Source organism: Cellulosimicrobium sp. KWT-B (genome assembly GCF_002127155.1).
GTDB lineage: Bacteria > Actinomycetota > Actinomycetes > Actinomycetales > Cellulomonadaceae > Cellulosimicrobium > Cellulosimicrobium funkei.
Genome location: NZ_NEDO01000006.1, coordinates 171,802 through 228,807 on the forward strand (window position 1 = coordinate 171,802; position 57,006 = coordinate 228,807).

Below are 57,006 nucleotides of genomic sequence, written 5' to 3' on the forward strand. Positions count from 1 at the left end.
CATGTCCTTGATGAGCGCGTACTCGATGCTCACGCGGCGGCCCGTGACCTCGAAGTAGTGCCGGGCCGCGTCGAGCGTCTCGTCGACGCTCCACCGGGTGTTGATCGGCACGAGCTCGCTGCGCAGGTCGTCGTCCGGGGCGTGCAGCGACAGCGCGAGGGTCACCGGGATCCCCTCGTCGGCGAGCTTGCGCATCGCGGGCACGAGCCCGACCGTCGACACCGTGATGTTGCGGGCGGACATCCCGAGCCCGTCGGGCGCGGGGGCGACCAGACGGCGCACCGTGCCCATGACGGCCTTGTAGTTCGCGAGCGGCTCGCCCATGCCCATGAACACGAGGTTGTTGAGGCGCGTCGGGCCGCCGGGGATCTCGCCGTCCGCGAGCGACCGGGCCGCGGAGCGCACCTGCTCGACGATCTCCGCGACCGAGAGGTTGCGCGTCAGGCCGAGCTGCCCCGTCGCGCAGAACGGGCACGCCATGCCGCAGCCCGCCTGGCTCGACACGCACAGGGTCGAGCGCTGCGGGTAGCGCATGAGGACCGACTCGACCTTGGCGCCGTCGAAGAGGTGCCACAGCGTCTTCACGGTCGTGCCGCCGTCGGCCTCCATGCGCCGCGCCGCCGTGAGCAGCGGCGGGAAGAGCGCCTCGGCGAGCGCGTCGCGGGTCGCCTTCGGCAGGTCCGTCATCGCCTCGGGGTCGCGCGTGAGGTGCGCGTAGTAGTGCGTCGCGAGCTGCTTGGCGCGGAACGGCTTCTCGCCGAGCTCGACGACGACGTCCCGCACCTCCTCGGGCGCGAGGTCGGCGAAGTGGCGCGGCGGCTTGCCGCGGCGCGGGGCCGACATGACGAGCGGCAGCGGCTTCGACTCCGCGGACGGGCGGACGGAACGGACGGTCATGAGGAGGTCCAAGCGTGGGGGGCGGTGCGGACGGGTGCGCCGCGCCGTGAGCCGGGCCGTCAGACGGCCAGAGCGAGCAGCACGTACACGAACGGGGCGGTGAGGAGCATGGAGTCGAGCCGGTCGAGGATGCCTCCGTGGCCGGGCAGGAGCGACCCCATGTCCTTCAATTCTAGGTCCCGCTTGATCATGGACTCGGCGAGGTCGCCGATCGTCGCCGTGAGCGGGGCCAGGACACCCAGCGCGACGCCGAGCAGCGGGCTCGCGCCGAGCCCCACCACCGCGCCGACGACCCCGACGGCGGTCGCCAGGACGAACGACCCGGCGAGCCCCTCCCACGACTTCTTGGGGCTGACGGACGGCGCGAGCGGGTGCCGTCCGAAAAGGACGCCCGCGACGTACCCGCCGACGTCGTTCGCCACCGCGAGCAGGATGAAGAGCAGGACGCGCACGCGCCCGTCCGGCGCGGCGAGCATGAGCATGACGAAGCCCGCCATGAACGGCAGGTACGCCGCCGCGAAGGTCGCGGCGGCGGCGTCGCGCACGGCGGCCGTGCCCGACCCGTCGATCACGCGCCACACCACCGCCCCCGCCACGGTGAGCATGAAGGAGACGAGCAGCGCCTCGGGCCCCGAGTAGTACGAGGAGACGAGGATGCCGACCGTGCCCACGAGGAGCGGGAGCAGCGGGAGGTGCAGGTCGCGGCGCCGGAACGCCTGGGCGAGCTCCCACAGCGCCGCGCCCACCGCGACGGTCGCGAGCAGCACGAAGAGCTCGGGCCGGAAGGCGAGGCTGACCGCGACGAGCGCGAGCAGGCCGAGGCCCACCGCGATCGCCACGGGGAGGTTGCGGCCCGCCTGGGGTGCGCGCGCCGCGGTCGTGCCTTCGCCTGCGGACGTCGAGGAGGTGTCGGTCATCGGTGCGTGGAGGAGCTCGCCGGACGAGGTGCTCAGACCTCGAGCAGCTCGCTCTCCTTGCCCGCGAGCAGCGCGTCGACCTGGTCGACGTGCGCCTTCGTGAGGACCTCGAGCTCCTTCTCGGCGCGCGCGACCTCGTCCTCGCCGGCCTCGCCGTCGCGCGCGATGCGGTCCAGCTCCTCCTTCGCCCGGCGGCGGACGTTGCGGATCGCGACGCGCGAGTCCTCCGCCTTCGACTTCGCGAGCTTCACGAAGTCACGACGGCGCTCCTCCGTGAGGGCGGGCAGCACGACCCGGACGACGTTGCCGTCGTTCGAGGGGTTCACCCCGAGGTCGGAGTCGCGCAGCGCCTTCTCGACCGCGGTCATCGAGCTCTTGTCGAACGGCGAGACGAGGATCGTGCGCGCCTCGGTCACCGTGAACGACGCGAGCTGCTGCAGCGGGGTCGGGGCGCCGTAGTAGTCGACCGTGATCTTGTTGAACATCGCGGCGTTCGCACGGCCCGTGCGGATCGCGGCGAAGTCCTCCTTGGCCACCTCGACGGCCTTGTCCATCTTCTCCTCGGCCTCGAGGAGGGTCTCGTCGATCACCAGTGCTCCTTCGTCGTTCGTCGTGGGTCGGTCCGTGCGGTCGTGGCCGGGGTCACCGGCCTGGTCGCACCGGTGTCAGTCGGTCGTGACCAGTGTGCCAATATTCTCGCCGACCAGGGCGCGCGTGACGTTCCCCGGCTCGCTCATGCCGAACACGCGCATGCGCACGTCGTTGTCCCGGCACAGGCTCAGCGCCGTCGCGTCCATGACGCCGAGGTCGTTGACGAGCGCGTCGGTGTACGTGAGGTGGTCGAGCTTCGTGGCCGAGGGGTCCGTGCGCGGGTCCGCCGTGTAGACGCCGTCCACGCCGTTCTTGCCCATGAGGACCTCCTGGCAGTGCGTCTCGAGGGCGCGCTGCACGGAGACCGTGTCGGTCGAGAAGTACGGCATCCCGGCGCCGGCGCCGAAGATGACGACGCGGCCCTTCTCGAGGTGCCGGATCGCGCGCAGCGGGATGTACGGCTCGGCGACCTGGCCCATCGCGATGGCGGTCTGCACGCGCGTCTTCACCCCCGCCTGCTCGAGGAAGTCCTGGAGCGCGAGGCAGTTCATGACCGTGCCCAGCATGCCCATGTAGTCGGCACGCGCGCGGTCGAGCCCGCGCTGGGAGAGCTCCGCCCCGCGGAAGAAGTTGCCGCCACCGACCACGATGGCGACCTGGACGCCCTGCGCGACCGCGGCCGCGATCTCCTGGGCGACGCGCTGGACGACGTCGGGCGCGAGGCCGATCTGCCCGCCGCCGAACGTCTCGCCCGACAGCTTGAGGAGCACCCGCCGGTGCTCGGTCCCCGTCCGGGGCTCGGTCTGCTCGCCTGCCGTCACTGTCGACACCTGTCCTTCGTCCTGGCCCGGTGGGGCGGGGTGGTCCTGCTCCGCCGTCGTCCACCTGATGGTGCGGCACGTCGGCGGTCGTCGCGCGCCCGGGCCGGGCCCGGGTGCGCGGTCGGCCCGGACCCGCCGTCCACGAGACGACGGGGCCGGGCCGACGGGGGCGTCAGGCGCCGACGCGGTAGCGCACGAACTCCGTGATGGTGCCGCCGGCCTCGGAGACGACCTGGCCGACCGTCTTCTTCGGGTCCTTCGCGAGCGGCTGGTCGACGAGGACGACGTCCTTGAAGAAGCCGTTGAGGCGACCCTCGACGATCTTCGGCAGCGCGGCCTCGGGCTTGCCCTCGTTGCGCGAGGTCTCCTCGGCGATGCGGCGCTCGTTCTCGACCGTCTCGGCCGGGACCTCGTCGCGCGAGAGGTACGTCGGGGACATCGCGGCGACGTGCTGCGCGACGTCCTTCGCGACGGCCTCGCCCGCGGCGTCCGTGGCGACGACGACGCCGATCGACGGCGGCAGGTCGCGCGCGGTGCGGTGGAGGTACGCGGTGACGCGCTCGCCCGCGACGCGGGTCACGCGGCGCAGGACGATCTTCTCGCCGAGCGTCGCGGCCTGGTTGTCGATGACCTGCTGGACGGTCTCGCCGTCCGCGTCGGCGGCGAGCGCCGCGTCCGCGTCGCGCGCGCCGGCCTCGGCCGCGGCCTTGAGCACGCGGTCCGCGAGGGAGATGAACGTGTCGTTCTTCGCGACGAAGTCCGTCTCGGAGTTGAGCTCGATGAGCGTCGCGACCTGGCCACCCTCGGTGTCGCGGATGTCGACGGCGACGAGGCCCTCGGAGGTCGAGCGGCCCTCGCGCTTGGCGACGCCCTTCAGACCCTTCACACGGATGATCTCGAGCGCCTTGTCCGCGTCGCCGCCCGCCTCGTCGAGAGCCTTCTTGACGTCGAGCATGCCGGCGCCGGTGCGCTCGCGCAGGGCCTTGATGTCAGCGGCGGTGTAGTTCGCCATGGTGGTTCCTCACTCGTGGTTCGTCACGGGTACTTCGTCACAAGCGACGTGCTGGCGGCACCGCGTGGGTGCCCGGTACGCCGGTGGTACGGCACGGGGTGCGCGACGGTCGCCGGTCGCGCACCCCGGGACGTCACTTGGTCTCGTCGGCCTCGGCGTCGGCGACCACGGCCTCGGCGTCCGCGACGACGGCAGCCTCGGCGGCGGCCTCCTCGACGACCTCGGCGGTGGCGTCACCCGGCTCCTCGGCGGCGACCTCGGCGGCAGCCTCGGCCACGCCCTGGGCCGCGGCGGCCTCGACGTTCGCCTCGGCGGCCTTCTCGTCCGCCTCGAGCTGCTGCTCGGCGCCGGCGAGGAGCTCGCGCTCCCACTCGGCCAGCGGCTCGGCGGAGGCGCCCGCCTCGGCCTCGGCGCCCGAGCGGCCCGAGTGACGCTGGAGGAGGCCCTCGGCGACGGCGTCCGCGATGACGCGCGTGAGCAGCGTCACGGAGCGGATCGCGTCGTCGTTGCCCGGGATCTTGTAGTCCACGACGTCCGGGTCGCAGTTGGTGTCGAGGATCGCGACGATCGGGATGTGGAGCTTGCGCGCCTCGTCGACCGCGAGGTGCTCCTTGTTCGTGTCGACGATCCACACGGCGGAGGGGACCTTCGCCATGTCGCGGATGCCGCCGAGCGTGCGGGCGAGCTTGTCCTTCTCGCGACGCAGGACGAGGAGCTCCTTCTTCGTGAGCGCCGAGCCGGCGACGTCGTCGAAGTCGATCTCCTCGAGCTCCTTGAGGCGCTGGAGACGCTTGTGCACCGTGGTGAAGTTGGTGAGCATGCCGCCGAGCCAGCGGTGGTTCACGTAGGGCATCCCGACGCGCGCGGCCTGCTCGGCCACGGGCTCCTGGGCCTGCTTCTTGGTGCCGACGAAGAGGATGGAGCCGCCGTGCGCGACGGTCTCCTTGACGAACTCGTACGCGCGGTCGATGTACGACAGCGACTGCTGGAGGTCGACGATGTAGATGCCGTTGCGCTCGGTGAAGATGAAGCGCTTCATCTTCGGGTTCCAACGGCGGGTCTGGTGCCCGAAGTGGACACCGCTCTCGAGGAGCTGGCGCATGGTCACGACGGCCATGACACGTCCTTTCGCCGTGCGGCCCGGGATCCACCCGGTGCGCGCACGCTTCTGGCGGCCCCTCCCGTAGGACGGACCGCGGTGCGGTTGTCGGTGACGACCCTGGTGGTCGCACCCCTGGCGCCACCCGTGCCGACGCCTGCGACGCACCGTGAACGGTGCGAGCAGGACCGACGCCGGACGCGGCCCCACCCCGACCCGGACGGACCGGGAGACGAGGGCGAGGACGTGACGCGCGAAGTCGACCGGCTCCGTCCTCGGCCGAGGTGGTCCCTCGGGCCGGGCACGGCGAACGCGCCGGTCGCAGCGGCAAGTCTACCCGACGGCAGGGTCGACCACAGCCGCCGTCGTGCGCCGTCGCGCGCACCGCTCGTCCACAGCCGGGCCTGCCGCGGACGCGCCTGCTCGCGGCCCTCCGGCACGCTGGCGCCGTGACCTTCGACCGAGCCCGCCTCCCGTCCGCCTGCCCGTCCGCCCGCCGGGCGATCCGCCCCGCCGCCCGACCGCGCGGCCGCGCGGTCTCGCGACGTGCCCGGCTCCGTGGCGCCGCCCTGGTGCTCGGCGCGGTCGTCGTGCTCGGCGCGCCCGTCGCCGGGGCGGCGACGACCCCCGACGCCGGGCAGGGAGCCGCGACGGGCGGGTGGGTCCCCCCGCTCGACCGGAGCCTCGACCGGCTGGGCGTGCTGGCGCCGTTCGACCCGCCGGAGCACGACTGGCTGCCCGGGCACCGGGGCGTCGACCTCGCGGCAGCCCCTGCGGAGACCGTCCGCTCCCCCGCCCCCGGCGTGGTGTCGTTCGCGGGGCCCGTCGCGGGGCGCGACGTGGTCGTCGTCCTGCACGACGACGGCCTGCGCACCTCGCTCGAGCCGGTGACGGCGTCGGTCGGGCGCGGCGAGCGCGTGACGTCCGGGTCCGTGCTCGGCACGGTGCAGGCCGCGGAGAGCGCCGCGGGGAGCCACTGCGCCGCCACGTGCGTGCACTGGGGCGTGCGGCGCGGCGAGCGCTACCTCGACCCGCTGGCTCTCGTCGGCGACCGGCCGCCGATCGTGCTGCTGCCGCTCGGGGAGGGCTGAGCGCGCGGGCCGCGGCGGTCTCACGGCGGATCACGGCGGATCGCGCGTCCCGTCAGGCGCGCGGGAACGCCTGCTCGAACGAGGTGCGCAGCCGCTCCGCGGTCACGTGCGTGTAGCGCTGCGTCGTCGCGAGCGAGGAGTGCCCGAGGATCTCCTGCACGCTGCGCAGGTCCGAGCCCCCGGCGAGGAGGTGCGTCGCGGCGCTGTGCCGCAGGTCGTGAGGGGCGACGTCGTCGACGCCCGCCGCCGCGGCGAGGCGGTGCACCGCCTCGCGGACCTGCCGCTGCCCCCAGCGTCCGCCACGGTCGCCCAGCAGGAGCGCGGGGCCCGAACGCGCGGTGACGAGGGCGGGCCGGCCCACGTCGAGCCAGCGGGTCACCGCGCGCGCCGCCGGCACGCCGAACGGCACGACGCGCTCCTTGTCGCCCTTCCCGAGCACCCGGACCACGCGCTGCGCGAGGTCCACGTCGTCGATGTCGACCCCCGCGAGCTCGCCGACGCGGATCCCGGCCCCGTAGAGGAGCTCGACGGCCGCCCACTCGCGCAACCGGGCCGGCTCGCCCTCGACGGCGGCCTCACGCGCGTCGTCGAGCAGGCGCGCCGCCGCGTCGACCGCGAGGACGGTCGGCAGGGTGCGGGGCACGCGCGGGCTCGCGAGCCGCGACGCCGGGTCGGAGTCCACGCGCCCCGTGCGCCGCGCCCAGTCGAAGAACGCGCGCGCCGCCGCGCCGCGTCGGGCGAGGGTCGCCCGGGCCAGCCCGCGCTCCGACTGCGTCGTGAGCCACGCACGCAGCGCGGCGAGGTCGACGTCGCGCGGGGCCGACGCGCCGTGGCGGACGGCGTGCCGCAGCAACGACTCGACGTCGCCGGTGTAGGCGCGGACCGTGTGCGCCGACGTCCCCTGCGCCACCTCGAGGTGAGCCGCGAAGTCCGCGAGCGCCGCACGCATCGCCTCGGGCAGCGCGACGACGGGCCCCGCGACGCGCTCGTCCGCGGGGTGCTCCTCGGAGGTGTCTGCTCGTGTCACGCCCCCAGTCTCGCGCGCAGCGAGCCCTGGCCCGGGGAGGCGCTCCGCTCTGCTCGCCGCTCAGGGCTCAAGCACGCTCGGCACACCTCGCACGTCTCATGACTCATGGCTCACGCACGCTCAGCACATCCCGCACCGCTCCTGACTCAGGGCTCACGCACGCGCCGCCAGCCGACGGGCGACCGCTCGGCGAGCCCCCGGGCCTCGAGCCTCCCCAGCGCACCGACCACGTCCGCCACGGCAAGACCGGCGGCGCGGGCCATCGCCTCGGTCGAGGCTCCCGCACGCAGCGGGAGCGCGTCCCACGTGCACGTCTCGACGGGGTCCAGGTCGTCGTACGGGGCGTCGTGGGGTGCTCGCCACGAGGTCGCGGCGGGCGTGGCGGGCGCCGCGTCCCGCGCGAGGTCGCCCGCGAGCTCGACGACCTCGTCCGCGTCGGTGACGCACACCGCCACGCCGTCGCGCAGCAGCCGGTGGCACCCGGTCGACGCCATCGACGTCACGGGGCCCGGCACAGCACCGACCGGCCGGGAGAGCTCCGCGGCGCGCGACGCCGTGCTCAGCGAGCCCGAGCGCCAGGCCGCCTCGACGACGACCGTCGCCCGCGCGAACGCCGCGATGAGCCGGTTGCGCAGCAGGAACCGCACCCGGCTCGGGACGGACCCGGGCGGGACCTCCGAGACGACCGCGCCGCCCGACTCGACGACCGAGCGGAGAAGCTCGACGTTCCCGGCCGGGTAGAACCGGTCCACGCCCCCCGCGAGGAACGCGACCGTCGGTCCGCCCGAGAGGATCGCCGCCCGGTGCGCCGCCGCGTCGATCCCGTACGCGCCCCCGGACACGACGGTGAACCCTCGTGCCACGAGGCCTGCTGCGATCTCGCCCGTCACGTGGCGGCCGTAGTCGGTGCAGGCGCGGGCGCCGACCACCGCGACCGAGCGCGCCGCGAGGTCCTGCACCGCTGCGCTCCCCCGCACCCACAGCGCGAGCGGGCGGACGGGCCCGAGGTCGTCGAGGCCGGACGGCCACCGGTCGTCGCCCGGCACGACGAGCGTGCCGCCGAGGCGCTCGAGCACGCGCAGCTCACGGCGCGGGTCCAGCCCGTCGAGGCGGGGAGCCCAGCGTCCGACAGCCCGCAGGAGCCGCGCCACCGACCGGGCGCGTGGGTCGTGGTCCGTCACGCGTGCGTCGGTCGACCGTCCCACCGCGTCGCGCTCCGCCACGCGCCGGCCGGCCGACCGTGCCGCCGGGTCGGGCGCGTCCTCGCGGGCGCCGGGAGCAGGACCGACCACGGGGACGCCCGTCGGTCCTTCCCGTGCCGGAGAGGCACCGCCCGGCGCGCCGTCGTCGGCGAGCCGGACCAGCGCGCGGCGCGCGCCGGCCGGATCACGGGCCGCCTCGTAGAGCCACTCGAGCGCCGGACCGGCGCCGAGCTGGTCGACGAGCGCGACCGCGACCTGGTCCCCCGGTTCCGCGACGCGCGACCACGCCGCGCGCGCGAGGCGTTCGTCGTGGACGTCGAACACAGGGCGCCCGTCCCCGGACCCGCGCTCAGGCACGGTAGCCCCGCGTGCGCAGCGCGAGCCCGGTCCCGACGTCCGCCCTCGTGGGCGCGGCGCGGCCGGCGAGGTCCGCGACGGTCCAGGCGAGGCGCAGGACGCGGTCCGCGCCGCGCAGGCTGAGCGTGCCGCGGTCGAGCGCGCGGTCCACGTCGGCCAGGAGGCCCGCGTCGGGGCCGAGCTGCTCGCGCAGCCACGTGCCCGGCACCTCGCCGTTCGTGCGCCACGGCGTGCCGGCGAGCCGGGACGCGGCCGCCTCCCGGGCCGCAGCGACCCTGGCCGCGACGACCGCGCTCGGCTCCGGGGCGGCGGCTCGCGCGCGCTCGACCCGCGTCACCGGCCGGACCTCGACCTGCACGTCCACGCGGTCGAGGAGCGGGCCGGAGAGCCGACCGAAGTACCGTCGCTGCGCCACCGACGAGCACGTGCACTCGAGCCCCTTGCCGACGCCCTGGCCGCACGGGCACGGGTTGGCAGCGAGCACGAGCTGGAAGCGGGCGGGGTAGCGCGCCGTCCCGCCCGCCCGGTGGATGACGAGCTCGCCGTGCTCGAGCGGCTGGCGCAGGGTCTGGAGCACGCGTGCGCCGAACTCGGGCGCCTCGTCGAGGAAGAGCACGCCCCGGTGCGCCCGCGACGCGGCCCCGGGTCGGGGCAGGCCGCTGCCCCCGCCGACGATGGCGGCGGGCGTCGCGGTGTGGTGCGGGTCCTCGTAGGGCGGGCGGTGGACCAGTCCCGCGCCCGGGTCGAACACCCCGGCCACGGAGTGGACGGCGGTGACCTCGACCGCCTCGCTCTCCGTGAGGTCCGGCAGGATCCCGGGGAGCCGTGACGCGAGCATCGTCTTGCCCGCGCCCGGCGCCCCGACGAGGAGCAGGTGGTGGCCGCCCGCGGCCGCCACCTCGAGCGCGTGCCGCGCCTCGTCCTGGCCGACGACCTCCGAGAGGTCTCCCGGACGGGCCGCCGGCACGACGGGGCGCGGGACCACGACCGGCGCGGCCGCCTCGTCCGCGCCCTCGAGCGACGCGCCGTGGAGCCGCGCGACGTCCGCGAGGCTCGCCGCCCCGACCACCCGCGCCCCGGGCACGAGGCGCGCCTCCGCCACGTCGGCCGCCGGCACCACGACGTCCGGGAACCCGGCCGCGACCGCGGCCGCCACGGCGGGCAGGACGCCGCGCACGGGCTGGAGCCGACCGTCGAGGCCCAGCTCGCCGAGGTGCACGACGCCGTCCGCCGCGCCCGCGGGGAGCACCTGGGCACCGGCGAGCAGCGCGACGGCGATCGCGACGTCGAAGCCCGTCCCGGACTTGGGCAGTGCCGCCGGCGAGAGGTTGATCGTGACCTTGCGCTGGGGCCACGCGATGCCCGACGACGTCACGGCCGCGCGCACGCGGTCGCGCGACTCGCTGAGCGCGGTGTCCGGCAGGCCCACGAGGACGAAGCCGGGGACGGACGCCGCGAGGTGGGCCTGCACCTCGACGACGTGGCCGGAGAGCCCGACGAGCGCGACCGCGCGCGTGGTCCCGAGCCCCATCAGGCGCTCACCCCGACGAGGTGCTCGACCCGTGCCGCGCCGGCGCGCGCCACGAGGACCGCGACGACGTCGATCCGGACCGACCGGGCGCGGACGTCGTGCGTCGCGAGCCACTCCCCCGTGAGCCGGCGCAGACGGCCGAGCTTCGCGGGCGTGACGGCCTGCGCCGGGTGCCCGAACCCCGTGCCGCGCCGGGTCTTGACCTCGACGGCCACGAGCACGTCGCCGTCGAGCGCGACGACGTCGAGCTCGCCGCGCGTCCCGCGCCAGTTGCGGTCGAGGAGCGTCCAGCCCGCCTCGACCAGGTGGGCCGCGGCCACCTTCTCCCCGTACCGCCCGACGGCGTCGTTCGCTCCCATGGGCTCACCTCCGCGGCCCACCGTGGGGCACGGCGCGGGAGCGGCGCCAGGGGCGCCGGGTGGCCTGTGGGACCGCCGTCAGACAGTGGTCCTGTGCACGGCCACGAAGGGCGTCAGAGCTGGAGCTCGGCCTTCGCCAGCTCCTCAACGTTGACGTCCTTGAACGTCACGACGCGCACCGACTTCACGAACCGCGCGGAGCGGTACACGTCCCAGACCCACGCGTCGGCGAGCCGCAGCTCGAAGTAGACCTCACCGGCGGCGGAACGCACCTGCAGGTCGACCTGGTTCGCCAGGTAGAAGCGGCGTTCGGTCTCCACGACGTACGAGAACAGGCCCACCACGTCGCGGTACTCGCGGTACAGCGCGAGCTCCATCTCGGTCTCGTAGTTCTCCAGGTCTTCGGCGCTCACGGCTCCATCATGGACCATCGGCGGCCGCCGGACCGGACGGAGGACCCCGGTCAGCTCGTCGGCAGCCCGGCCTCGGGGTCGAGCTCGAGCGCGTCGACCGGGTCGCCGTACGCCGGGGCGCCGATGCCCTCGTCACCGCGCTCGGGCAGGCGCCAGGACCGCCGGTGCTGCGGCGTCGGGCCGTGCTCGCGCAGGGCCTCGACGTGAGCCGCCGCCCCGTAGCCCTTGTTCTGGTCCCACCCGAAGGCCGGGTACTGGCGCGCCAGGCTCGTCATGAGGCCGTCGCGCTCCGTCTTCGCGAGCACGCTCGCGGCGGCGACCGACGCGCACTGCAGGTCCGCCTTGACGAGCGTGCGCACGCGCGGGTCGACGAGCCGGACGTCGTCGTGCGGGTCGAGGTCGAACGCCTCGAAGAGGTCCACCGCAGAGGGGCGGCTCAGCCAGTCGTGCTTGCCGTCGAGCAGGACCGCGTCGACGTCGCCGACCGTCCGGCGCACCTGGGCGAGCGCACGGCGGCCCGCGAGCCGCAGCGCGCCCACGATCCCGTGCGCGTCGATCTCGGCCGGACCCGCGTGGCCCACCGCCCACGCGACGCACCACGAGCGCGCGAGGGGCACGAGCGCCTCGCGCGCGGCCGCGGTGAGGAGCTTCGAGTCCGTGAGCCCTGGCGGGCACGGCTTCGTCGCGAGGTCGACGACCACGACCCCGACCGACACCGGCCCGGCGAGCGCGCCGCGACCGACCTCGTCCATCCCGGCGACGAGCCGCGCGCCGTCGCGCAGCATGGCGCGCTCCTGGCGCAGGTCCGGCCGACGACGCGCGGGTGCCCGGCGCGCCGGTGCCCGCGCGGGCTCCGGACGCGCGACGGCGTCGAGCGTCACGGCTCCACCTCGGGGACGTCGGCGAACACGTCGCCGGGGTTGCGCAGCAGACCGACGTGCGACAGCGGCCACACCTTGACGAACGCCGTGCCCACGACGTTGCTCATTGGCACGAACCCGCCTCCGGGCTTGCCCTGGTTGTAACGAGAGTCCGCGGAGTTCTGCCGGTTGTCGCCCATGACGAACAGCATGTCGGCGGGGACCGTGCGGTCGAACGCGTCCTGGCTGGGGATCGACCCCGGCTTGATGTACGTCTCGTCGATCGGCACGTCGTTGACGCTCACGCGGCCCTCCGCGTCGCAGCACACGACGTGGTCGCCCGGCACGCCGATGACGCGCTTGATGAGGTGCTCCCCCGTGTCCTGCGGCAGGAGGCCGACGAACGTCAGCGCCGCACGGACGGCCTCGGACACCGGGCTCTCGTCCTGGGGCTCCTGCGGCGGCAGCCAGCCGCCCGGGTCCTTGAACACGACGATGTCGCCCCGGTGCACGTCGAACGCGCCGGGCACGAGACGGGACACCATCACGCGGTCGCCCTCGACGAGCGTGTCCTCCATCGAGGCGCTCGGGATGAAGAACGCCTGGACGAGGAACGTCTTGATGAGCAGGGACAGCACGAGCGCGCTGACCACGATGATCGCGGTCTCACGCAGCAGCGACGACCTGCGCGGGCGCTCGCGCGGGGCGACCTCGTCCCCTTCGGCCGCGAGGTGCTGGCCGTGCGGGGAGCGCCCGTCGTCCTCGGGGCCGAGCGCCGCGCGCTCGGTGCCGGCGTCGGGCTGCGGGCCGCGGGGCGGGGCGCTGTCGGTCACGCGTTCACAATGCCACCTCGGGGGGCGATCCGGGAAACGGAACCGGCCCGCGGACGACGGCCCTGGGTACGCCGACGGCGGCCGCCCCGGGAGGGACGGCCGCCGTCGGAACGAGCGGAGCGGCGGTGTCGCCGACAGCCGATCAGCGGTTGGGCGCGGTCTCGCGCTTCTCCTTGATCTTCGCCTTCTTGCCGCGCAGCGCGCGCAGGTAGTACAGCTTGGCGCGACGCACGTCACCGCGCGTCACGACCTCGACGGACTCGATGGACGGCGAGTGCACGGGGAACGTGCGCTCGACACCCACGCCGAAGCTGATCTTGCGGACCGTGAACGTCTCGCGGACGCCGCTGCCCTGACGGGCGATGACGACACCCTGGAACGCCTGGACGCGGGAGCGGGTGCCCTCGACGACCTTGACGTTGACCTTGAGCGTGTCACCGGGGCGGAACTCCGGGACGTCGCTGCGCAGCGATGCTGCGTCGACGCTGTCCAGCGTGTGCATGGTGCTTCTCCTCGCCCGCCACAGGTCGGACGCGTGCTCGTGGCCCGGGCAGACCGGGCCGTCGTCGTATCGGTGGGGTGTGCCGTGCTGCGCGTGGACGGTCGTCGACCTCGCGGTCGTCGGGTCCGTCGTGCCAGTCCGCCCGAGGATCGGGCGCGGGCTCCCCTGTGGCAGAGGTCCGGGGCGGCACACACCGATCGACCATTCTGCCACACGCGTCGGCCCGGGCGGCAGTCCTCGCGGGCCACGGGCGCACGCCGGGACGGTCCCCGCTCAGCCGTCGGCAGGAGCGGTGCGCTCCAGGTGACCGTCGACGACGCCCCAGCCGACCCCCGCGAGGACCTCCAGGTCGTGCCGGTCGAGCGCTGCGACGTCGAGCGCACGCACCATGTCCGGGCGGCGGCGGGCGGTTCGACGCAGGGCCTGGTCCCGGCGCCAGCGCCGGATCCGGGCGTGGTGCCCGGACAGCAGGACGTCGGGCACCTCGAGGTCGTCCCACACGGGCGGCTTCGTGTAGACCGGGTACTCCAGGAGTCCCGCGGCCCCGTGCGACTCCTCGACGAGCGACTCCGGGTTGCCCACGACGCCCGGCAGCAGCCGCCCGACGGCCTCGATCATCACGAGCGCCGCGACCTCGCCGCCGTTGAGCACGTAGTCGCCGATCGAGAGCTCGCTGACGCGCATCCCGGCGGCACGGTAGTGCTCCGCCACGCGCGCGTCGATGCCCTCGTAGCGTCCGCAGGCGACGACGAGGTGCTCCTCCGTCGCGAGCTCCTCGGCGGTGCGCTGGGTGAAGGTCGCGCCCGACGGCGTCGGCACGACCAGGTGCACCGCGCTCGCCTCTCCCGCGACCGTGTCGGTCGACAGGCCGGACACGTCGTCGATCGCCCGCCCCCAGACGTCGGGGCGCATGACCATGCCCGCGCCGCCGCCGAACGGCGTGTCGTCGACCGTGCGGTGCCGGTCCGTCGTCCAGTCGCGCAGGTCGTGGACGCGCAGGTCGAGGATCCCGGCCGTGCGGGCCTTGCCGACGAGCGACAGGTCCAGCGCGGCGAGGTAGTCGGGGAAGATCGTGACGACGTCGATCCGCACGTCAGGCCTCGCCGTCGGCGGAGGCGTCCTGCGGCCCGGGCTCGCCCGCCGCGTCGCCGGCGCTCGGCGCCGCGACCTCCAGGTGCTCCGCGTCCGACGCGAGCAGGCCGCCCGGCGGGTCGAGCACGACCCGGCCGCCGGCCACGTCGACGACGGGCACGATCTGCCGGACGAAGGGCACGAGCGTGCGGGCGCCGTCCGGCTCGCGCAGCACGAGCACGTCGTGCGCGGGCAGGTGCTCGAGGCCCTCGACGCGGCCCAGCACGCGGCCGTCCGTCCCCTCGGCGCGCAGCCCGGCGAGCTCGTGCGGGTACCACGCGTCCTCCTCGTCGGACGCCTCGGCCTCGACGACGAGCTCGACGCCGCGCAGCGCCTCGGCGCCCGTGCGGTCGCGCACGCCCTCGAACCCGACGAGCCAGCGGCCCTGGTGGACGCGCACGGTGGCGACGGTCAGGGGGCCGGCGTCGGCGGGCCGCGTCTCCAGACGCTCGCCCACCGCGAGGCGCTCCTCGGGGTCGTCGGTGCGCAGGTCGAGGGCTACCTCGCCCCGCAGCCCGTGCGCCTTGCCGACGCGCGCGACGGTCAGCTCCATCGTCGTGACTCCTCGTGTGGTGCTGGATGGGACGGTGCGCGCCGGTCCTCCGGCGGCGGACGCAGGAAGGCCCGGCCCGCCGGTGGCGGGCCGGGCCTTGCCCGTCGCCCCTCGCGGGGCGTCGTCGGTGCGGGCCTCAGCGGCGGTCGACGTCCACGACGTCGACACGGACCGGCCCGTCGGTCGCGAGCGCGCCGACGACCGTGCGCAGGGCACGGGCGGTGCGCCCGCCGCGACCGATGACGCGGCCGAGGTCCTCCGGGTGCACCCGGACCTCGAGCAGGTCACCGCGACGCAGCGTCTTCGTGGCCACGCGGACATCGTCCGGGTTGTCCACGATGCCGCGCACGAGGTGCTCGAGGGCCTCGGCGATCATCAGGCCTGCTCGTCGGCAGCGGCCTCGTCGGCCGCGTCGGCGGTCTCCTCGGCCGGAGCCTCGGTCTTCTTCTCGGCAGCCTTGGCCTTGACCTTCTCGGCGTCCGCGGCGGCGGCCTCGATGGCGGCGGTCGGGTCGACCTTCTCGCCCTTGACCTTGAGCGTGCCCTCGGCGCCGGGCAGGCCCTTGAACTTCTGCCAGTCGCCGGTGACCTTGAGGAGCGCGAGCACCTGCTCCGTCGGCTGCGCGCCGACGCCGAGCCAGTACTGGGCGCGGTCCGAGGTGATCTCGATGAACGAGGGCTCCTCGGTGGGGTGGTACTTGCCGATCTCCTCGATCACACGACCGTCGCGCTTGGTGCGCGAGTCGGCGACGACGACACGGTAGTACGGCGCACGGATCTTGCCGAGACGCTTCAGACGAATCTTGACGGCCACAGTGGTGGTCTCTCCTGGTTCTGTTTCGGGCGAACCCGCGATCGTCCCGTGGGGACAGGACGAGGAAGGGGTTCAGGACACGGCACGCGCCGGAGAGAGGGGCCGGGGCACGCCGAGTACCGGGACATTGTGCCAGACCCTCCGGGCGCTGACCAACCTCGCCCGCTCCCGCACGTCCGACCACGGTGTAGAGTCCCGCCTCACGTGGCCACCGCCGCGGGGCGCCGGGGCCGGTCCCGGACCGTCAGAAGGAACCGCATGGCCGAGCCCCACGGCGCATCGCAGCGCGCCCACCACCGTACCGTCGTCGACGGTGTCCCCGTCCTCTGGGCAGACCTCGCCACGGACCCGACCGTGACGCTCTTCTTCGGGGTCGGTCTCCAGGACATGGACCCCCGGACGGTGGGCATCACCCACCTCGTGGAGCACCTCGTCATGCGCCGCGTGGGTCGCGTCGACATCCCCCACAACGCGGAGTCGACCCTGCGTTCCACCTCGTTCTACGCGACCGGCCGGCCGGTCCAGCTCGTCGACTTCGTCGACCGCGTGTGCCGCGCGGTCCGAGAGCTCAGCACGGTGACGCCGGAGGAGGTCGACCTCGAACGGCGGACCGTGCTCGCCGAGGTCGGGCGCGAGAGCCTGTACGCGGCGCACGACGCGTTCACGGTCCGCTACGGACCCTCCGGCACCGGGGTCGCCGCGCTCTCGCACACGCGGCTCATGGACTGGACGATCGACGAGGTGCGGGAGGCCGCCGCCCGGTGGTTCCACCGGGACAACGCCGTGCTCGTGAGCACCGCCCCCCTGCCGGCGGGCCTGCGCCTGGACCTTCCCTCGGGGCCGCCGGTCACCCGGCTCCCGCACCCTCCGTCGGTGCTCCCGGGCCCCTCGTGGGCCGAGCACAGCAGCGACGAGCTCGTGCTGTCCGGCGAGTGCTCGACGGAGCACGACGACGCCACCCGCATCCTCGCGACCGCCGTGCTCACCGAGGCCCTCAACGCGACGCTGCGGACGGCTCAGGGAGACGTCTACACGGTCCAGTCGATGGCGGTCCAGGTCGACGACGCGCGCGAGGTCCTGACGGTCGCGGCCGACCCCGGGCCCGAGCGGGTGTGCGACGTCCTCGTGACCGCCCTGGACGTCCTCGAACGTCTCGCCGTCTCCGGGCCGGGTCCCGACGAGCTGGAGCGTGCCCGGGCGGTGCTCGCGAACGAGCTCGACCTCGTGGCCTCCCACGCCTGGTGGCTCGACCTCGCGGCGTCCTACGAGCTGCGCGGATTCACGACCTCCTCGCCCGGCGAGGTGAGCGCACGGCTGCTCGAGGTGTCCGGCCAGGCCGTCGCCGCCGTGCTCACGGAGCTCCGCAGCACGCTCCTCGTCTGCTTCCCCGCGGGGCACGTCCCGCACGACGAGGCGCTGGCACGGCTGGTGAAGGACCGCCTCGCCCCGGTGTCGCTCCTCGACGACACGTCCCCCGTCCCGCGCCGCGGGGGCTCCCGCCACAAGGCACGGTTCTTCTCGCCCGCCCGGGGATCCAGCGTCCGGCTCCTCGAGGACCGGTTCGTCCTGACCGACCCCGGTGCGACGTACACGATCCGCCACCAGGACGTCCTCCTCGCCGGGGTCGACGAGGACGGCGACGTCGAGCTGGTCACGGCACGCGGCGCCAGCGTCGTCCTCGTGCCGGCCCTCTTCCGGAACCTCGCCGCCCCGCTCGCCCGCACGGTCGACCGGCTCGCGCCCACGGTGCGCTACGTCAAGTCCACCGCCGCGGGGACGACGGCCGACCCGGCACCGGTCCCCACCCGCTGACCTCTCGCCGGGCGGTCAGCCCGCAGGGGCCACGATCTCGCCGCGCAGCACGACGGCGGTCGGGGCGCGCAGGACGCCGACGTCCTGGCGCGGGTCCTGCGGGTAGACGACGAAGTCGGCCGACGCGCCCTCGACGAGCGACGTGTAGCCGAGGTACTCGCGGCCCTGCCAGCTCGCGGCCGCGACGACGGCGGCGTCGGGGATGCCCGCGGCGACGAGCTCGGCGCACTCGTCGGCGAGGCGGCCGTGCCCGATCGTCCCGCCCGCGTCGGTGCCGACGAGGATCTGGATGCCGGACTCGTACAGCGCCCGGGCCTGCTCGTACCGGCGCTCGTGCAGGCGCCGCATGCGCGCCGCGAACACCGGGTACCGGGCGTCCGCCTGGCGCGCGATGTTCTCGAACTGCCCGATCTGCAGCAGCGTCGGGGTGACCGCGACGCCCCGCTCGGAGATCTCGTACATGAGGTCGGGGTGGATCCCCGTCCCGTGCTCGATGCCGTCGACGCCCGCGGCGAGCAGCGACGGGATCACCTCGTCGGAGAACGCGTGAACGGTCACACGGGCGGCCTCGGCGTGCGCGGCCGCGACCGCCTCGGCGAGGACGTCGTCGGGCCACAGCGGCCGCAGGTCGCCCTGGGCACCGAGGTCGCGGTCGATCCAGTCCCCCACGATCTTGACCCACCCGTCGCCCTGGCGCGCCTCGCGGCGCACGGCCTCGGGGAGCTGGGCGACGTCGTCGAGCTCGAGCCCGTAGTGGCGCAGGTAGCGCTTGGGCCGGGCGAGGTGGCGCCCCGCCCGCACGAGGCGCGGCAGGTCGCGACGCCCGTGCACCCACCGGGTGTCGAGCGGCGAGCCGGCGTCGCGCACCAGGAGCACCCCGCTGTCCCGGTCGGTCAGCGCCTGCTCCTGTGCGGTCGTCGCGTCGACGGCGCCCTGGGCGCCCAGACCGACGTGGCAGTGCACGTCGACGAGGCCGGGCAGGGCCCAGCCCTCGAGCTCGACCATGTTGGTGCCCTGCGCCGACGGCCGGGTGAGGCTGATCCGCCCGTCCTTGACCCACAGGTCGCCCACCTCGCGGTCGTCGCCGACGATGACGTGGCCGCGGACGTGCAGCGTGGGGCCTTCCAGCGCGGACATACGGCTCCTGGGTGAGGACGGACGGGACGGGGAGACTGCCCGGTCGGGGGCGCGGTGCGGCACCGGGCGGTGCCACGGACATAACCTAGCGCCCGGGCGGCTGAGGGTCGCACCCGGGCTCGAGGACGGCCGTCCGGGACGGCCCCGGCTCAGCGGCCGCCGAGCAGCTTCTCGAAGCCGGGCGGGAGCTGGAGGTCGTCCGGCGTCGGGGTGGACGGCGCGTCCGTGCCCCCCACGCCGAACGCGGAGCCCGACGGCGCCGCGGGACCGGTGAGCTCCCCCGCCGCGCGCGCGGCGGCCGCGCGCTCCTGCGCGGCTCGCTTCGCCGGGTTGCCCGACTTGCCCTTGACCTTGCGCTGCGGCGCCTGGCGGCCCCGCGCCTTCTTGCCGCCCATGCCCGGGAGGCTGCCCATGCCCGGCATCCCCGGCATCCCGCCGCCGCGGCTCATCTGCCGCATCATCTTCTGGGCGCCCGCGAAGCGCTCGAGGAGCTGGTTCACGTCGCTCGTCGTCACGCCGGAGCCGCGGGCGATGCGCGCGCGTCGCGAGCCGTTGATGATCTTCGGGTTGTCCCGCTCCGCGGGGGTCATCGACCGGATGATGGCCTCGATGCGGTCGACCTCGCGCTCGTCGAAGTTCTCGATCGCCTCGCGCATCTGGCCCATGCCCGGCAGCATGCCGAGCATCTTCTTCATCGAGCCCATGTTCTTCATCTGCTGCATCTGCACCAGGAAGTCCGCGAGCGTGAAGTCCTGCCCCGTGGCGACCTTCTCGGCCATCTTCGCGGCCTGCTCGGCGTCGAACGCCTTCTCGGCCTGCTCGATGAGCGTGAGGACGTCACCCATGTCGAGGATGCGCGACGCCATGCGGTCCGGGTGGAACGCCTCGAAGTCGGTGAGCTTCTCGCCCGTGGACGCGAAGAGGATCGGGCGACCGGTGACCCCGCGGACGGACAGCGCGGCACCGCCGCGCGCGTCGCCGTCGAGCTTGGTGAGCACGACGCCCGTGAAGTCGACGCCCTCCTCGAAGGCCTTCGCGGTCGCGACGGCGTCCTGACCGATCATCGCGTCGATGACGAACAGGACCTCGTCGGGCTGCACGGCGTCGCGGATGTCCGAAGCCTGCTGCATGAGGACCGCGTCCAGGCCGAGGCGGCCCGCGGTGTCGACGATGACGACGTCGTGCTGGCGCTGCCGCGCCGTCTCGACGCCCTCGCGCGCGACGGCGACCGGGTCGCCGATCACGTCGTCGACCTCGACGCCGCTCTGGTTGCCGGGGTGCGGCGCGAACACGGGGACGCCGGCGCGCTCGGCGACGACCGAGAGCTGGGTGACGGCGTTCGGGCGCTGGAGGTCGGCGGCGACGAGGAGCGGGGTGTGCCCCTGCTCGCGCAGGTGCAGGGCGAGCTTGCCCGCGAGCGTCGTCTTGCCCGCGCCCTGGAGGCCCGCGAGCATGATGACGGTCGGGGGCGTCTTGGAGAAGCGCAGCCCGCGGCTCTCGCCGCCGAGGATGCCGACCAGCTCCTCGTTGACGATCTTGACGACCTGCTGCGCCGGGTTGAGCGCGCCCGAGACCTCGGCCGAGAGCGCGCGCTCGCGCACGGTCGCGCTGAACTCGCGCACGACGGGCACCGCGACGTCGGCGTCGAGCAGCGCGCGCCGGATCTCCCGGATCGTCGCGTCGATGTCCGCCTCGGACAGCCGGCCCTTCGCACGCAGGTTCTTGAAGGTCGAAGTCAGTCGGTCCGACAGCGTGTTGAACACCGCGTCATCCTCACCAGTCGTCGGAAGTCTCGTGCGCGTCGGCCCTCCGTCGTCCCCGCTCCCCGGCAGACGTGGAGCGGGCACGGGACGGGCCGTCCGCGAGGGTCCAGCCTACCCGGCGGCGCCCGGTCCCCCCGGCACGGCGCCCAGCGCACGGAGCGTCTCGCCCACGAGGTCGTCCACGAGGCGCGCGCGCCACGCCGTCCACGCGCTCGGGCCGAGCGACGACGCGTCCGCCTCCGTGAGCGCGCGCAGCACCACGAGCAGGTCGGCGCGGTGGTCGACGGCGTCCGCGAGCTCCGCGACCGTCGCCGGGTCGTCGGGGTCCTCGCTCACGGCGAGGCGCGAGAGGGTGAGGTGGTGGCGCACGAGGCGCTCGACGTCCGCCACGACGTCCGGCTCGAAGCCCATGCGGCCGAGGATCGCGGGCACGAGCCGCGCGCCCTCGACGGAGTGGTCGGCGGCGCCGGCCCGCTTGCCGATGTCGTGCAGGACCGCGGAGAGCAGCAGCAGGTCGCTGCGCTCGACCTCCTTGCGGGCGCGCGCGGCGCGCGCCACGACCTCGACGAGGTGCCGGTCGACGGTGTGCCGGTGCACGGCGGCGCGCTGCGGCCGGTTGCGCACGCCCGCCCACTCGGGGATCCACGTCGTGACGACGCCCGCGAGGTCGAGCGCCTCCCACACCGCGACCTGCGCCTGGCCGGACCCGAGCAGGGCGAGGAACGCGGACCGCGCGGCGCGCGGCCACGGCTCCGGCAGGGCGGGGCAGCGCGCGAGGCTGGCGACGGACACGGGCGAGAGCGTCAGGCCCGTGCGCGCCGCGGTCGCCGCGGCGCGCAGCGACAGGAGCGGGTCCGACTCCGGGTGGGCGTCCACGGCGAGCACGAGCTCGCCGTCGTGCTCGACGAGGCCGTCGCCGACCGGCCGCAGCCGCGGCGCGGCACGGCGTCCCCGCACGAGCACCGGGCGGCGGGCGACCGACGGCCGCTGGAGCGCCTGGCGGGCCCGGCGGACCGTGGTGTCGAGCGCGTAGGAGATCTCGCGGCCCGCCGCGGCGAGGCTCGCGAGCAGCTCGTCGGGGTCGTCGTACCCGGACAGCGCCGCGACCTCGTCGAGGTCGGCGAGCAGGAGGCGGCTCGTGTGCCGGCCCGTGACGACCTGGAGCGTGTCGCGGACGTCGAGCAGGTGGGCGTGCGCGCGGTCGACCGACCCGTGCGGGCGGTCGGTGAGCCACGTCGCCGCGAACGCCGAGAGCACGACCGCGTCCCGGATGCCGCCGCGCGACTCCTTGAGGTCGGGCTCGATGAGGTACGCGAGCTCGCCGGACCGCTCCGCGCGCTCGCGCGTCGAGGAGAGCAGGTCGGGCAGGCGGCGGCGCGACGCGGAGCGCCAGTCGGTGAGCACCGCGGAGGAGGCGCGGTGCACGACGAGCGCGTCCCCCGCGACCGCGCGCACGTCGAGCCACCCGACGGCGGCGGGGACGTCCTTCGACGCCACCTGGCGGCACTGCGAGAGGGACCGCACCGCGTGGTCGAGGTCGACGCCGGCGTCCCACAGCGGGTACCAGAGCCGCTCGGCGACGCGCGCGACGTCGTCGGTGGAGTGGGTGCGGCCGTCGTGGACGAGGACGAGGTCGAGGTCGCTCGCGGGGCCCATGTCGCCCCGCCCGAGGCTGCCGACCGCGGCGAGCGCGAGCCCCTCCGGCGCGACGCCGTCGGTCGCGTCGAGCCAGAGGCCCGCGAGCGAGGACGTGACGAGGTCGACGACGGCGGCGCGGCGCGCGACCCCGCTGCGACCCGGTCCGCTCATGGACCGTGCGACGTCGAGCATCCGCGCACGCAGGTCCCGCACCCCCTCGGGGTGCGGGACCTGCGTGCCGTGCTCTCCCGGCCCTGCCGGGCGCCCCGCCGATCCCCCTGCGACCCCGCCCGTGGTCGGGGTGTCGGCGTGGTGGGTCATCCGATGGTCCGTCTCCTCACAGGGCGCCCGGGCCGTGCTCGCCCGTGCGCACCCGGGCGACGTCGTCCACGGTCACCGTCCAGACCTTGCCGTCGCCGATCTTGCCGGTCTGCGCCGCCTTGACGATCACCTCGGTGACCGCGGTGGCGTCCGCGTCGTCGACGAGGACCTCGATGCGGACCTTGGGGACCAGGTCCACCGTGTACTCGGCGCCCCGGTAGACCTCGGTGTGGCCCTTCTGGCGGCCGTACCCGCTGGCCTCGCTGACCGTCATGCCCCGCACGCCCGCGGCCTCGAGCGCCGACTTCACGTCGTCGAGCCGGTGCGGCTGGATGATTCCCGTGACGAGCTTCATGCCCGCACCTCCCTGATGACGCTGCCCTGCTGGATGGACTCGTACGCCGTCTCGCCGTGGACCGCGAGGTCGATGCCGCCGACCTCCGCGTCCTCGCTCACGCGCCAGCCCATCGTGACCTTGAGGATCAGGCCGATGACCGTCGTCGTGATCGCGGTGAAGACGATCGCGACGAGCGCGATGAGCACCTGGACGACGAGCTGCTGCGCGCCGCCCCCGAAGAAGAGTCCCGTGTCGGTCGCGAGGAAGCCGATCGCGACGGTACCCCAGAGGCCGGAGACGAGGTGGACGCCGACGACGTCGAGCGAGTCGTCGTAGCCGAAGCGGTACTTCAGGCCGACCGCGAGCGCGGAGAGCGCGCCGGCGACGAGGCCCAGGACGATCGACGTGACCGGGTTGAGCGCGCCGGCCGCGGGCGTGATCGCCACGAGGCCCGCGACGACGCCGGACGCGGCACCGAGCGACGTGGCGTGACCGTCGCGGATCTTCTCCGTGACGAGCCAGCCGATGATGCCGGCCGCCGTGGCGCTCGTGGTGTTGATCCAGGCGAGGCCGGCCGTCTCGTTCGCGCCGAACGCGGAGCCCGCGTTGAAGCCGAACCAGCCGAACCACAGCAGGGCCGCGCCCAGCATGACGAACGGCAGGTTGTGCGGGCGCATCGGCTCGGTGCCGAAGCCCTTGCGCTTGCCGATGAGGAGCGCGAGCACGAGCGCCGCGACACCGGCGTTGATGTGGACGACGGTGCCGCCCGCGAAGTCGATCGGCGCGACCGTGGCGGCGCCGTCGGTCACCCCGAACACCTTCGCGGCGAGACCGTTCTCGTTGGCCGAGAGGAAGCCGCCGCCCCACACCATGTGGGCGAGCGGGAAGTACGTGACCGTGACCCAGATCGCCGTGAACGCCAGCCACGTGCCGAACTTGACGCGGTCGGCGAGCGCACCCGAGATGAGCGCGACCGTGATGATCGCGAACGTCACCTGGAACGCGATGTCGACCACGTTCGGGTAGTTGCCGAGCGTGCTCGCGACGGCGCTGCCGTCGGCGTCCGTGATCGCCCCCGAGAGACCGAACTGCGCGAACGGGTTGGCGAACAGGCCACCCGTCCCGGCCTCGCCGTAGGACATCGACCAGCCCCACAGCACGTAGACGACGCCCACGACGGCCATCGCGCCGAAGGACATCATCATCATGTTCAGCACGGACTTGGCGCGGACCATGCCGCCGTAGAAGAACGCCAGTCCGGGCGTCATCAGGAGCACGAGGGATGCTGAGGTCAGCATCCACGCGGTCGCCCCGGTGTCCCACTCCATCGGATCATCTCCCCTCGCCGGCCGGGCGGCCGGTCGGGGACTACGGTGGTGCGGGCGAGTTTCCCCGGCGGTGTCGCCGCGTTACGCCGGCGTGACAAGGGCGGCCCGGACGTAAACGTTCGGTTTCGCCGCACCGCGCGGACCCCCGGAGCCCGGCGTCGCGACCGGGGCGTGATCGCGCCGTGACACGATCGTGACCAGCCGGGCGACCCGGACCGGGCACCCGGCCGGGCACCCTGCCGGGCACTGCGGCCGGGCGTCGCGCCCGGCCGCGGCCGGCGCCTCAGGCCCCGAGGAGACCGTCGACGAACTGCTCCGGGTCGAACGGGGCGAGGTCGTCGGGCCCCTCCCCCAGGCCGACGAGCTTGACGGGCACGCCCAGCTCGCGCTGGACCGCGACCACGATGCCGCCGCGCGCGGTGCCGTCGAGCTTCGTCAGGACGATGCCCGTGACGCCCGCGACCTCGCCGAAGACGCGTGCCTGGTTGAGGCCGTTCTGCCCCGTCGTCGCGTCGAGCACGAGGAGCACCTCCGACAGCGGGGCCTCCTTGGTGATGACGCGCCGGATCTTGCCCAGCTCGTCCATGAGGCCCTGCTTGTTCTGCAGACGCCCGGCCGTGTCGACGAGCACGACGTCCGCGCCCTCGGTGCGGCCGCGGCGCACCGCGTCGAACGCGACCGCCGCCGGGTCGGCGCCGTCACGGTCGGACCGCACGGTCGGGACCCCGACGCGCGAGCCCCACGTCTCGAGCTGGTCGGCGGCCGCGGCGCGGAACGTGTCGGCCGCGCCCAGCACGACGCTGCGGTCCTCGGCGACGAGCACGCGCGCGAGCTTGCCGACGGTCGTCGTCTTGCCGGTGCCGTTCACGCCGACGACCAGCACGACGGCGGGCACCGTGGACCCGTCCTCGGCGGTGCGCGGGGACGTCGCGAGCGAGCGGTCGAGCGTCGGGTCGACGAGCGCGACGAGCTCCGTGCGCAGGAGGTCGCGCACGCTCGCGGCGTCGCGCACCCCGAGGACGCGGACCTTGGTGCGCAGCGCGTCGATGAGCTCGCCGGCCGGCCCGGCGCCGACGTCCGCGAGGAGGAGGGTCTCCTCGAGCTCGTCCCAGTCGTCCTCGGTGAGGTGGTCCCGCGAGAGGACGGACAGCAGGCGGGCGCCGAGCGGCGACCCGGAGCGCGCGAGGCGCTCGCGGAGCCGGACGAGCCGACCACCGACCGGCTCCGGGCGCTCGAGCGCGGGCGGGGCGGCGACGTCGGGCTCCGGCGGCGCCTCCACGGTCGCCGTGCCGGGCGGTGCCTCCACGGCGTCCGGCGCCGTCACGGGGGGCGCGGCAGGGGCCGTGGGCGGGGGTTCGACGAGGTCGCGGCGACCGCGGCGACGGACCGACACGGTCCCGGCGGTGACGAGGCCGACGACCAGGAGGACGCCGAGGACGATCCAGAGCGGGAGGAGGTCGTTCACCCCGGAAGTCTCTCAGACCGACGCGGTGCTCACGCCTCGGGAGGGCGCTCCCCCGGGTGCAGCGGGCGCACGCGCTCGCGCGCGCGGTGCAGGACGTCGGTGAGCTCCTCGGCGTCGACGTACGCGTTGGACGACACCTGCGTGGCCGTGAAGAAGTCGTCGATGCTCGTGTCCACCGGTCGCGGCATGCGCACGGTCGCGACGTGCTGGCCCGGGTTGTCGCCGCGGCGGCGACGCCGCCGCAGCCCCGAGCGGAAGTCGCGCCAGAAGGCGCGCATCCCCTGCTCGCCGTCCCGTCGGTCACCCGCCGCACCGGTCGACTGCGCCTCGGCGCGCGCGACGACGCTCGCGAACAGGAACACGACGGCGGCGACGCCGAGCGTGAGCCCCAGCCACACGAACATCCAGACCATGCCCCCAGTATCCGGGCGCCCGAACGCGTCGCGACCGTAGCCACGCCGGGGCTCGGCGATCAGCACCACATCTTCACAAGGCCCGGAATTGCAACGATCCTGGAGGTTCCGCCCAGGTCCGGACGAGGCGGACGGACCGCCCCGCGCGTGCTACGCGGGGACCTCCTCGCGCGCCTCGGACATGCGCTGGCTGATGACCGTCGTGACGCCGTCGCCGCGCATCGTCACGCCGTAGAGCGCGTCGGCGATCTCCATGGTGCGCTTCTGGTGCGTGATGACGATGAGCTGCGAGTCCTCCTGGAGCTCGCGGAAGATCTCGAGCAGGCGGCCGAGGTTCACGTCGTCCAGGGCGGCCTCGACCTCGTCCATGACGTAGAACGGCGAGGGCCGCGCCTTGAAGATCGCGACGAGGAGCGCGACCGCCGTGAGCGAGCGCTCGCCGCCGGACAGCAGGGACAGGCGCTTGACCTTCTTGCCCGCGGGACGGGCCTCGACCTCGATGCCCGTGGTCAGCATGTCGTCCGGGTCGGTGAGGACCAGGCGCCCCTCGCCGCCCGGGAACATACGGGCGAACACGCGCTCGAACTGCTCGGCGGTGTCGCGGTACGCGTCCGAGAACACCCGCTCGACGCGCTCGTCGATCTCCTTGACGATCTCCAGCAGGTCGGCACGCGACTTCTTGAGGTCGGCCAGCTGGTCGGCGAGGAACTTGTGCCGCTCCTCGAGCGCGGCGAACTCCTCGAGCGCGAGCGGGTTCACCTTGCCGAGGCGGCCGAGGTCACGCTCCGCGGCACGCAGGCGCTTCTCCTGCTGGGCGCGGTCGTACGGGACCGTGCGGGGCTCGCCGTCGTCGGAGGGGACGGGGACCTCGCGGTGCGGGCCGAGCTCCTCGACCAGGACGGCCGGGTCGAGCCCGAGCTCGTCGACGCTGCGCGCCTGGAGCTGCTCGATGCGCAGCTGCTGCTGGGCGCGCGCCACCTCGTCGCGGTGCGCGACGTCGGTCAGCTCGCGCAGGCGCGCCGCCAGGTCGTCGACCTCGCGGCGCGCGGCGGTCACCGCGGTGTCGCGCTCGGCCCGTGCCGCCTCCGCGGCGTCCCGCTCCGCGCCCGCCCGGGCCAGCGACCGGTCGATCGCGGCGAGGGCGAGCGTCGCGCCGTCGCGCACCGCGGACGCGCGGCCTGCCTGCCGCACCCGCGCCGCCTCGCGCCGCGCGGCCCGCTCGCGCGCGTCGCGCTCCGCGGCGGCCGCCCGGGCCAGCGACTGGGCCCGGCCCGCGACCGCCCGCGAGCGCTCCTCGCTCGTGCGCAGGGCGAGCCGTGCCTCGGTCTCGGCCGTGCGCGCCGCCGAAGCGCGTGCGAGGAGGCGGTCGCGCTCGGCGCTCGCCTCCGCCACCGCGTCCTCGGACTGCTCCGGCGCCGCCTCCGCGACCTCGAGCCGCTCGACGAGCCCCGCGAGCGTCTCGCGCGCGTCGTCGAGACCCTGGGACGCCCGCTCCAGCGACGCGCGCACGCGCTCGGCCTCCGCGGCGGCCGAGCGCGCGGTCGCCCCCAGGTGCCCGAGCTGCTCCGCGACCGCGGCGAGCTGCGCGTCGGACTCGTTGAGCCGGTCGAGCGTGTCCTCGTACCGGGCGCGCGCGTCCTGCGCCGCCTCGCGCGCGCCCACGAGCGCGAACCGGGCCCGCTCGGCGCGGGCCGTCGCGTCGGCGTGCGCGGTGCGCGCCTCGTCGAGCGCCGACTGCAGGTGCAGCACGCTCGGCGCCGACGCCGACCCGCCCCACGCGCGCGTCGTCGCGAGGAGGTCCCCGCCCCGCGTCACGACGGCGATGCCCGGGTGCCGCGCCACGAGCGCGCGCGCCTGGCCCAGGTCGTCGACGACGGCCACCCCCGCCAGCAGGGACCGCACCGCCTGGCCGACGCCGCCGGCGGCGGTGACGACGTCGACGGCCCAGCGTGCGCCGTCGGGTAGGTCGACGGCGGCGGGGCCCGGGCCGGGCTCCGCGGTCGCCACGACGAGGCCCGCGCGCCCGGCGTCCTCCGTGCGCAGGTAGCGCAGCGCGTCGACCGCGGCGTCGACCGACTCGACCGCGACCGCGTCGGCGGCCGGGCCCAGCGCCGCCGCCACCGCGTCCTCGTATCCCGCCTCGACGCCGAGCAGGGCCGCGAGCGACCCCACGACGCCGACGCCGTCCGCCGCGAGCAGCGCGCCCGCGCCGTCCTTGCGGTCGAGGCTCAGCTCGAGGGCCTCGATGCGCGCGCTCCACGTCGCGCGCTCCTGGTCCGCGGCGGACGCGTCCGCCTCCAGGCCCGTCACGGCGGCAGTCGTGCGCTCGACCGCGTCCGCCGCGGCCTCGTGCTCGGCGTCGAGGCCCTCCTCGCCCTCCTCGGCGCCGACCACCTGGGTCTCGAGCACCGCGAACTCGGTGCGCGCCTGCGTGCCCCGGTGCTCTGCCTCCGCGAGCGACTCGCGCAGCCGCCCGATCTCGGCCTCCGCCGCCTCGACGCGCGTGCGCTGCGCCGCGACCTGCCCGGCGAGCCGCGCGAGACCCTCGCGGCGGTCCGCGGCACCGCGGAGCAGCGTCGCGACGGCCCGCTCCGCCTCCCCCGCGGCCTGCTCGGCGTCCTCCCGGTCGGTGACCGCGGCGGCGAGCGCGTCGCGCGCGCGGGCGACTTCCGCCTCGAGCTCCGCCTCGGTCGCGCGCACCCGCTCGGCCTGCGCCTCGAGCTCGTCCGGGTCCTGCCCGCGGGGCGCCGCCTCGGGGCGCCCGAGGAGACGCACGCGCTCCTCGGCGAGCGTGCGCGTGCCGCGTAGCCGCTCGCGCAGCGACGAGAGCCGGAACCAGACGTCGGTCGCGGCCCCGAGGGCGGGCGCGGCCTCCGCGGCCTCGCGCTCGAGCCGGCCGAGAGTGTCGCGCGCCGTCGCGAGTGCGCGCTCGACCTCCGCCTGCTGCGTGCGCAGGGCCGCCTCGTCGGCCATCTCCTGCTCGAGCGTCGCGGTGAGCTGGGCCAGGTCGTCGGCGAGGAGCCGGGCCCGCGCGTCGCGCAGGTCGGCCTGGATCGTCGCGGCCTTGCGCGCGATCTCCGCCTGCCGCCCCAGCGGGCCGAGCTGGCGCCGGATCTCCGTCGTGAGGTCCGCGAGCCGCGTGAGGTTGGCCTGCATCGCGTCGAGCTTGCGGAGCGCCTTCTCCTTGCGCTTGCGGTGCTTGAGGACGCCCGCGGCCTCCTCGACGAAGCCGCGGCGGTCCTCGGGCGTCGCGCGCAGGACGGCGTCGAGCTGCCCCTGGCCGACGATCACGTGCATCTCCCGGCCGAGGCCTGAGTCGGAGAGGAGGTCCTGGATGTCGAGCAGGCGGCACGCGCTGCCGTTGATCGCGTACTCGGACCCGCCGCTGCGGAACAGCGTGCGGGAGATCGTCACCTCGGTGTAGTCGATCGGCAGGGCGCCGTCGGTGTTGTCGATCGTCAGGGACACCTCGGCGCGCCCGAGCGGGGGCCGGCCCGACGTGCCGGCGAAGATGACGTCCTCCATCTTGCCGCCGCGCAGGGTCTTGGCGCCCTGCTCCCCCATCACCCACGCGAGCGCGTCGACGACGTTCGACTTGCCCGAGCCGTTCGGCCCGACGACGCACGTCACGCCGGGCTCGAAGCTCAGCGTCGTCGCGGACGCGAACGACTTGAAGCCGCGCAGCGTCAGGGTCTTGAGGTGCACGGACCCGAGCCTAGTGCGGCGCTCCCACGATCCTGCGGACGTCCGCGACCGGCCGTGGCGGACCGCGCGCACCGCGGCGGGCACGCGAACGCCCCGCCCCGGAGGCCCGGGACGGGGCGGACGTGCGCGTGCGGGTCAGCCGAGCTCGGGGAACCAGAGCGCGATCTCGCGCGCGGCGGACTCGGGCGAGTCCGACCCGTGCACGAGGTTCTGCTGGACCTTGAGGCCCCAGTCGCGGCCGAGGTCGCCGCGGATCGTGCCGGGCAGCGCCTCGGTCGGGTTGGTCGCGCCGGCGAGCGAGCGGAAGCCGGGGACGACGCCCTGGCCCTCGGCCACGACGGCGAGGATCTTGCCCGAGAGCATGAAGTCGACGAGCGGCTGGAAGAACGGCTTGCCCTCGTGCTCGGCGTAGTGGGCGGCGAGCAGCTCGGGCGTCGCGTCGAGCAGGCGCACGGCGGCGAGCGTGTAGCCCTTGGCCTCGACGCGCCGGAGGATCTCGCCGGACAGGCCGCGGCGGACGCCGTCGGGCTTGACGAGGATGAGGGTGCGCTCGATGGTCTCGGTCAGTGCGGGTGCGACGTCGGTCATGGTCGCCGAGCCTACCGGCCGCGGGCCCGTGCGCCGCGCCCGGCGGGCGGCCGCCCGGCCGCGTGCGCGCCGCGCCGTCAGCCGGCGTTGGGCGCGGTCTCGGGGTGCTCGGCGTCGTAGGCCGCGCGCTCGCGGTCGATGCGCCCGCCGAGGCGGATCGAGACGATCCACAGGACGACGAAGAGGCCGCCCACGAGGAACATCATGGGCACCACCAGCCCGAGCGCGAGCACGGGCACCTGGACCACGGACCCGGCGACGTACCCGCCGGGCGTGCCCACCATGCGCGACAGCACGACGAGCACGACGGCGAGCACCCCGCCCACGACCCAGATCGACGTCGCGGAGGGCAGCTCGAGCGGGCCGCGCGAGTACGGCACGTCGCGCAGGCCGTAGGCCACGAGCGTCGCGAACACGACGAGGAACGCCTCGAGCAGGAGCGTGGTCGACGCGAACTGGACCTTCGCTGGCTTCTTGGGCTTGATGCGGTCGCCCGGGGACGGGCGCACCGGGCCCGCCGCGCGGCCGTGGCGGGACGGCTGCGCGGCGGGCTGCGACGGCGAGGTGCTCACCCGGTCAGGATACCGGCGCGCCGTCGCGCTCCCGGCTCCCGGGACGCTCGTCGTCCGGTCCACCGCCCCCCGCGGGCACGACGACCGCGGCACCGTCGGCCTGGCCCGTCGCGGGCGCGTCCTCGCGCACGTCGCCGTGGTCCGCGACGGCCTCGCCGCGCGCGACCATCCCGGCGACGTCGGAGAGCTTGACCTCGCGCAGGAACAGCGCGAGCACGAACCCGACGAGGACGAGCGGGACCAGGTACCAGAACGCGGGGGCGAGCGCGTCGGTGAACGCGTCGACGACGCCCGTGTGGATCGGCTCCGGGAGCTGCTGCACCATCTCGGGCGTGAGCGAGGAGCCCTCCGCGCCGGCGGGGGCCGCACCCCCGGGCACGCCCGCGAAGACGCCCTCGAGGTTGTCGGCGAGGCGCGACGTGAAGATGGTGCTGAACAGCGCCGTCCCGACGGCCGCGCCGATCTCGCGGAAGAAGTTGTTCGCGCTCGTTGCGGTCCCGATCTCGTGCGGGTCGACCGAGTTCTGCACGGCGAGCACGATCGTCTGCATGACGAGGCCCATCCCGGCGCCCATGACGAAGATCATCGCGCCGAAGAGCCACATCGACATGTCGCCCGTGATCCGCGTGAGCCAGACCATCCCGGCCGCGGTGATCGCGAGACCCACCACCGGGTAGATCTTGTACCGCCCGGTCTTGGTGATGGCGATACCGGACCCGATGGCCGTGATCATGACGCCGACCATCATCGGGAGCATGAGGAACCCGGACTCGGTGACCCCGGCACCCGTGGACATCTGCAGGAACGTCGGCAGGAACGCGAGCGCCGAGAACATGCCCATGCCGAGCACGAGACCGATGAGCGTCGCGATGGTGAAGGTCCGGTTCTTGAACAGGTGCAGCGGGAGCAGCGGCTCCTCGGCGCGGTTCTCGACGAGGACGAACGCGACGACCGACACCACGACGGCCGCGACGAGGCCGAGCAGCCACGGGTCGGACCAGTCGTAGCCGGACGACGTCGTCAGCGACTCCCAGCTCGTGACGAGGACGATGCCGGACGTCGCGACGACGAGGAAGAAGATGCCCGCGACGTCGATCTTGCGGCCCGCGCGGTGCGAGGGGAGCTTGAGCGCGACCCACGCCACGACGAACGCGGCGACGCCGATGGGCACGTTGATCCAGAACGCCCAGCGCCAGCCCGGGCCCTCGGTGAACCAGCCGCCGAGGAGCGGCCCGATGACCGCGGCGATGCCGAAGAGCGCGCCCATGGGGCCCATGTACTTGCCGCGGTCCTTGGCGGGGACGATGTCGGCGATGATCGCCTGCGACAGGATCATGAGGCCGCCGCCGCCGAGGCCCTGCACGCCGCGCCAGGCGACGAGCTCGGGGAACGACTGCGCGAACCCGGCGCCGGCCGACGCGACCGTGAAGAGGCCGATCGCGACGAGGAACGGCCAGCGACGGCCCCAGAGGTCGCCGAACTTGCCGTAGAGCGGCATGACGATGGCGATCGCCAGGATGTAGGCCGTGATGACCCAGCCCTGGTGCTCGACGCCGTGGAGCTCGCCGACGATCGTCGGCATCGCGGTGCCGACGATCGACTGGTCGAGCGAGGACAGGAACATCGACGCCATGAGCGCGCCGAAGATCACCCACACGGTGCGCGGGGTGAGCACGACGAGCGGCTTGCCGCCGTCGACGGGTGGTGCTGCGGTGGAGGAGGCCATGAGGATCCGGTTCGGTCGGGACGGGCGGGCGCACGCCGACGGGCGCGGCCCGTCGTCGGGTGGGGGCTGGAGGTGCGGCCGGTCGGGTGGGAGGCCCGAGCCGGTGATGTCCTCGCGCGGGGCGAGGGGTGCGGTCAGGGGGCCGCGGGATCGGGGGCGCGCGTGTCGCGGAGCAGCGCGCGGAGCTGGTCGACGACGCCCGGCAGGTGGTCCACCGGCTCGCCCTCGCGGCCCCGCTGCTGCCACTCGACCGTGCTCGCCCGCAGGAGGCTCATGACGACGAGCGCCAGGAGCTCCGGGTCCGGGACGAACGGCCGGACCGCGCGGCGCGCGACGAGCATCTCGACGAGCTCGGCACGGTGGCCCTCGACCCACGCGACGTGCCGCGCGACGAGGTGCGGCTCGCGCTGCACGAGCTCGAGCGTGCGCGCCATGCGCTCGGGGGTGACGACCTCGTGCGCGAGCACGTCGGCCACGACGACCTCGAGGTCGTCGAGGAGCGCGCCCGTCGGGCCGCCGGCGACGAAGGCCGCGACGACGTCGGGTCGCACCGAGAAGTCCTCGAGGCCGAGCACGGCGTCGTCCTTCGCGGGGAAGTAGTTGAAGAACGTCCGGGGCGAGACGCCGACGGCCGCGCAGATGTCCTCGACCGTCACGGCGTCGAGGCCGCGGTCGAGGACGAGGGTCTGCGCGGCGTCGACGAGGGCCTCGCGGCGCGCGCGCTTCTTGCGCTCCCGCAGCCCGCCGGGCGACGGCGCGACGCACGCCGCGGCCCGCTCGGCCACGGAGAGGCGAGCGGGCACGTCAGGCGGGGTCGTCGGCACGAGGACTATTCTTGCATCCTCTGCAATTTTGCATCAACTGCAATATCGGGTGACGGAGGTCACACCCCTGCGGCGTCAGACCTCGCCGAACCCGCCCTCCACGGCCTCGACCACCGCGCGCACCGCGTCCGCGGCCTGCGGGCCCTCCCCCGTGACCGTGAGCTCCTGCCCGCCGGTCGCGCCGAGCTTCATGAGCTCGAGGACGCTCGCCCCGTTGACGCCGTCGATCGCGACGCTCGCGTCGAACCCGGCGACCAGGCGGGCAAGCACGGCGGCGGGCCGGGCGTGCAGGCCGAGCGGGTTGCGCAGCGTCACGACGGCGCGGGCCTCCCCCGCCGGCGGGGCACCGTCCGCGGCGTGCTCCTCCCCGGCCTCCGGTGCCGCGGCGGGGACGGCGAACGTGCCGCCCGCGTGCTCCGCGGACGCGAGGACCTCGGCCACGTCGCCGCCGCCGTGCGCGGTGACGGCCGCCGCGACGGCACCCTCGACGAACGGCGCGTCCGCGAGCAGCACGCGCCCGTCGAAGCCGTCCTCCAGGTCCAGCACCGACTCGACCGTCATCACGGCCGAGCCCAGGTCCGCGAGCACGACGACGCCGTCCGCGACGCGCAGCGCCTCCTCGATCGCGCCGGAGACGCGGTCGTAGCTCGTGCCGAGGCCGCCGTCGTCCGTCCCGCCCGCCGCGAGGAGCAGGACGCCGGGCGCCATCTGCGCGGACAGCTCGACGGCCCCCTGCGCGAGGCGCTGCGAGTGCGAGACGAGGACGAGCGCGACCCGGGCCCGCGTGCCGACCGGTCCGGCCACGCCGCTCACGCCGCCGCCGCGTCGCGCGCGGCCTCGAGCAGGATCGCGGTCGACGTCGCGCCCGGGTCCTGGTGGCCCGCGCTGCGCTCGCCGAGGTAGCTCGCCCGGCCCTTCGTCGCCACGAGCGGCACGGTCGCCTCGGCACCCTCGCGCGCGGCCCGGGCGGCGGCCGCGAGGACGTCGGCCGTCGAGCCGCCCGCGTCGGCCGCGGCCTCCGCCGCGTCGACCGCGGGCTGCCAGGCGTCGACCATGGTCTTCTCGCCGACCTGCGCCTTGCCGCGCGCGGAGATGCCCTCGAGCGCGCCCTCGAGCAGCGCGACGACGCCGTGCGCGTCGAGCTCCGCGAGACCGGTCACCTTCGCAGCGCGGAGGTACGCGGTCCCGTAGAGCGGGCCCGAGGCGCCGCCGACGGACGACATGAGCGTCGTGGCCACGAGCTTGAGCACGTCGCCGATCTGACCGGGCGGCTGCTCCCCGGCGGCCGCCCCGTCGAGCTTGGCGACCACCGCGCGGAAACCCCGGTCGAGGTTCTCGCCGTGGTCGCCGTCACCGATCTGGCGGTCCAGCTCCGTCAGCTCGTCCCGTGCCGCCGCGATCCGCTCCGCGCTCAGCCGGGTCCATCGCTCGGCCCAGGCCACGTCCAGCGTCATGCCCCACCTCTCCTCGCCGTCGAGCCGGCGGTGCGCCGGCTCCCGGAGACTGCACGAAAGGGCACCCGCTCACCAGCGCAGCGCGGCCGTGTGGACGGGAGCGTCCCACAGGGCGGTGAGCTCGTCGTCCAGGCGCAGCACGGTGACCGACGCACCCTGCATCTCCAGCGACGTGACGTAGTTGCCGACGAGCGAGCGCGTCACGCGTACGCCGCGCCCTTCGAGCAGCCTCCTCGCCTGACGATAGACGACGTACAGCTCGGACAGCGGGGTACCGCCCATTCCGTTAACGAACAGCAACACGTCCTCGCCGTCGGCGAGGCCCAGGTCGTCGGCCACGGGATCGACCAGCCGCTGCGTGATCTCGTCCGCCGACGCGAGCGGGATCCGGTGCCGCCCGGGCTCGCCGTGGATCCCGATGCCGATCTCGACCTCGTCGTCGCCGAGGTCGAAGCTCGGCCGGCCCACGTGCGGCACGGTGCACGCCGTGAGGGCGACGCCCATCGAGCGCACGTTCGCCACGACCCGCCCGGCGATCTCCGTCACGGTGCCGAGGTCGTCACCCCGCTCGGCCGCCGCGCCCGCGATCTTCTCGACCGCGACCGTCCCTGCCACGCCGCGCCGCCCCGCGGTGTAGAGCGAGTCCTCGACCGCGACGTCGTCGTTGACGAGGATGCTCGTGATCTGGGTGCCCTCGGCCTCGACGAGCTCGACCGCCGTCTCGAAGTTCAGCACGTCGCCCGTGTAGTTCTTGACGATCGCGAGCACGCCGGCGCCCGAGTCGGCGCCGAGGATCGCGGGGACGATCTGGTCGGGCGTCGGCGAGGTGAACACGGCGCCCGGCACCGCGGCGTCGAGCATCCCCGGCCCGACGAAGCCCGCGTGCAGCGGCTCGTGGCCCGAGCCGCCGCCCGAGACCAGCCCGACCTTGCCGGCCACCGCGCCGCCGGCGCGCGACACGTACGGGGGCGCGAGGTGCACCTGCACGAGGTCGGCGTGCGCCTGGCCGAAGCCCTCGAGGGACTCCGTCACCGCGTCCTGGGGATCGTTGAGCAGCTTCTTCACCGGTCATCCCTCCATCGGTCCGTGCGCCCGGTGCTCCGGGCGCCGACAGCCCCCGCGACGTCGGCTGGCCGCGCCCGGCGTGCCCGCCGCCGTCGTCGCCTCCATCAAACACCCGGCCGCCGCGCGCCGCGCGGCGTCCGGGCGTCAGCCGCGACCGAGCAGGACGCGCGCGTCGGCGACGGTCACGACCGAGCCCGTGACCAGGACGCCCGTGCCCGTGCCGACGCCCACGGCGTCGTCGCGCTCGACGAGGTCGACCGCCACCTGGAGCGCCTCGTCGAGGCGCTCGGTGCTGTGCACGCGGTCCTCGCCGAAGACGTCGGCGGCGAGCTCGGCGAGCTCCGTCGGGTCGGCCGAGCGCTCCGAGCTGTTGCGCGTCACGACGATCTCCGCGAGCACCGGCTCGAGGGCCGCGAGGAGCGGCTCGGCGTCCTTGTCGGCCATGATCGCGACGACGCCGACGAGGTGGCGCAGGTCGAACGCCTCGCCGAGCGCCGTCGCGAGCGCCTCGGCCCCCGCGGCGTTGTGCGCCGCGTCGACGAGGACGGTCGGGCTGGACCGCACGACCTCGAGCCGGCCCGGCGACGTGACGTCCGCGAACGCCGCCTCGACGAGCGTGCCGTCGAGCGCCCGGCCGCCGAGGAACGCCTCCACCGCGCCGAGCGCGAGCAGCGCGTTGTGCGCCTGGTGCTCGCCGTGCAGCGGGAGGAACACCTCGGTGTAGAGCGCCGCGGGCGTGCGCAGGTCGAGGAGCTGGCCGCCGACCGCGACCTGGCGCGCGGCGACGTCGAGGTCGACGCCCTCGCGCAGCAGGCGCGCGCCGACACGCTCCGCCCGCGCCCGCAGCACCTCCTCGACCTCGGGGCGCTGCGCGGCCGAGACGACGGTCGCGCCCTCCTTGACGATGCCCGACTTGACCGTCGCGATCTCCTCGAGCGTGCTCCCGAGCCACCGCTCGTGGTCGAGCGCGACGGGCGTCACGACGGCGACCTCCGCGTCGACCACGTTGGTCGAGTCCCACTCGCCGCCCATGCCGACCTCGACGATCGCGACGTCGACGGGCGTGTCCGCGAACGCGGCGAACGCCACGCCCGTGAGGACCTCGAAGAAGCTCAGCTGCGACTGCCCGGTCTCCGCGAGCTCGGCGTCGACGACCTGCACGTAGGGGTAGACGTCCTCCCACACCTCGACGAACCGGCGCGGCGAGAGCGGCTCGCCGTCGACGACGATCCGCTCGGTGACGCTCGTCAGGTGCGGGCTCGTGAACAGGCCGGTGCGCAGGCCGTGCTCGCGCACGAGGCGCTCGGCGACGCGCGCGGTGCTCGTCTTGCCGTTGGTCCCGGTGAGGTGGATCGTCCGGAACGCGTGCTGCGGGTCGCCCAGCAGCTCGAACAGGCGCCGCACCCGGTCGATCGTCGGGTCGAAGTCGTGCTCGGGAGCACGGGACACGATGTGCTGGTAGACGCGCTCGAGGTCCGCCTGCGCGGCGGCGTCCTCCGCCGCCGCGCGGGCGTCCTTCGCGTTCTGCCGTCGTGCGGCGCCGGGGTCCTTGCGCGGGGCGCTCACAGGATCACCGCCGTGTCCGGGACGGTGCCGTCGGCCTTCTCGACGCGCACGGAGCGCACGTCGGTCGGCGACGTCTCGACGACGACCTCGACCGCCAGCGTCTCGCGCGCGACGAGGTCGCGGTGCTCCTCGACGGCCGCGAGCCACTCGCCCGGCACGTCGAGCGAGAGCCGGATGCGGTCGGCGACGTCGAGCCCGGCGGCCTTGCGCGCGTCCTGCACGTCGCGGATCACGTCGCGCGCGTAGCCCTCGGCGAGCAGCGCGTCGTCGAGCGCGAGGTCGAGGACGGCGAACCCGCCGCTCGCGAGCACCGCGGCGGCGACGCTCGGCGCCTCGCCCTCGGCGACGCCGCGGTCGGCGACCACCGTCGTCAGCTCGTACTCCGCGGGCAGGAGCGCGACGTCGCCGTCGTCCGTCGTCACGACGACCTCCCCGGCGTCGTCCACGCGCCACGCACCGGCCTTCGCCGCCTTGATGACGGCCTGGACCCCGCGGCCCAGGCGCGGGCCCGCGGCGCGGGCGTTGACCGCGAGGCGCTGCGTGATGCCGAAGCGCTCCGCGGCGTCCGAGTCGGTCGACTCGAGCTCGACGGCCTTGACGTTGAGCTCGCGCGCCAGCAGGTCCGTGTACGGCGCGAGCGCCCCCGGGTCGTCCACGACGACCGTGAGCCGCGCGAGCGGCTGGCGCACCCGGAGCTGGTGCGCCTTGCGCAGGCCGAGCGCGGCCGACGCGACGGCGCGGACCTCGTCCATCGCGGCGACGAGCGCCGGATCGGCGACGAGGGACGCGTCCGGGACGTGACGCACGGCCACGGCGGACGAGCCGTCCTCGCCGACGAACCGCTCGCCGACCTCCTCGGTGGACGCCGGCCAGTCGGTGAGGTGGACCGAGCGCCCGCCGGTCAGGCCGCGCCACACCTCCTCCGCGAGCAGCGGGGCGAGCGGCGCCATGACGCGCGTGAGCGTCTCGAGCGCCGTGTACAGCGTGTCGAACGCGTCGGCGTCCTCCGCCCAGAACCGGTCGCGCTGGGTGCGCACGTACCAGTTGGTGAGGACGTCGAGGTGCTCGCGCACGGTCTCGCACGCGCCGCCGATGTCGTACGCGTCGAGCTGCCCCGTGACGCGCACGACGAGGTCGTGGGTCCGGGCGAGCAGGTAGCGGTCGAGGGCCGGGAGCCCGGCCACGCGCTCGGGGGCCACCTTCTGCGCGACGTACCCGGCGGGCTCGACGGGCTCGCCCGCGCGCGCCTGGGCCTTCGACGTGTTCGCGTACAGGGTGAAGAAGTAGTACGTGCTCCACAGCGGAAGCAGCACCTGGCGCACCGCGTCGCGGATCCCGTCCTCGGTGACGACGAGGTTGCCGCCGCGCAGGATGGGCGAGCTCATGAGGAACCAGCGCATCGCGTCGGAGCCGTCGCGGTCGAAGACCTCGTTGACGTCCGGGTAGTTGCGCAGCGACTTGCTCATCTTGCGGCCGTCGGAGCCCAGCACGATGCCGTGCGAGACGGCCGAGCGGAACGCCGGGCGGTCGAACAGCGCGGTCGCGAGCACGTGCAGCGTGTAGAACCAGCCGCGCGTCTGGCCGATGTACTCGACGATGAAGTCGCCGGGGTTGTGGTGCTCGAACCAGTCGGTGTTCTCGAACGGGTAGTGCACCTGCGCGTAGGGCATGGACCCCGAGTCGAACCAGACGTCCATGACGTCCTCGACGCGGCGCATGGTCGAGCGGCCCGTCGGGTCGTCCGGGTTGGGGCGCGTGAGGCGGTCGACGAACGGCCGGTGCAGGTCCGGCTCGCCCTTCTCGTTGCGCGGGAGGGTGCCGAAGTCCCGCTCGATCTCGGCGAACGATCCGTACACGTCGACGCGCGGGTGCTGCGGGTCGTCCGAGCGCCACACCGGCACCGGGCTGCCCCAGAACCGGTTGCGCGTGATGGACCAGTCGCGCGCGTTCTCCAGCCACTTGCCGAACTGGCCGTGCTGGATGTGGTCGGGCGTCCACGAGATCTGCTCGTTCAGCTCGACCATGCGGTCCTTGAACTTCGACACCGCGACGAACCACGACGACACGCCCATGTAGATGAGCGGCTTGCGGCAGCGCCAGCAGTGCGGGTAGGAGTGCGCGTACGACTCACGGCGCAGCAGCACCGTGCCGGGGCTCGTCGCGCCGAGCGGGAGGTCCGGCGTCTCCTCCCCCTGCGCGGCCGCCGCGTCGTGGCGCGTGCGGCCCTTGAGGTGGTCGATGATGAGCGCGTTCGCGTCGAAGACCTGGAGGCTCTCGTAGTCGACGACGGGGAAGACGAACTTGCCGTCGGACGCGACCGGCAGCACCGGCTCGACGCCCTCGCGGTCGGAGACGACCTTGTCCTCCTCGCCGAACGCGCCGGCGTTGTGCACGAGCCCGGTGCCGTCCGTGGTCGTGACGAAGTCGGCCTCGACGACCCGGTGCGCACCGGCGTGCCCGGCGAAGTAGGAGAACGGCGGCGTGTACGACCGCCCGACGAGGTCGGCGCCCGTGAGGCGCTCGACTACCTGCGTCGTCACGTCCTCGACGCCCTCGTCCGCGAGCTCGCGTGCGTACGCCTCGAGGCGCTCGGCGGCGATCACGTAGCGCTCCTTGACGCCCGTGAACGACGACTCCACGACGACGTACTCGACGTCGGGGCCGACCATGACGAACAGGTTCGACGGCAGCGTCCAGGGCGTCGTCGTCCAGATGAGCGCGAGCTCGCCCGTCTCGAGCCGGAAGCCGACGGTGACCGCCGGGTCCTGGCGGACCTGGTACACGTCCTCGTCCATGCGCAGCTCGTGGTTGGACAGCGGCGTCTGGTCGTTCCAGCAGTAGGGCAGCACGCGGAAGCCCTCGTAGACGAGGCCCTTGTCGTAGAGCTGCTTGAACGCCCACAGGACCGACTCCATGAACGTCGGGTCGAGCGTCTTGTAGTCGTGCTCGAAGTCGACCCAGCGCGCCTGGCGGGTCACGTAGTCCTGCCACTCGCTCGTGTACTTGAGCACCGACGCGCGGCACGCGTCGTTGAACCGCTCGATCCCCAGCTCGAGGATCTCCTCCTTGGTCTTGATCCCGAGCTGGTCCATCGCCTCGAGCTCGGCGGGCAGGCCGTGCGTGTCCCAGCCGAAGCGACGCTCGACGTGCTTGCCGCGCATCGTCTGGTAGCGCGGCACGACGTCCTTCGCGTAGCCCGTGAGCAGGTGCCCGTAGTGGGGCAGGCCGTTGGCGAACGGCGGGCCGTCGTAGAAGACGAACTCGTTGCTGCCGTTCTCCCCGGCGGGGTTGCGCTCGACCGAGGCGCGGAACGTGTCGTCCGCCTCCCAGTAGGCGAGGACCTCGCGCTCGATCGCGGGCAGGTCCGGGGAGGCGGGGACGCCGAACGCGGCTCCGGGGTGCGCGTCGGCGGCGGACGAGGGTGCGCGGTGCAGCGGATAGGCCATGGTCTCGAGGACTCCGGTGAGGTAGCGGTCGGCGGGGTGTCCGCCGTGGTGGTACGGGTCGGTCGTGCTCTCCTGCGAGGACGACTCCCCCACCTGGGGCGGGCTCGCCGCGGTACCACCTCGCTTGCCGGCGCCGTCCCCGCGCGTGCCCGACGTCGTCGGGCACCACGGGCGGTCGCCGACCGCTCGTCGCAGGCTGTGACGGGCCCACCCGTCCGGGTCTAGTGAGGACCTGCCGCGGGCCGTCAGGCCTGCCCCGCGGCGCGGGTCCCGTTCTTCCGGAGGCTCGCCGGTGATGGCCGGGTCGACGCCTGTGCCTCCATGGTAGCCGCCGCCCGGCGGCGCGCGGTGTAGGCGTCGATGTCGCGCGCGACGAGCCACTCGAGCGTGAGCGGCGGCCCGGCGGCGGCCGACGGGGCGGGAGCGGCGGGGAGGGCGGGCGCCGACGACGACGGCACCGTGGTCGGGCGGTAGCGGGGGAAGTGCGGGGGAACGTACATGGCGGTCTCGCGTCCTGTGCTCGGCTGGCGTCCGTGGGTGCAGACCCGGTCGTGGCGTCGGACTCATCGCTGAGCCGCGGCGCGGGACCGGCGACCGTCACGCCCCGTCGCAGGGAGGGAGGGGCGGGAGGCTGCTCGCGGACACCAGGTCGAGGCTGCGCAGGGCGCCGCGAGCCCTCAACAACAGGTGGCGGTGCGGAACAGCGGGCGCGCGAGGACGAGCGTGCTGCTCGTGGGGCGCGCGGAGGTCACCCGCACATGGTGCCAGCACGTCCGTCGCGGGACAACCTCCGGTCCAGGACCCGGGCCTCTCGCCTGCCCCTCGCCTGCCCCCCGGTCTCCGGCACGGGCCGGGCCGGTCACCGCACGCGGACGGCGACCTCGTGCCAGCCCGACGCTCCGTCGGGCGCGGGCGGGGCGACGTCGGCCGTCTGGGTGCGCCCGTCCGCGTCGGTCGCCCGGACCGTCAGCCGGTGCTCCCCCGGCGTCGCGTCCCACGCGTACGACCACTGCCGCCACGTGTCCGGGCCGACCGTGGCGGCGAGCGTCGCGGCGTGCCACGGGCCGTCGTCCACGCGCACCTCGACGCCCTCGACGCCCGTGTGCTGGGCCCAGGCCACGCCCGCGACGACGACGTCCCCCGCGTCCACGGCCGCGCCGTCGCGCGGGGTGTCGACGCGCGACGCGAGCTTGATCGGTCCCCGCTCCGACCACCCGCGCGTGGACCAGTAGGCGACGTCGTCGGCGAACGTCGTGACCTTGAGCTCGGTGACCCACTTCGTCGCGGACACGTAGCCGTACAGCCCGGGCACGACGAGCCGGGCGGGGAACCCGTGCTCGGCCGGCAGCGCCTCGCCGTTCATCCCGACGGCGAGCAGGCTCGCCCGGTCCGGGTCGGTGAGGGCGTCGAGCGGCGTGCTCGCCGTCCACCCGTCGGCGCTCGTGGAGAGCACCATGTCGGCGCCGTCCTGCACTCCGGCGCGCGCGAGCAGCTCGCGCACCGGGTACCCGAGCCACCGCGCGTTGCCCACGAGGTCCCCGCCGACCTCGTTGGACACGCACGTGAGCGTGAGGTCGTGCTCGACGAGCGGGAGCGCGAGCAGCTCGTCGAGCGTGAGCTCGAACGGGTCGTCGACGAGCCCCGAGACGCGCAGCGTCCACGACGCCGGGTCGACCTGCGGCACGCGCAGCGCCGTGTCGATGCGGTAGAAGTCCGCGTTCGGGGTGACGTACGGCGCGAGCCCGGGGACGCGCAGGTCCGCCCCGGCGGGGACGGCGGGGGCCGGGGTCGCGGGGGCGGGCAGCCGCAGCGCGTCGCGCGCTGCCGTCACGGCGCGCGAGCCGGCGGACACCGCGCGCGACGTCGCGAGCGCGACGACGCCGGCAGCCGCCGCCAGGCCCGTGACGAGGAGGAACCGGCGGCGGTCGAGGCCGCCGGACGTCGTCGTCGCGTCGTCGGAGCCGGAGGATACGGCCGGGCCGCGCAGCGTCCGGAGCGTCGCGCGCAGCAGCAGCACGGCGACCCCCACGCCGACCAGGCTCGGCAGCGCCCAGGCCACGTTCCCGCCCGGCCGGGACGCGGCGACGACCGCGCCGACCGCGCCGACGGCGGCGAGGAGCAGCGCGCCGGACGGCGGACGGCGGAGCTCGAGCCAGCCGCTCAGGGCCGCGCCCGCGGCGAGCACGACGCCCATGACCCCGAGCAGCACGGCCTTGTCCGCGGTGCCGAAGGTCGCGACGGCCCAGTCCTTGAGGGGCCCCGGCACCGCGTCGACGACCCCCGCCCCGGCGGCGAACAGCGGGCTCGACCCGGGCGCGACGACGGCCGCGACGAGCTCGGCGACGGCGAACCCGACGGCCGCCGCGACGACGCCCGCGAGCGCCGCCCGTCCACCCGCGTGCCCGGCTGCCTGCCGCTGCCCCGTCATGCGCGTCCTCCCGTGGTCCAGTAGACGCCGGGCCGACCCCGGGCGCCATCCTCGGTTCGGAGCGGCGCCGCTCCCGGACGGGTCGGGGTCAGCGGGCGGACGCGTCGGCGTCGGGAGCGGGCTCGACGCCCTTCGGGACGAGCGGCGCGCGCCACAGGGAGTACGTGGAGGCCTGCGCGACGGGCCGCAGGATGAGCGAGTCGATGTTCACGTGGTGCGGGCGCGTGACGGCGAACGTCACGACGTCGGCGACGTCGTCGGCGGTGAGCGGGTCCACGACGCCCTCGTAGACGGCGTCGGCCCCGGCCTGGTCCCCGTGGTAGCGGTTGAGCGAGAACTCGGGCGTGTGCACGAGGCCCGGCGCGATCTCGATGACGCGGATCGGCTCGCCCACGAGCTCGAGGCGGAGCGTCTTCGCGACGCCGAGCAGCGCGTGCTTGGACGCGACGTAGCCGGAGCCGCCGACGTACGTGTCGTGGCCCGCGGTCGACGTCATGAGCACGATGTCGCCGCGACGCGACGCGCGCAGGAGCGGCAGGAACTCCCGGGTCACGCGCACGGTGCCGAGCACGTTCGTCTCGTACATCGCGCGCCACTCGTCGATCTTCGCCTCGTCGACCGGGTCGACGCCGAGGCCGAAGCCCGCGATGTTGAGCAGCGCGTGCACGGGCCCGCGAGCACCTGCCTCGGCGACGAGGCGCGCGACGTCGTCGTCGGAGGTCACGTCGCCCACCACGGGGTGGGCGCCCGTGCGCTCCGCGACCTCGGCGAGCCGGTCCGCGCGGCGCGCGAACGCCACGACGTCCCAGCCGCGGGCGCGCAGGAACCGCACGCACGCCTCCCCGATGCCCGACGACGCGCCGGTCACCACGGCGCGCAGGGGCGAGGTCGCAGGGGCGGGGGCGGGCGGGTTCGACGGCTCGGTCACGACGCACACTCTGTCACGGTCGCCGCCGCGCCACGGGCCGCGTCCGCGATCGGGACGTGGTGGCCACGTTAATGGACAGATGTACATGTACGTATGTACATTCATGTCATGACGCGAGCGAGAAGAGACCCCGAAGGGCGCCGCCGGGCCATCGTGGACGCGGCGGTCGCCGTGATCCTCGAGGTCGGGCTGGGCCACGTCACGCACCGCAAGGTCGCGGAGAAGGCGGGCGTGCCGCTCGGCGCGACGACGCAGTACTTCGCTTCGCTCGACGACCTCGTCCTGGCGGCGCTCGGCGACGTGGCGGCGGGCAGCGACCGCGAGCTCCGCGCGCTCGAGGGCGAGCTGGCGGCCTCGACCGACGTCGCGGGCGTCCTCGCGCGCTACCTGGCCGTGTACGGGAGCGACCCCGCGCGCGCCCGGGCGCAGGCCGCCTTCTTCGTCGGCCACGTCGAGAACCCGCGCGTCCGCGAGCTGACGAACCAGTGGGACGCGGGCCTGGCGCTCGTCCTCGCGCGGTACATGGGCGAGGTGGCGGTCCAGGCGGTCGTGACCTACAGCTACGGCGTCGTGCTGCGCGCCGCACGCGGCGACGCGATCCCCGACGAGACCGAGCTCGCCCACGTGCTCGCCCGCCTCGTCGATGCCGATCCCACCACCGAGAGCGAGCGACCATGACCCAGCTGACCGTGCCGACCGACTCCCGCTCCACGCTGTCTCCCGCCCGTCGCTGGACCGTGCTCGCCGTCCTCACCGCCAGCCTGCTCGTCATCACGATGGACATGACGATCCTCAACATCGCGCTGCCCGAGATGTCCGCCGAGCTCCATCCGGCCTCCGACCAGCAGCTGTGGATGGTCGACGTCTACTCGCTCGTCCTGGCCGGGTCGCTCGTCTCCGTCGCCGCCGTCGCAGACCGGTGGGGACGCCGACGGATGCTCGTGCTCGGCTACGCGGTCTTCGCCGCGGCGTCGCTCCTGGTGCTGGTCGCCGACTCGGCCGAGGCCGTGATCGCGATCCGTGCGCTCCTCGGCGTCGGCGGCGCGATGATCATGCCGACGACCCTGTCGCTCATCCGCGTCGTCTTCACCGACGCTCGGGAGCGCGCGACCGCGCTGAGCATCTGGGCCGCGGCGTCCGGGCTGGGTGCGGTCGTCGGCCCGCTCGTCGGCGGGCTGCTCCTCGAGCACTTCTCCTGGCACGCGGCGTTCCTCGTCAACGTCCCGCTCATGGTCGTCGGCGTCGTCGCCGGGCTCCTGCTCGTGCCCGAGTCCCGTGTCTCGGGCGCCGGCCCGTGGGACGCCCTCGCCGCGGTGCTGTCGCTCGTCGGCGTGGTCGCGCTCGTCTGGGCGCTCAAGCAGTTCGGCAAGGAGGCCAGCCTCGCCGTGCCGCCCGCGCTCGCGGCGATCGTGGTCGCGGCCGTGGCACTGACCTGGTTCGTCCGGCGCTGCCTCCACAGCGACCACCCCCTGCTGGACCTGCACCTGTTCCGCAGCCGCCAGTTCACCGCCGGGATCGTGGCCGCGCTGGGCACCACGCTCTCGATGGTCGCCGCGCTGCTGCTCGTCGCCCAGTGGTTGCAGCTCGTCGAGGGCTCCAGCCCGATCGAGACCGGCCTGCAGCTCGCCCCGCTCGCGCTCGCCGGAGGTCTCGCCTCGCTCGCGGCGCCGCCGCTGAGCCGGCGCACCGGCTCGCGCGCCGTGCTCGCCGGTGGGCTCGCCCTGGCGGGCGGCGGCCTCCTCGTCATCGGGCTCGTGGGCGACGGACTCAGCCTGACGACGATGATCGTCGCGCTGTGCCTCGTCGGAGCGGGCATGGGCGCGCTCGCGATCGGCTCCGCGATGATCATGGGCGGCGTCCCGACCGACAAGGCGGGCAGCGCCGGAGCGCTCGAGGAGACCTCCTACGAGTTCGGCGGCACCCTCGGCGTCACCGTCCTCGGGAGCATCTCCGCGCTCCTGTACCGCGCGAGCCTCGACACGGCCCCCGGCCTCGACGCCCTGCGCGACGCCGAACCGGTGCTCGCCGACCAGGCCGGGCAGTCCCTCGGCGCGGCGATCGCCATCGCCGACGAGACGGGCCTCCCCGAGCTCGCGGCTCGCGCCGGGGAGGCCTTCACCCAGTCCCTCCAGACGACCGGGCTGATCGGCGGCGCCCTCATGCTCGTGATCGCGGTGCTCGTCTTCCTCCTCACCCCGAAGGGCACGAAGGTCGCCGCCGCCGCGCCGCACCCGTGACGCCGCCTGTGTAGGCTGGACGACGGACCGCGAACCCCTCGATCGTTCGCCGGAGCGACCTCGTCCTTGGGTCGCGGGTCCGCCCGACGCGAGATGGCGCGTCCGACCCTGGAGAGCCCGCGTCCCCGCCCGGGGGCAGCCGTCCGGCTCTCTCCCCGTCTCGCACCCGGAGCAGCTCCGTGCCCTCGCGCCTCACGCCGTCCCTCGTCTCCCGCCGACCCGTCCGCGCCGCCGTCGGCGCGTCGGCGCTCGCCCTCGTGCTCGCCGCCTGCTCGTCCGGCACGACGCCCGGGGGCGACCCGACCTCTGCGGGCGGCGCGACGTCGTCGAGCACGCCCGGGAGCACCGCGTACCCGCTCACGCTCGACGACTGCGGGTTCGAGGTGACGTTCGACGCCGCGCCCGAGCGCGTCGTGACGATCAAGTCGAGCACCACGGAGATGCTCCTCGCGCTCGGGCTCGGCGACCGGATCGTCGCGAGCGCGTTCGCCGACGGGCCGGTGCCCGACTCGCTGGCCGACGCCGCCGCGGACGTCCCCGCCGTCGCGGAGCCGCTCTCGGACCAGGTCCCGGGCGCGGAGGCGGTCCTGGAGACCGAGCCCGACCTCGTGTACGCGGGCTGGGAGTCCAACCTCACGGCCGACGGCGCGGGCGACCGCGAGACCCTCGCGCAGCTCGGCGTCGCGACCTACGTCTCCCCCGCCGCGTGCAAGGCGCCGGAGTACATGCCGGACCCGCTGACGTTCGACGACGTGTTCGCCGAGATCACCGAGGTCGGCACGATCTTCGACGCGCAGGACGCCGCGGCGGACCTCGTCGCGGAGCAGCGCGCGACGCTCGACGGCGTCGTCCGCGACGACCGCGGCCTGACCGCCCTGTGGTACTCGTCGGGCGACGACATCCCGTACGTCGGGGCGGGCATCGGCGCGCCGCAGATGATCCTCGACGCCGTCGGGCTCGAGAACGTCGCGGGCGACGTGCACGACACCTGGACGTCGTACGCGTGGGAGGAGGCGGTCGCCGCCGACCCGGACGTGCTCGTCCTCGTCGACGCCGCCTGGAACACCGCCGAGGCGAAGATCGAGCGGCTCGAGTCCAACCCGGCCACGGCCGAGATGACGGCCGTCCGCGAGGGCCGCTACCTGACGATCCCGTTCCCGGCGACCGAGGCGGGCGTGCGCAACGTCGACGCCGTCGTGGACCTCGCCGCGCAGCTGGAGGCGCTCGACCTGTGACGACCCTGCGCACCCGGCCCGCGCCCGCCGCGGCCGACCGTCGCCCGGCCGGCACCGGCCCGGCCGGTCGCGCGCGGCGCGGCGCGGCCTGGTGGGTGCCGGCCGGCGTCGTCGCGCTCGTCGCGACGGTGCTCGTCACGGTGACGATCGGGCCGGCCGACCTCGCCGTCGGGGAGGTGTGGCGCTCGGTCGCGACGCACCTCGGGCTCGGCGGGCTGCTGGGCCTGGAGCCGCTCGGCGCCCTGCAGGACGGCATGGTGTGGCAGCTGCGGCTCCCCCGCGTGCTCACGGCGGCGGCGGTTGGCGCCGGGCTCGCGGTGTGCGGCGTCGTCATGCAGTCGCTCACGCGCAACCCGCTCGCCGACCCCTACCTGCTCGGGCTGTCGTCCGGCGCGTCGCTCGGCGCGGTGCTCGTGCTGGTCGCGGGCTGGACGGTCCTGCTCCCGGTCGCGGCCTTCGGCGGCGCGGTGCTCGCGCTCGTCGCCGCGCTCGGGCTCGCGGGCGCGCTCGGCGCGCTCACGCCCACGCGGACGGTGCTCGCCGGGCTCGCGGTGAGCCAGCTCGCGGCGGCCGCGACGAGCTTCGTCATCTTCTGGTCCGCGACCGGCGACTCCTACCGCGAGATCCTGTCGTGGCTCATGGGTTCCGTCGCGGGCGCGACGTGGACCTCGGTCGCGGTCGCGGGCGGCGCGACGCTCGTGCTCGGGACGCTGCTCGCGTCGACCGGCTCGGTGCTCGACGCCTTCACCTTCGGCGACACGGCGGCCTCCGCGCTCGGGGTCGACGTCGCGCGCGTGCGCTGGACGCTCCTCGTGGGCGTCGCGCTGCTCACCGGCGCGCTCGTGTCCCAGTCGGGGTCCATCGGGTTCGTCGGCCTGATCCTGCCGCACGCGGTGCGGCTCCTCACCGGCGCGCGGCACCGGCTGCTCCTGCCGCTCTCCGCGCTGTTCGGCGCGACGTTCCTCGTCTGGGCCGACACGCTCGCGCGCACGGTCTTCGCGCCGCGCGAGCTGCCCGTCGGCATCGTCACCGCCGCGATCGGCGCCCCGGTGTTCGCCCTGCTGCTGTGGCGCGGACGGAGGACCGCGTGAGCGCCCCCGCCGTCGTGGGCACGGCCGGGCTCGACGCGGAGCGCGTGTCGTGGTCGGTCGACGGTCGCCTCGTCCTCGACGGCGTCGACTGCACCGCGCCCCCGGGTGCGGTGAGCGGGCTGCTCGGCCCGAACGGCTCCGGGAAGTCCACGCTCCTGCGCGTGCTCGCGGGCGTCCGGTCGCCGTCGGCGGACCCGGGCGGGGAGGGCGCCCGCGTGCGGTTCGACGGCGCCGACCTGCTCGCGCTGCCGCGCCGGCAGCGGGCGCGGGTGCTCGCGCTCGTCGAGCAGGACGCGACGACCGACCTCCCGCTCTCCGTGCTCGACGCCGTGCTGCTCGGCCGCATCCCGCACCGCTCGCTCCTCGCGGGCGACTCCGCGACCGACCGCGACCTCGCCCGGGCGGCGCTCGCCCGCGTCGGGATGGCGGGGTTCGCGGACCGCGAGGTCGCGACGCTCTCCGGCGGCGAGCGCCAGCGCGTGCACCTCGCGCGCGCCCTCGCGCAGGAGCCCGCGCTCCTGCTGCTCGACGAGCCGACCAACCATCTCGACATCGCCGCCCAGCTCGACACGATGCGCGTCCTGCGCGACCTCGCGGGCGACGGCGTCACCGTGCTCGCCGCGCTCCACGACCTCAACCTCGCGGCCCAGACGTGCGACCACGTCGTCGTGCTGGCGGACGGCCGCGTCGTGGCGGCGGGCGACGTCCACGACGTGCTCGTGCCCGACGTGCTGGACCCGGTCTACGGCGTGCGGTGCGAGGTCCTCACGCACCCGCGCACCGGCCGGCCGGTGCTGACGTTCGAGCCCCCGGCCTGAGGAAACCTCAGAAGCCGCGCAGCCGTTCGAGGCGCACGCGCAGCGTCACGGCGTAGTCGTCGTGGAAGCCGTCGGGCGTCGTGCCGAGGCTGCGGATGCCGTCGTCGTACTTCGCGTCGTACGCCGCGCGCTCCGCGGCGGAGAGACCGTCGTCGTCCACCGACGCCGTGCCGGTGAGCACGACGACGTCGCCGCCCGACGGGGTGCTGTTGAGGTGCACCGCGACGCGGGGGTTCGCACGGACGTTGCGCAGCTTGGCCGTGCGCGGCTGGGACTTCACGACGAGCTCGTTGGCACCGTCCCAGCGGAACCAGACCGGCGTCGGCTGCGGCGTGCCGTGCGGGTCCACGGTGACGAGCCACACGACCTGCTCGTCGGCGAGCCGCGCCGCAGCGCGTGAGCCGAGGCGCGTCGTGGTGTCGACCGCGGGCACGGTCAGGCCTCCTCGGCCGCCGCGAGGCGCGGCAGCTCGATCGCGGGGCAGCGGTCCATCACCATGTCGAGGCCCGCGTCGCGCACGCGCCGCGCGGCGTCCTCGTCGATCACGTCGAGCTGGAACCACACCGCCTTCGCGCCGATCGCGATCGCCTGGTCGGCGACGTCGCCCGCGAGCTCGGACCGCACGAACACGTCGACGACGTCGACGGGGAACGGGACGTCCGCGAGGCTCGCGTACCCCTGCTCGCCGTGGACGGTCTCCGCCGACGGGTGCACGGGCACGACCCGCTTGCCGTGCTGCTGCAGCACGCGCGCGACCCCGTACGCGGCGCGCGCGGTGTTGTTCGACAGGCCGACGACGGCCCAGGTCTCGGTGCCCTCCAGGACCCGACGGACGGTGTCCTGCTCGTCGGCCGGCACGGCCGCTGTGACGTCGCTCATGTCGTGCGCAACCGGGTCCCGCCCGCGGCTATTCCGCGGCGGGACCCGGCGCGGGCACCCGCGCACCTCAGACCAGCGCGAGGGCGAGCAGCGCGCTCGACGCCGCACCGGCCACCGTCCGCACGTGGTTCCACGCGAGCCAGCGCGGCAGGAACGCCGTCCACGCCGCCGCCAGGTCGCCCTCGCGCGCCGCGGCGTCGAGCCGCTCGTTGAGCGGGACGTTGCCCACGGCCGTCACGCCGAGGATCCCGACGACCGCGACGACCGCGCCCGCGAGCGCCCACCCCGCCCGGGCCGCGCCGCCGACGAGCCCGACGACGGCCGCCGCCGCGGGGAGCAGGACGCTCGCGGCGAGCAGGAGCATCAGCGGCGGCCGGAACGCGTCGCGGTTGATCGCGACCATCGCGGCTCCGCCCTCGCCCGGCGGGAGGCGGCGCAGCCCGCCCATGACGAACGTCGAGAACGCGAAGAGCACGCCGCCCGCGAGCCCCGTCGCGACGGCGGCCGCCACGACGAGGGTCGCGAACGCGGTCACGGCGCGGTCTCCACCGTGCGGGTGCCGGCACCGGCGGCCCACGCGCCCGCCTCGCGGGCCGCGTACTCGCGGAAGTCGCGCGGCTCGCGGCCGAGCGCGACGCGGACGCCGTCGGTCACGGGGGTCCCGCGCCCGTCGAGCACCTCGGTGAAGAGGTACCGCATGAGGTCGACGACGTCGTCGGGCAGCCCGGCCGCAGCGAGGCCCGCGACGAACGCCTCCATGGCGACGGGCTCGTAGCGGACGTCGCGCCCGCTCGCGGCGGCGATCTCCGCGACCGCTTCGTGGAACGTCAGCGCGCGCGGTCCGGTGAGCTCGAGGACGCGTCCCCCGAGGGCATCGTCCGTGAGGGCCGCGACCGCGACGTCGGCCACGTCCTCGAGGTCGACGAAGGGCTCCGCGACGTCGTCGACCGGGAGCGCGAGGACGCCGTCGAGCACGGGCTCGAGGAGGAAGCTCTCGCTGAAGTTCTGGTCGAAGAACGCGCACCGCACGACCGTGCGCGCCGGGAACGCCGCGCCGACGAGCTCCTCCGCGCGCTGCGCCTCCTCCTCGCCGCGCCCCGAGAGCAGCACGAGGCGGCGCGCGCCGGCGTCGTGCGCGCGGGCCGCGAGCCGGGCCACGGTCTCCGGGGCCCCGGGGACCGCGAGGTCGGGCGCGTACGCGACGTACACGGCCGTGGCGCCCGCGAGCGCGGGCCCCCAGGTGGCGTCGTCGTCCCAGTCGAAGCGCACGTCGCCGGAGCGCGACGCCCGGCGCACGGGGACGCCGGCCGCGTCGAGCCGGTCGGCGACGCGGCGGCCGGTCTTGCCGGTCGCGCCGAGCACCAGCACGGTGCCGGGCGCAGGTGCCGGTGCGGCGGTCGGTGCCGACGTGCGGGCGGGTGCCGCCGACGGGGCGGCGGCGGTGGGCGGGGTCGAGGCAGGCATGGTGTCTCCCGAGGTGCGGCGGGTGGAGCGGTACGGGTCCCACCCAACCCCGGCGCCGCGAGACGTTCCATGGCCGACCGGCTCGCGCGCATACGCGATCGTCTCGCCGCGCGCGGCGTACGCTGACGCGATGGACGTCGTCGCCGGGCTGCTCGACGGGCCGCGCGCCCGCGGCGCCTTCCTCCTGCGGAGCCACCTGCGCGCGCCGTGGGGCATGCGCATCGAGGACGAGGCGCCGCTCACGATCGTGCCCGTCCTGCGGGGGTCCGGGTGGGTCGGCCCCGGGGCCGGCGGCACGTCGTCCGACCCGGGCGAGCACGTCGCCGCGGGCGACGTCGTGCTCCTGCGCGGCCCGGACCACTACGTCGTCGCCGACGCGCCGACCACAGCGCCCCAGGTCGTCGTCGGCCCGGCATCCGACATGTGCCGGGCGGTCGACGGCGGCCCCTCCCCCATGACCGTGCTCGGCGTGCGGTCGTGGGGCAACGACCCGGACGGCGAGACCGTCATCGTCACGGGCACGTACCCGCTCGACGGTGAGGTCGGGCGCCGGGTGCTGCGCGTGCTGCCCCAGCGCGTGGTCCTGCGCCGCGGGGACGTGGACGGGACGCTCGTCGAGATGCTCGCCCGGGAGGTCGTGCAGGACCTCCCCGGCCAGGAGGCGGTGCTCGACCGCCTCCTCGACCTCCTCCTCATCTCGTGCCTCCGCACGTGGCTCTCGCGCGACGACGCGCCGGGCTGGTACCGCGCCGACGCCGACCCCGTCGTCGGGGCCGCGCTCCGGCTCATCCACCACGACCCGGCGCGCGCCTGGACCCTCGACGCGCTCGCGCGGGAGGTGGGGCTGTCGCGCGCGGCGTTCTCGCGCCGCTTCACGGCGCTCGTCGGCGAGCCGCCCATGGGCTACCTCACCGGCTGGCGGCTGGACCTGGCCGCCGACCTCCTCCTCGAGCCGGACGCGACGCTCGCCGCGGTCGCGCGCGCCGTCGGGTACGCGACGCCGTTCGCGCTGAGCGCCGCGTTCAAGCGCGTGCGCGGCGTGAGCCCGGCGGCGCACCGGGCGCGCGCCGGCGCGGCGTGAGGTCGTTCAGCGCGCGACGGGCACGAGCTCGACGTCCCGCAGCGCGCCGTCATCGACGACGGCCGTGAGGAACGTCCCGACCGGCTGCCGACGGCGGTCCGTCGGCGAGCCGGGGTTGAGCAGGCGCAGGCCGCCCGGCGCCGTCGTGTCCCAGGGGATGTGGCTGTGCCCGAACACGAGCACGTCCACGTCGGGGAACGCGGCGTCGGCGCGACGCTCGCGCCCGTCCTTCCCGCCCGTCTCGTGCACGACGGCGAGCCGCAGCCCCTCGACCGTGGTGCGCGCCACCTCGGGCAGCCGCGCGTGCAGGTCGGGGCCGTCGTTGTTCCCCGCGACCCCGACGAGGCGCGCCGCGCGCGCCTCCAGCGCGTCGAGCAGGTCGGCGCTCACCCAGTCGCCCGCGTGCACGACGACGTCCGCGTCGTCGACCGCGCGCCACACCTGGTCCGGGAGCGCCCGGGCGCGGACCGGGACGTGCGTGTCGCTGAGCAGCAGGAGTCGGGTGGGCACGCCGCCACGATAGGTCGCGGTCCCGGGGCGCGCCGGGTGACGATGGGCCCATGCCGATCCCGCGCTGGGTGACCCGCAGCAACAGGCGCTTCCTCAACCCCGTCATGCTCCGCGTCGCGACGGGCGTCGGGCCGATGGCCGTCGTCCGCCACGTCGGTCGGCGCAGCGGTCGCGAGTACCGCACGCCCGTCTTCGCCTTCGCCTACCGCGACGACCCGACCGGTCCGGTGCGCGTCGCGTTCGCCCTCACCTACGGCCCCGACGTGGACTGGGTCCGCAACGTCGAGGCGGCCGGGGAGTTCGTCCTCGAGCGCCGCGGCGTGGAGTACGCCGTCGACGACGTGCGTCGCGTGACCGGCGCGGACGGCCTGCGCCTCCTGCCCGGCTGGACGAGCGCGACCCTGCGGCGCGCGGGCGTCGACGAGCTCCGGACCGGACGCCTGCGCCGGGCACAGGGCAGCCGGCTGCCATGATGGGGGCATTACGCGTCGGGGGTGCGGTGGTACGCCGAGAGCAGGGCCTGACCGACCAGCCCTGGATCCCCCTCCCCCCGCCCGCGCGGACGCGCTGCTCAGCGACGACGCGTTCGCGTCCTCGTAGGGACGCTGCTCGACCAGCCGACTCGTGGACACGCAGGTATCGCCGCAGGTCAGAGCATCTCGCTGTGGATCGGAGACGTCCGCTCCCACTCATGGAGCCGCAGGTGGCTCACCTCGATGTGCCGCACCTCCCCTTGTTGGACGAACAGGTCGATGACGTCCTGTGAGACGGGCAGCGCCCCACGGACGGCGCAGGCCATCCATTCGGCCTCGGCCTCCTCTCGCTTGCCCCCCGCTCCAGTTGGCGACGGGCCGAACGCGAGGACTGCCGCTCCGGGGGGTGGTCAGCCCGTCAAGTTTGGTTAGCGACTTTTCTTCCGCTGAAGGGGCCCCCATCCTCATAGGCCCGCGTCGGGGACACACCGGCATTCGTTGCCCTGACATCTATCGCGGTCAGGAGCGTCGGCCGCACCGCGTCCTCAGCCTCCGCTGTCTTACCAGCCTCCACGAACCGATGCCTGACATCGCGCACATCTACACAGCACAGCGCCATGGCCCGGGTGCCACTTACAGCCTGTCGACCCACACAGTGCATCGACCGACGATCGCTACGTGGCGACCGACGACGAGCACGTCAACGCTCGCCTTGACGCGCTGGTCAGCGGATCCGAGAAGAGCGCCTTGCCTGTGCCTTTCGCAGGAGCAACTCGCCCACCGCTCCGACCTCCGTCGCACACATGTCGGGTCCGTCGAGCATGACGATCGGAACATCAGCATCGGGAGTCTCTACACACTCACTGACGAGTGCCGTGTGCCGTGTGCCGTGCGCCGTGCGCCGATATCTCACCTGGCCGAGCCGCTCTAGCCTTCCCCGCACAACGCCCGGCAAACTTCTCAGCAGGCATATTTCTCCGCAATCCGGACACAACGTGAGCGCTTCTCGACATCTGAGGGTAACTTGCCCTTCATGGTCGTGCCCACGTCGTACCTCACAAGCACAAAGAACATCCCGGCGATCTTCTCGGCAATCCAGAAGGCGTCGGTACCGGAGGCGTTCACCTATGAGTTCTTGAAACAACTCGGGTTTGCGAGTTCTGCGGCACGACCTGTCATCCCCGTGATGAAGGCAATTGGACTACTAGACCAAGCTGGACGCCCCACGCAACTCTACAGGGACTATAAGGACCCAAGTGTTTCGAAGGCAACAATGGCAACAGCCCTACGCAACGGCTATGGCGACATATTCGCGATCGACACTGAAGCCCACAACCGATCAACAAGCGAGTTGAGCGGCCTCTTTAGTCGTGTTACAGATAAAGGCGAATCAGTCAACTCAAAGATGGCTTTGACCTTCAAGTCGCTTGCCGAACTCGCCGACTTTGATTCCACACCGTCGGCAATTGCGAGACCACCCGAACCTACGGTTGACACCGAGAACCCTGCCCCGCCCGCGTCCGCTCCGGCAAGCAAAATTGGGACCGTCTCGTTACGCCATGATGTCCACGTTCACCTCCCACTCTCCACAGACATCGCGGTATACGACGCGATATTTAGAAGCCTCAAGGCGAATCTATTATGACGGGGCACGCATTTGACCTTGAGGCATTCCTATTTCGCGCCGCAGCCATCAACCGCGCGATGAATGTAGATCCCGTCGACAATCGTTCGAGACGCTCGAGCGCGATCGACCAGTTCTCCGCAGACGCGCGCAGACAGGCGGAGTCCATGGGGAGGGTGTATCAGCTGCTCTATTGTCTCGAGAATTCTATCCGCGAGCTTGTCGAGACCACATTGATCGAGGCGAAAGGCGTAGAGGAATGGTGGACCGGCGGAGTACCTGACTCGATACGGAAGAGCGCAGAGAAGCGCCAGGCCGAGGACCAGAAGAATCGTTGGCACGGTCCTCGCGGCAGTTCGACACTCGCATACGTAGACTTCCCGCAGTATGGAACGATAATCATTGAGAACTGGGAACACTTTGAGGCGCTTCTCGGCGACAAGGGCTGGGTGCTCTATTATTTTCAGGAACTGAACCATACGCGGCGCGCACTTGCGCATACAGGGAAGGTAACGGAAGCCGACGAGGAGCGCATGGAGATCCGCGTTCGCGACTGGCTCCGTGCGGTCGGCTGATGCGCTCAACCCGCCACGGACCTGGGCTACTGGCGCCAGACGTCGGTCGCGACTGCCGAGTCAGGCAGGCAGACTGAAGCCATGGAAACCAGGTTGTGGTTCACAGGGGACCCAGAGGCAGATCGGCTTCTCACCGACGACAACTTCGCGCTCCTCGTGGGGATGCTGCTCGACCAGCAGTACCCGATGGAGCACGCGTTCGCCGGGCCGCGCAAGATCCGCGACCGCCTCGGTTCGATCGACCCGCGCACCGTCGCGGACACCGACCCCGACGCGTTCGTCACGCTCGCCACGACGCCGCCCGCGATCCACCGCTACGGGCGCTCGATGGCGGGCCGGGTGCAGGAGCTCGCCCGCGTCGTCGTCGACGAGTACGACGGCGACGCGACCCGGATCTGGACCGCGCCGGGCGCGGACGGCGAGCCGACGGGCGCGGAGGTGCTCGCGCGCCTGCGGGCGCTGCCCGGGTTCGGTGACCAGAAGGCGCGCATCTT

Annotated in this window: 55 protein-coding genes (2 of these 55 cut by a window edge); 12 read left to right on the plus strand and 43 right to left on the minus strand. The window is 74.4% G+C overall.

What is annotated here, in order from left to right:
* The 6 genes from rlmN to rpsB form a co-directional block, all read right to left on the minus strand.
* Positions 1 to 843, minus strand: partial view of a 23S rRNA (adenine(2503)-C(2))-methyltransferase RlmN gene (rlmN, locus tag B9L22_RS17690; protein WP_369824869.1) — the 5' portion only. Its footprint begins 249 nt before the window's first position; the window shows 843 of its 1,092 coding nt (coding positions 1-843); the start codon lies at positions 841 to 843; the stop codon falls past the left edge of the window.
* Between the two features lie 113 nt (positions 844 to 956).
* Positions 957 to 1,814 carry a phosphatidate cytidylyltransferase gene (locus tag B9L22_RS17695; RefSeq protein WP_086151339.1) on the minus strand — a complete coding sequence of 286 codons (858 nt, stop codon included), beginning with the start codon at positions 1,812 to 1,814 and terminating at the stop codon, positions 957 to 959.
* Between the two features lie 32 nt (positions 1,815 to 1,846).
* Complete coding sequence (gene frr, locus B9L22_RS17700; RefSeq protein ID WP_021482015.1) at positions 1,847 to 2,404, minus strand: ribosome recycling factor; 558 nt, start codon at positions 2,402 to 2,404, stop codon at positions 1,847 to 1,849.
* A 75-nt stretch (positions 2,405 to 2,479) separates the two neighbouring features.
* Positions 2,480 to 3,235, minus strand: coding sequence for a UMP kinase (gene pyrH, locus B9L22_RS17705; protein WP_228485297.1), 756 nt, complete (start codon positions 3,233 to 3,235; stop codon positions 2,480 to 2,482).
* Positions 3,236 to 3,398: 163 nt separating this feature from the next.
* Positions 3,399 to 4,238, minus strand: coding sequence for a translation elongation factor Ts (tsf, locus tag B9L22_RS17710; protein ID WP_034652463.1), 840 nt, complete (start codon positions 4,236 to 4,238; stop codon positions 3,399 to 3,401).
* A gap of 133 nt (positions 4,239 to 4,371) precedes the next feature.
* Positions 4,372 to 5,355, minus strand: coding sequence for a 30S ribosomal protein S2 (gene rpsB, locus B9L22_RS17715; RefSeq protein WP_086151341.1), 984 nt, complete (start codon positions 5,353 to 5,355; stop codon positions 4,372 to 4,374).
* Between the two features lie 431 nt (positions 5,356 to 5,786).
* On the opposite strand from rpsB, the gene B9L22_RS17720 reads away from it, so the two are divergent.
* Positions 5,787 to 6,428 (plus strand): murein hydrolase activator EnvC, encoded by a 642-nt coding sequence (locus tag B9L22_RS17720; protein ID WP_233140220.1) that lies wholly within the window; start codon positions 5,787 to 5,789, stop codon positions 6,426 to 6,428.
* 52 nt (positions 6,429 to 6,480) lie between these two features.
* Here B9L22_RS17720 and B9L22_RS17725 read toward each other — a convergent pair whose 3' ends face one another.
* From B9L22_RS17725 to rpsP, 12 genes are all read right to left on the minus strand, one after another.
* The gene (locus tag B9L22_RS17725; protein WP_086151396.1) at positions 6,481 to 7,377 is read right to left on the minus strand and encodes a tyrosine recombinase XerC; all 897 of its coding nucleotides are present in this window, start codon (positions 7,375 to 7,377) and stop codon (positions 6,481 to 6,483) included.
* A 224-nt stretch (positions 7,378 to 7,601) separates the two neighbouring features.
* Complete coding sequence (gene dprA / locus B9L22_RS17730; RefSeq protein WP_086151342.1) at positions 7,602 to 8,981, minus strand: DNA-processing protein DprA; 1,380 nt, start codon at positions 8,979 to 8,981, stop codon at positions 7,602 to 7,604.
* Between the two features lie 25 nt (positions 8,982 to 9,006).
* Complete coding sequence (locus tag B9L22_RS17735; protein WP_086151343.1) at positions 9,007 to 10,545, minus strand: YifB family Mg chelatase-like AAA ATPase; 1,539 nt, start codon at positions 10,543 to 10,545, stop codon at positions 9,007 to 9,009.
* Positions 10,545 to 10,904, minus strand: coding sequence for a YraN family protein (locus B9L22_RS17740; protein WP_021483325.1), 360 nt, complete (start codon positions 10,902 to 10,904; stop codon positions 10,545 to 10,547). The genes B9L22_RS17735 and B9L22_RS17740 overlap by 1 nt, the downstream gene beginning before the upstream one ends.
* 113 nt (positions 10,905 to 11,017) lie before the next feature.
* Positions 11,018 to 11,317: a DUF2469 domain-containing protein gene (locus B9L22_RS17745; protein ID WP_024840525.1), complete on the minus strand. Its 300-nt coding sequence runs from the start codon at positions 11,315 to 11,317 to the stop codon at positions 11,018 to 11,020.
* 50 nt (positions 11,318 to 11,367) lie between these two features.
* Positions 11,368 to 12,198 carry a ribonuclease HII gene (locus B9L22_RS17750; protein WP_369824864.1) on the minus strand — a complete coding sequence of 277 codons (831 nt, stop codon included), beginning with the start codon at positions 12,196 to 12,198 and terminating at the stop codon, positions 11,368 to 11,370.
* Complete coding sequence (lepB, locus tag B9L22_RS17755) at positions 12,195 to 13,010, minus strand: signal peptidase I (RefSeq protein ID WP_233140221.1); 816 nt, start codon at positions 13,008 to 13,010, stop codon at positions 12,195 to 12,197. Before lepB ends, B9L22_RS17750 begins: the two co-directional genes overlap by 4 nt.
* A 142-nt stretch (positions 13,011 to 13,152) precedes the next feature.
* Positions 13,153 to 13,512: a 50S ribosomal protein L19 gene (gene rplS / locus B9L22_RS17760; RefSeq protein WP_021483307.1), complete on the minus strand. Its 360-nt coding sequence runs from the start codon at positions 13,510 to 13,512 to the stop codon at positions 13,153 to 13,155.
* Between the two features lie 273 nt (positions 13,513 to 13,785).
* Positions 13,786 to 14,604, minus strand: coding sequence for a tRNA (guanosine(37)-N1)-methyltransferase TrmD (trmD, locus tag B9L22_RS17765; RefSeq protein WP_086151344.1), 819 nt, complete (start codon positions 14,602 to 14,604; stop codon positions 13,786 to 13,788).
* 1 nt (position 14,605) lies between these two features.
* The gene (gene rimM, locus B9L22_RS17770; RefSeq protein WP_086151345.1) at positions 14,606 to 15,196 is read right to left on the minus strand and encodes a ribosome maturation factor RimM; all 591 of its coding nucleotides are present in this window, start codon (positions 15,194 to 15,196) and stop codon (positions 14,606 to 14,608) included.
* A gap of 136 nt (positions 15,197 to 15,332) precedes the next feature.
* The gene (locus tag B9L22_RS17775; protein ID WP_021482889.1) at positions 15,333 to 15,572 is read right to left on the minus strand and encodes an RNA-binding protein; all 240 of its coding nucleotides are present in this window, start codon (positions 15,570 to 15,572) and stop codon (positions 15,333 to 15,335) included.
* Positions 15,572 to 16,009 (minus strand): 30S ribosomal protein S16, encoded by a 438-nt coding sequence (rpsP, locus tag B9L22_RS17780; protein WP_021482888.1) that lies wholly within the window; start codon positions 16,007 to 16,009, stop codon positions 15,572 to 15,574. Before rpsP ends, B9L22_RS17775 begins: the two co-directional genes overlap by 1 nt.
* A gap of 258 nt (positions 16,010 to 16,267) precedes the next feature.
* Between rpsP and B9L22_RS17785 the strand changes: the two genes are divergently transcribed.
* Entirely contained in the window at positions 16,268 to 17,821 is a 1,554-nt protein-coding gene (locus B9L22_RS17785) for an insulinase family protein (protein WP_086151346.1), read from the plus strand.
* A 15-nt stretch (positions 17,822 to 17,836) separates the two neighbouring features.
* Here B9L22_RS17785 and B9L22_RS17790 read toward each other — a convergent pair whose 3' ends face one another.
* From B9L22_RS17790 to B9L22_RS17885, 20 genes are all read right to left on the minus strand, one after another.
* The gene (locus B9L22_RS17790; protein ID WP_061268926.1) at positions 17,837 to 18,958 is read right to left on the minus strand and encodes an amidohydrolase family protein; all 1,122 of its coding nucleotides are present in this window, start codon (positions 18,956 to 18,958) and stop codon (positions 17,837 to 17,839) included.
* 149 nt (positions 18,959 to 19,107) lie between these two features.
* Complete coding sequence (gene ffh / locus B9L22_RS17795; RefSeq protein WP_034652454.1) at positions 19,108 to 20,721, minus strand: signal recognition particle protein; 1,614 nt, start codon at positions 20,719 to 20,721, stop codon at positions 19,108 to 19,110.
* 111 nt (positions 20,722 to 20,832) lie between these two features.
* Positions 20,833 to 22,680 (minus strand): [protein-PII] uridylyltransferase, encoded by a 1,848-nt coding sequence (locus B9L22_RS17800; protein WP_086151347.1) that lies wholly within the window; start codon positions 22,678 to 22,680, stop codon positions 20,833 to 20,835.
* Positions 22,681 to 22,696: 16 nt separating this feature from the next.
* Entirely contained in the window at positions 22,697 to 23,035 is a 339-nt protein-coding gene (locus B9L22_RS17805) for a P-II family nitrogen regulator (protein WP_021483028.1), read from the minus strand.
* A complete protein-coding gene (locus B9L22_RS17810; protein ID WP_021483029.1) occupies positions 23,032 to 24,345 on the minus strand; it encodes an ammonium transporter in 1,314 nt (437 codons plus the stop codon). Before B9L22_RS17810 ends, B9L22_RS17805 begins: the two co-directional genes overlap by 4 nt.
* Before the next feature lie 283 nt (positions 24,346 to 24,628).
* Positions 24,629 to 25,810, minus strand: coding sequence for a signal recognition particle-docking protein FtsY (gene ftsY, locus B9L22_RS17815; protein WP_086151348.1), 1,182 nt, complete (start codon positions 25,808 to 25,810; stop codon positions 24,629 to 24,631).
* A gap of 29 nt (positions 25,811 to 25,839) precedes the next feature.
* Positions 25,840 to 26,223 carry a hypothetical protein gene (locus B9L22_RS17820; protein ID WP_055725692.1) on the minus strand — a complete coding sequence of 128 codons (384 nt, stop codon included), beginning with the start codon at positions 26,221 to 26,223 and terminating at the stop codon, positions 25,840 to 25,842.
* Between the two features lie 150 nt (positions 26,224 to 26,373).
* Entirely contained in the window at positions 26,374 to 29,928 is a 3,555-nt protein-coding gene (gene smc / locus B9L22_RS17825) for a chromosome segregation protein SMC (RefSeq protein WP_198947336.1), read from the minus strand.
* 135 nt (positions 29,929 to 30,063) lie between these two features.
* Positions 30,064 to 30,516, minus strand: coding sequence for a nucleoside-diphosphate kinase (gene ndk / locus B9L22_RS17830; protein WP_031317103.1), 453 nt, complete (start codon positions 30,514 to 30,516; stop codon positions 30,064 to 30,066).
* A gap of 77 nt (positions 30,517 to 30,593) precedes the next feature.
* A complete protein-coding gene (locus tag B9L22_RS17835) occupies positions 30,594 to 31,088 on the minus strand; it encodes a DUF4233 domain-containing protein (RefSeq protein ID WP_306303334.1) in 495 nt (164 codons plus the stop codon).
* 4 nt (positions 31,089 to 31,092) lie between these two features.
* Entirely contained in the window at positions 31,093 to 32,814 is a 1,722-nt protein-coding gene (locus B9L22_RS17840; RefSeq protein ID WP_086151349.1) for an MDR family MFS transporter, read from the minus strand.
* Between the two features lie 134 nt (positions 32,815 to 32,948).
* Positions 32,949 to 33,638: a TetR/AcrR family transcriptional regulator gene (locus B9L22_RS17845; RefSeq protein ID WP_086151350.1), complete on the minus strand. Its 690-nt coding sequence runs from the start codon at positions 33,636 to 33,638 to the stop codon at positions 32,949 to 32,951.
* A gap of 75 nt (positions 33,639 to 33,713) precedes the next feature.
* Positions 33,714 to 34,451 carry a dihydroxyacetone kinase phosphoryl donor subunit DhaM gene (gene dhaM, locus B9L22_RS17850; RefSeq protein WP_051028644.1) on the minus strand — a complete coding sequence of 246 codons (738 nt, stop codon included), beginning with the start codon at positions 34,449 to 34,451 and terminating at the stop codon, positions 33,714 to 33,716.
* On the minus strand, positions 34,448 to 35,092 hold the full coding sequence (gene dhaL / locus B9L22_RS17855) for a dihydroxyacetone kinase subunit DhaL (protein ID WP_061269007.1): 645 nt from the start codon (positions 35,090 to 35,092) through the stop codon (positions 34,448 to 34,450). Before dhaL ends, dhaM begins: the two co-directional genes overlap by 4 nt.
* A gap of 69 nt (positions 35,093 to 35,161) precedes the next feature.
* Positions 35,162 to 36,157: a dihydroxyacetone kinase subunit DhaK gene (dhaK, locus tag B9L22_RS17860; protein ID WP_086151351.1), complete on the minus strand. Its 996-nt coding sequence runs from the start codon at positions 36,155 to 36,157 to the stop codon at positions 35,162 to 35,164.
* 144 nt (positions 36,158 to 36,301) lie between these two features.
* Positions 36,302 to 37,723: a folylpolyglutamate synthase/dihydrofolate synthase family protein gene (locus B9L22_RS17865; RefSeq protein ID WP_086151352.1), complete on the minus strand. Its 1,422-nt coding sequence runs from the start codon at positions 37,721 to 37,723 to the stop codon at positions 36,302 to 36,304.
* The gene (gene ileS / locus B9L22_RS17870; protein ID WP_086151400.1) at positions 37,720 to 41,169 is read right to left on the minus strand and encodes an isoleucine--tRNA ligase; all 3,450 of its coding nucleotides are present in this window, start codon (positions 41,167 to 41,169) and stop codon (positions 37,720 to 37,722) included. The genes B9L22_RS17865 and ileS overlap by 4 nt, the downstream gene beginning before the upstream one ends.
* 245 nt (positions 41,170 to 41,414) lie before the next feature.
* Positions 41,415 to 41,669, minus strand: coding sequence for a hypothetical protein (locus B9L22_RS17875; RefSeq protein WP_086151353.1), 255 nt, complete (start codon positions 41,667 to 41,669; stop codon positions 41,415 to 41,417).
* Positions 41,670 to 42,028: 359 nt separating this feature from the next.
* Positions 42,029 to 43,597 (minus strand): molybdopterin-dependent oxidoreductase, encoded by a 1,569-nt coding sequence (locus B9L22_RS17880; protein ID WP_086151354.1) that lies wholly within the window; start codon positions 43,595 to 43,597, stop codon positions 42,029 to 42,031.
* Between the two features lie 88 nt (positions 43,598 to 43,685).
* The gene (locus tag B9L22_RS17885; protein ID WP_233140222.1) at positions 43,686 to 44,525 is read right to left on the minus strand and encodes an SDR family oxidoreductase; all 840 of its coding nucleotides are present in this window, start codon (positions 44,523 to 44,525) and stop codon (positions 43,686 to 43,688) included.
* Between the two features lie 108 nt (positions 44,526 to 44,633).
* Here B9L22_RS17885 and B9L22_RS17890 point away from each other — a divergent pair, with 108 nt between their 5' ends.
* The 5 genes from B9L22_RS17890 to B9L22_RS17910 all read left to right on the plus strand — a co-directional run bounded on the left by B9L22_RS17890 (position 44,634) and on the right by B9L22_RS17910 (position 49,906).
* Positions 44,634 to 45,203: a TetR/AcrR family transcriptional regulator gene (locus tag B9L22_RS17890; RefSeq protein ID WP_198947337.1), complete on the plus strand. Its 570-nt coding sequence runs from the start codon at positions 44,634 to 44,636 to the stop codon at positions 45,201 to 45,203.
* Positions 45,200 to 46,762: an MFS transporter gene (locus B9L22_RS17895; protein WP_086151357.1), complete on the plus strand. Its 1,563-nt coding sequence runs from the start codon at positions 45,200 to 45,202 to the stop codon at positions 46,760 to 46,762. Before B9L22_RS17890 ends, B9L22_RS17895 begins: the two co-directional genes overlap by 4 nt.
* A 179-nt stretch (positions 46,763 to 46,941) precedes the next feature.
* Positions 46,942 to 47,997, plus strand: a complete 1,056-nt coding sequence (locus B9L22_RS17900; RefSeq protein WP_086151358.1) for a putative F420-0 ABC transporter substrate-binding protein — start codon at positions 46,942 to 46,944, stop codon at positions 47,995 to 47,997.
* Positions 47,994 to 49,088 carry a putative F420-0 ABC transporter permease subunit gene (locus B9L22_RS17905; RefSeq protein ID WP_369824867.1) on the plus strand — a complete coding sequence of 365 codons (1,095 nt, stop codon included), beginning with the start codon at positions 47,994 to 47,996 and terminating at the stop codon, positions 49,086 to 49,088. Before B9L22_RS17900 ends, B9L22_RS17905 begins: the two co-directional genes overlap by 4 nt.
* The gene (locus B9L22_RS17910; RefSeq protein ID WP_086151401.1) at positions 49,085 to 49,906 is read left to right on the plus strand and encodes a putative F420-0 ABC transporter ATP-binding protein; all 822 of its coding nucleotides are present in this window, start codon (positions 49,085 to 49,087) and stop codon (positions 49,904 to 49,906) included. Before B9L22_RS17905 ends, B9L22_RS17910 begins: the two co-directional genes overlap by 4 nt.
* Positions 49,907 to 49,913: 7 nt before the next feature.
* On the opposite strand, the gene B9L22_RS17915 is transcribed toward B9L22_RS17910, so the two are convergent.
* The 4 genes from B9L22_RS17915 to B9L22_RS20300 all read right to left on the minus strand — a co-directional run bounded on the left by B9L22_RS17915 (position 49,914) and on the right by B9L22_RS20300 (position 52,249).
* On the minus strand, positions 49,914 to 50,339 hold the full coding sequence (locus tag B9L22_RS17915; RefSeq protein ID WP_086151359.1) for a TIGR03667 family PPOX class F420-dependent oxidoreductase: 426 nt from the start codon (positions 50,337 to 50,339) through the stop codon (positions 49,914 to 49,916).
* A gap of 2 nt (positions 50,340 to 50,341) precedes the next feature.
* Positions 50,342 to 50,785: a CoA-binding protein gene (locus tag B9L22_RS17920; protein WP_021483339.1), complete on the minus strand. Its 444-nt coding sequence runs from the start codon at positions 50,783 to 50,785 to the stop codon at positions 50,342 to 50,344.
* A gap of 67 nt (positions 50,786 to 50,852) precedes the next feature.
* A complete protein-coding gene (locus B9L22_RS17925; protein WP_086151360.1) occupies positions 50,853 to 51,320 on the minus strand; it encodes a DUF1772 domain-containing protein in 468 nt (155 codons plus the stop codon).
* Positions 51,317 to 52,249, minus strand: a complete 933-nt coding sequence (locus B9L22_RS20300; RefSeq protein ID WP_233140223.1) for an NmrA family transcriptional regulator — start codon at positions 52,247 to 52,249, stop codon at positions 51,317 to 51,319. The genes B9L22_RS17925 and B9L22_RS20300 overlap by 4 nt, the downstream gene beginning before the upstream one ends.
* 130 nt (positions 52,250 to 52,379) lie before the next feature.
* Here B9L22_RS20300 and B9L22_RS17935 point away from each other — a divergent pair, with 130 nt between their 5' ends.
* On the plus strand, positions 52,380 to 53,330 hold the full coding sequence (locus tag B9L22_RS17935; protein WP_086151362.1) for an AraC family transcriptional regulator: 951 nt from the start codon (positions 52,380 to 52,382) through the stop codon (positions 53,328 to 53,330).
* 6 nt (positions 53,331 to 53,336) lie between these two features.
* On the opposite strand, the gene B9L22_RS17940 is transcribed toward B9L22_RS17935, so the two are convergent.
* Positions 53,337 to 53,840 carry a metallophosphoesterase gene (locus B9L22_RS17940; RefSeq protein ID WP_086151363.1) on the minus strand — a complete coding sequence of 168 codons (504 nt, stop codon included), beginning with the start codon at positions 53,838 to 53,840 and terminating at the stop codon, positions 53,337 to 53,339.
* A 50-nt stretch (positions 53,841 to 53,890) separates the two neighbouring features.
* Here B9L22_RS17940 and B9L22_RS17945 point away from each other — a divergent pair, with 50 nt between their 5' ends.
* From B9L22_RS17945 to B9L22_RS17955, 4 genes are all read left to right on the plus strand, one after another.
* Complete coding sequence (locus tag B9L22_RS17945) at positions 53,891 to 54,313, plus strand: hypothetical protein (protein ID WP_086151364.1); 423 nt, start codon at positions 53,891 to 53,893, stop codon at positions 54,311 to 54,313.
* A 1,033-nt stretch (positions 54,314 to 55,346) separates the two neighbouring features.
* Complete coding sequence (locus B9L22_RS19820; protein ID WP_143317371.1) at positions 55,347 to 55,958, plus strand: DUF5343 domain-containing protein; 612 nt, start codon at positions 55,347 to 55,349, stop codon at positions 55,956 to 55,958.
* The gene (locus B9L22_RS17950; protein WP_086151365.1) at positions 55,955 to 56,512 is read left to right on the plus strand and encodes a Swt1 family HEPN domain-containing protein; all 558 of its coding nucleotides are present in this window, start codon (positions 55,955 to 55,957) and stop codon (positions 56,510 to 56,512) included. The genes B9L22_RS19820 and B9L22_RS17950 overlap by 4 nt, the downstream gene beginning before the upstream one ends.
* A gap of 81 nt (positions 56,513 to 56,593) precedes the next feature.
* On the plus strand, positions 56,594 to 57,006 hold the 5' portion of the coding sequence (locus B9L22_RS17955; protein ID WP_086151366.1) for an HhH-GPD-type base excision DNA repair protein. It continues 181 nt past the right edge of the window; only the first 413 of its 594 coding nucleotides appear in the window; its start codon is at positions 56,594 to 56,596; its stop codon lies beyond the right edge, outside the window.

Coding starts and splice junctions, on each gene's coding strand:
- B9L22_RS17820 (WP_055725692.1), bottom strand. CDS start 26,223: ATGGTCTGGATGTTCGTGTGGCTGGGGCTCACGCTCGGCGTCGCCGCC.
- B9L22_RS17950 (WP_086151365.1), top strand. CDS start 55,955: ATGACGGGGCACGCATTTGACCTTGAGGCATTCCTATTTCGCGCCGCA.
- B9L22_RS17880 (WP_086151354.1), bottom strand. CDS start 43,597: ATGACGGGGCAGCGGCAGGCAGCCGGGCACGCGGGTGGACGGGCGGCG.
- B9L22_RS17840 (WP_086151349.1), bottom strand. CDS start 32,814: ATGGCCTCCTCCACCGCAGCACCACCCGTCGACGGCGGCAAGCCGCTC.
- B9L22_RS17785 (WP_086151346.1), top strand. CDS start 16,268: ATGGCCGAGCCCCACGGCGCATCGCAGCGCGCCCACCACCGTACCGTC.
- B9L22_RS17740 (WP_021483325.1), bottom strand. CDS start 10,904: ATGGGAGCGAACGACGCCGTCGGGCGGTACGGGGAGAAGGTGGCCGCG.
- rpsB (WP_086151341.1), bottom strand. CDS start 5,355: ATGGCCGTCGTGACCATGCGCCAGCTCCTCGAGAGCGGTGTCCACTTC.
- B9L22_RS17790 (WP_061268926.1), bottom strand. CDS start 18,958: ATGTCCGCGCTGGAAGGCCCCACGCTGCACGTCCGCGGCCACGTCATC.
- B9L22_RS17725 (WP_086151396.1), bottom strand. CDS start 7,377: ATGCGTGCGGCGCTCGCGGACTTCGCGGCTCACCTCGAGGTGGCGCAG.
- B9L22_RS17735 (WP_086151343.1), bottom strand. CDS start 10,545: ATGGGGCTCGGGACCACGCGCGCGGTCGCGCTCGTCGGGCTCTCCGGC.
- B9L22_RS20300 (WP_233140223.1), bottom strand. CDS start 52,249: ATGCCTGCCTCGACCCCGCCCACCGCCGCCGCCCCGTCGGCGGCACCC.
- B9L22_RS17895 (WP_086151357.1), top strand. CDS start 45,200: ATGACCCAGCTGACCGTGCCGACCGACTCCCGCTCCACGCTGTCTCCC.
- B9L22_RS17800 (WP_086151347.1), bottom strand. CDS start 22,680: ATGACCCACCACGCCGACACCCCGACCACGGGCGGGGTCGCAGGGGGA.
- B9L22_RS17935 (WP_086151362.1), top strand. CDS start 52,380: ATGGACGTCGTCGCCGGGCTGCTCGACGGGCCGCGCGCCCGCGGCGCC.
- B9L22_RS17945 (WP_086151364.1), top strand. CDS start 53,891: ATGCCGATCCCGCGCTGGGTGACCCGCAGCAACAGGCGCTTCCTCAAC.
- tsf (WP_034652463.1), bottom strand. CDS start 4,238: ATGGCGAACTACACCGCCGCTGACATCAAGGCCCTGCGCGAGCGCACC.
- B9L22_RS17775 (WP_021482889.1), bottom strand. CDS start 15,572: ATGATCGCCGAGGCCCTCGAGCACCTCGTGCGCGGCATCGTGGACAAC.
- B9L22_RS17695 (WP_086151339.1), bottom strand. CDS start 1,814: ATGACCGACACCTCCTCGACGTCCGCAGGCGAAGGCACGACCGCGGCG.
- B9L22_RS17920 (WP_021483339.1), bottom strand. CDS start 50,785: ATGAGCGACGTCACAGCGGCCGTGCCGGCCGACGAGCAGGACACCGTC.
- rimM (WP_086151345.1), bottom strand. CDS start 15,196: ATGGAGCTGACCGTCGCGCGCGTCGGCAAGGCGCACGGGCTGCGGGGC.
- B9L22_RS19820 (WP_143317371.1), top strand. CDS start 55,347: ATGGTCGTGCCCACGTCGTACCTCACAAGCACAAAGAACATCCCGGCG.
- dhaL (WP_061269007.1), bottom strand. CDS start 35,092: ATGACGCTGGACGTGGCCTGGGCCGAGCGATGGACCCGGCTGAGCGCG.
- B9L22_RS17810 (WP_021483029.1), bottom strand. CDS start 24,345: ATGGAGTGGGACACCGGGGCGACCGCGTGGATGCTGACCTCAGCATCC.
- ndk (WP_031317103.1), bottom strand. CDS start 30,516: ATGACCGACGTCGCACCCGCACTGACCGAGACCATCGAGCGCACCCTC.
- B9L22_RS17890 (WP_198947337.1), top strand. CDS start 44,634: ATGACGCGAGCGAGAAGAGACCCCGAAGGGCGCCGCCGGGCCATCGTG.
- ileS (WP_086151400.1), bottom strand. CDS start 41,169: ATGGCCTATCCGCTGCACCGCGCACCCTCGTCCGCCGCCGACGCGCAC.
- rplS (WP_021483307.1), bottom strand. CDS start 13,512: ATGCACACGCTGGACAGCGTCGACGCAGCATCGCTGCGCAGCGACGTC.
- B9L22_RS17875 (WP_086151353.1), bottom strand. CDS start 41,669: ATGTACGTTCCCCCGCACTTCCCCCGCTACCGCCCGACCACGGTGCCG.
- B9L22_RS17805 (WP_021483028.1), bottom strand. CDS start 23,035: ATGAAGCTCGTCACGGGAATCATCCAGCCGCACCGGCTCGACGACGTG.